This is a genomic window from uncultured Piscinibacter sp., from assembly GCF_937952055.1.
Taxonomy (GTDB): domain Bacteria; phylum Pseudomonadota; class Gammaproteobacteria; order Burkholderiales; family Burkholderiaceae_C; genus Piscinibacter.
Window position 1 is genome coordinate 1 of the sequence record NZ_CALFYO010000014.1, and the last position, 55385, is coordinate 55385.

Here is a 55385-nt window from a genome sequence, read left to right on the forward strand (position 1 = left end):
ACCGGGTGCTCCATGATCTTGTCGCCGTAGGCCTCGACCACCTCGCGCGCCACCGCGCCGAAGCTGCCGGCGTCGGTCATCACATCCTGGTGGAAGCGCGGCGCCGGTTCGGCCAGCCTGACCTGGAAGGTGTAGCGGTCCAGCGCGCGCAGGCCCTCCACCTCCTGGTCGTAGGGGAAAGGAGTCTTGTCCTTGACCACTTGGCGGCGCAGCTCCGACAGGCCGAGGATCTTGGCGTTCTCCAGCCTGTAGAGGTTGGGGCTGTTCCAGCGCGGGTCGAAGTGGCGCTTCAGGCTGTAGACATAGTCTGCCGCCACCAGCTCGCGCCGCCGGCCCTGGAAGGCCGGGTCGTCGGCAAAGTAGATGCCCGGCTTGAGCCGGAAGGTGAAGGTGCGGAAGTCGGCACTGATCTGCGGCATCTCGGCGGCGGTGTTCGGCTTGAGCTTGAACGGCCGGGCGAGGAAGTCGAAGGCCAGCGGCGTCTCCAGGATGCCGGCGACCACGGTGCGCGAGTACAGGTCGGAGATCTGCGCCGGATCGAAGCCGGTCTCGGCGATCGGGAAGGCGTAGCGCAGCACGCGCGGCGGAGCGTCGGCCGCGGGCGCCTGCTGGGCCACCGCGGCTGCGCAGCTCAGCGTGAGGATCAGGCCCCGGGTGAGGGCACGCAGGAACATCGCTTCAACTCCTGGGCAAAGGTCGCGTGAAGTCTATAAGCGGATGGCATGCGAGTTGCGTGCCCGGCCCCGAGGGCAAACACCGGGGCAGGGGCATTTGGCCCCGGCCCTAGACTCGCGCCTGCATTCCCTGGAGTTCCTTCGCGCATGGCGGCTTACCTGATCCGGCGCCTGTGGCAGATGGTCCCGACCTTGCTCGGCGTCGTGCTGCTGGTGTTCTTCCTCTTCAAGGCCTTCGGCGGCGACCCGGCGGAGATCCTCGGCGGCCTGTCGGCCTCGCCCGAGCAGATCGATGCCATCCGCCAGCAGCTCGGCCTGAACGAGCCGTGGTGGGTGCAGCTGGGCATCTTCCTCAAGCAGATCGCCACCTTCGACTGGGGGCGCAGCTGGGCCACCAACGAATCGGTGGCCAACCTGTTCGCCACCCGGCTGCCGGCCACGCTGACGGTGATGGTGCCCATTCTCATCCTCGACACGCTGCTGGCCATCCCCATCGCGCTGCTGGTGGCCTACCTGCGCGGATCGCTGACCGACCGCACGATCATGGTGGCGACCACCGTCGCGCTGTCGATCTCCTTCCTCGTCTACGTCATCGTCGGCCAGTACGTGTTCGCCTTCCAGCTCGGCTGGTTCCCGGTGCAGGGATGGACCGACAGCGTGGCGACCAACCTGCTCGTCTACACGCCGCTGCCCGTGTTGCTGGCGGTGATGGTGGGCATCGCGCCGCAGACGCGGTTGTACCGCACCTTCTTTCTCGACGAGATCGGCCAGGACTACGTGCGCACCGCGCGCGCCAAGGGCCTGACCGAGCCGCGCATCCTGCTCACCCACGTGATGCGCAACGCGATGATCCCCATCCTCACCAACGTGGCGGTGTCGCTCCCGGGCATCTTCGTCGGCTCCTTCCTGATCGAGGTGTTCTTCTCGATTCCCGGCCTGGGCCGCGAGGTGCTGCTGGCGGTCAACCGCAGCGACTACCCGGTCATCCAGGCCGTCACCGTCTACCTCGCAGTCATCACGATGGTGGTCAACCTCCTCACCGATGTCCTCTACAAGCTGGTCGACCCGCGGGTGGTGCTGAAATGAGCGCCGTACTGACGATGAGCGCGGCGGCGCGCCGCTCGGAAGGCGTCTGGGCCGCCGCCTGGCGCCGCTTCAAGAGCGATCGCGTCGGCATGGTGGCCATGGCGGTCGTCGCCGGCTTCGCGCTGCTGATGCTGGCCGCCGGCATGGGCCTGGTGGCCCGCGACTGGCAGAAGGAGGTGGGGGTACCCAACGCGCCGCCGACCTTCGTCGGCCCGGCAGCCAAGCAAACGAGCAGCGCCATCCCGGTGCCCTCCGGCCCGAACGCCGACATCTCGGCGGTGGACCCGCTGGCGCCGCGCTACGCCGAATGGGACGAGCTGGCCAAGAAGTACCGCACCACCGAGGCCGTCAAGCACGATACCCTGCCGTTCGGCGGCGATCGCCTCGGCCGCGACGTGCTCTCCAAGGCGATCAAGGGCGCGGAGATCTCGGTGTTCGTCGGCGTCGCCGCCGCCATCGTCGCCACCCTGATCGGCACGGTGCTCGGCGCGCTGGCGGGCTTCTTCGGCGGCCGGCTGGGCGACTTCCTCGAGTGGGTCTACAACGTCTTCACCTCGATCCCCGGCATCCTGCTGATCTTCGCCTTCGCGGCGGTGGCCGGGCGCGGCGTGCAGTCGGTGGTGCTGATCCTCGGCCTCACCGGCTGGACCGGCATCTACCGACTGGTGCGTGCCGAATTCCTCAAGCACTCGGTGCGCGAGTACGTGCGTGCCGCCGAGGCGATCGGCGCGAGCACGGGCTCGCGCATCTTCCGCCACATCCTGCCCAACGTCAGCCACGTGATCCTGGTGCAGCTGTCCATCCTCGTCGTCGGCTTCATCAAGGCCGAGGTGATCCTGTCCTACCTGGGCCTGGGCGTGAGCGTCGACCAGGTGTCGTGGGGCACCATGCTGGCCGAGGCGCAGAGCGAACTGATCCTCGGCCACTGGTGGCAGCTCGTCGCCGCGACGGCCTTCATGGCGGTGTTCGTCACCGCCTTCTCGCTGATGACCGATGCGCTGCGCGACGCGCTCGATCCGAAGCTGCGCGGCGCGGAGTAGATCGATGCTGTTGACCATCCAGGACCTGCGCGTGCGCTTCCGCATGGGCCGCGGTGCCCAGGCCACCTACGCGGAGGCCGTCGGCCGCGGCGAGCAGGGCGTGAGCTTCGACGTGCCCGAGAACACCACCGTGGCGCTGGTCGGCGAGTCCGGCTCGGGCAAGAGCGTGACGGCGATGTCCATCCTCAACCTGCTGCCGGAGAACGCCGAGCGCCACGGCCGCATCCACTTCCAGGACCGTGACCTGCTCGGCGCGTCGCTGCCCGAACTGCAGGCGCTGCGCGGCAAGGACATCGCCTGCGTGTTCCAGGACCCGATGACGTCGCTGAACCCGGTGTTCACCGTCGGCCACCAGCTGTGCGAGCCGATGCAGCGGCATCTGGGCATGAACCAGCGCCAGGCGCTGGAGAAAGCCGAGGCGCTGCTCGCCGAGGTCGGCCTGCCCGAGCCGAAGCGGCGGCTGAAGGCACATCCGCACGAACTCTCCGGCGGCCAGCAGCAGCGCGTGATGATCGCGATGGCACTGGCCTGCGAGCCCAAGCTGCTGATCGCCGACGAGCCGACCACCGCGCTGGACGTGACCATCCAGCGCCAGATCATCGAGCTGCTCGCGAAGCTGAAGGACAAGCACCGCATGAGCATGCTGTTCATCAGCCACGACCTCGCCCTGGTCGGCGAGATCGCCGACCGCGTGGTGGTGATGCGCCAGGGCACGGTACGCGAGCAGGGCGCGGTGGCCGACATCTTCGCCCGCCCGCAGGATCCCTACACCAGGGCCCTGCTGGCCTGCCGCCCGACGCTGGAGCAGCGCAGCGCACGGTTGATGGTGATCGACGACCACATCGGCGGCAACGGCGCTGTGTCGGCGCGCATCGCGAAGGCGAAGGACCCGGCCGCGCCGGTGGTCCTGGAAGCCACCGGCATCACCAAGAGCTTCTGGATCCGCCGCGGCGTGTTCGGCAGGCGCGAATTCCAGGCCGTCAAGGGCGCCAGCTTCACGCTCCGGCGCGGCCACACGCTGGGCATCGTGGGCGAGTCCGGCTCGGGCAAGACGACGCTGGGCCTGACGCTGCTGCGACTGCACGAGCCGGCCGGCGGGCCGGTCGGCGGCAAGGCCATGTTCGACGGCCGCGACCTGCTCTCGCTCAGCCGCGCCGAGTTGCTGCCGATACGCCGCCGCATCCAGGTGGTGTTCCAGAACCCCTATGCCTCGCTGAACCCGCGCTTCACGGTCGCGCAGACCCTGGTCGAGCCGATGGTCATCCACGGCGTTGGCGGCAGCACGGCCGACCGGCAGGGGCGCGCCAGCGCCCTGCTGGCCAAGGTCGGCCTGGATGACTCGGCGCTCAACAAGTACCCGCACGAGTTCTCCGGCGGCCAGCGCCAGCGCATCGCCATCGCACGCTGCCTGACGCTGGACCCGGAGGTGCTCGTGCTCGACGAGGCGGTCAGCGCGCTCGACGTCTCGGTGCAGGCCCAGGTGCTCAACCTGCTGAAGGACCTGCAGGACGAACTCGGCCTCGCCTACGTCTTCATCAGCCACGACCTGGCGGTGGTGCGCTTCATGGCCGACGAAGTGCTGGTGATGAAGGACGGCCAGGTGGTCGAGCAGGCCGGCGTGCGGCAGATCCTCGAGGCGCCGCGCGAGGAGTACACGCGGCGGCTGCTCGGCGCGATCCCACGCGGTTACAGAGCCGCGGCCTGAAGGCTCGCTCGCCGCCAAGCCGCGACCGGATTGGTCGGGCTTGTATCGAAGCACTTACATAACAGCCGCTTTTCGCAAGCGGCGCCGCGGCGTCGATTCCGGAAGAGGACGGCATTCGTGACTTTTCGCACGCTGGCGGTGTCGTGCCGAGATGGCACGGACGTTGCGCTCGTCACGCACACAGGCCCGAAGCGCGTACCGACCCCGCCACGACGGACCACCGACCCCAACAGGACGCCGTTGACACCATGCCGCTGACCCGCTCGCAGTTCGCCCCCGCCACCCGCCGCATGCGTCCGGCAGGCCCGCACTGCCGCGGCGGTGCCTCGTCGCTGCTGCGCCTGGCCAACCCGGCCGCACCGCGCCTGCCCAAGGCGCCGGCGCTGTCCGACTGGGTGGCGCGTGCCGCCAGCGTGCTGGGCGCCGGCGCCGAGCAGCGCCCGGCCTTCGCGGCCAGCGAGTTCCGTTGATCGCCATCGAGGAGAGTCGCCATGCCCCCGATTGCACTGACAGCCGCACCACGCGCCACGACCCCGCAGCCGGTGCGCCCCACGACGATTCGGCCGGTGGTCGCGCCGCGCCAGAGCCAGGTTCTGAAGACGGGCCGCGAGCCGGCCCAGCTATCGTTGTTCCCGCGCCCGAGCGGCGCGCGCTGAGCAGAAGGTTTTTCGCGGACTGACACCTGTCCACCAGGGGAAGCGGGCGAATCCGGGGAGGTTGAGAGCGAGCCCCGGACCACACGTCCCGCTTCCCCTTCTTTTTTTGTCGTCCGTCCCGGGAAACGCCTCTGCCGGGCACCCTGCCCGATGCGGGACACTTCAGGGTTCCACCCGACCCTGCAAGGACCCCGAAATGCGCTCTCCCGTCCGCCGCCGCCTGCTCTGCGCCACGGCCGCCGCCCTGCTGCCCTGGCCTGTCTTCGCCCAGACGGCCTGGCCGACCAAGCCGGTGCGCATCGTCGTGCCTTTCGCACCCGCCGGCACCACCGACATCCTCGCGCGTGCGCTGGCGCCCGAGCTGAGCCGCGCCTTCGGCCAGCCCTTCATCATCGAGAACAAGCCGGGCGCCGGCGGCAACCTCGGTGCGGACCTGGTCGCCAAGTCCAGCGACGGCCACACCCTGCTGATGGGCACCGTGGGCACGCACGCCATCAATCCGGCGCTGTACCCGAAGATGCCCTACGACCACGTCAAGGACTTCACGCCGGTCACGCTGGTGGCCGGCGTGCCCAACGTGCTGGTGATGAACCCGGCCAAGGCCGAGTCCTACGGCATCCACAGCGTGCCCGACCTGATCCGCTACGCAAAGGCCAATCCCGGCAAGCTGAACATGGCCAGCAGCGGCAACGGCACGTCGATCCACCTGTCGGGCGAGCTGTTCAAGACCATGACCGGCACTTTCATGGTCCACTTCCCCTACCGCGGCTCCGGCCCGGCCCTGCTCGACCTGATCGGCGGCAACATGGACCTGATGTTCGACAACCTGCCCTCGGCCATGCCGCAGATCAAGGCCGGCAAGCTCAAGGCGCTGGCGCTGACCAGTGCCGAGCGCAGCGCCGCGATGCCCGAGCTGCCCACCATTGCCGAGGCCGGCCCGGTGAAGGGCTTCGAGGCAAGTTCGTGGTTCGGCCTGCTCGCGCCTGCCGCGATGCCTGCCGATGTCGTCGGCCGGCTGCAGCAGGAAACCGCCAAGGCCCTGGGCTCGCCGGCGCTGAAGGAGCGGCTGGTCGCGCAGGGCGCCATTCCCAGCGGCATGAGCCCGTCGGACTTTGCGAGCTTCATCGCCGCGGAGACCAAGAAGTGGGCGGAGGTCGTCAAGGCGTCGGGGGCCAAGGTCGACTGAATGCGCGAGCGGCTCCAGGCCTATCGGCAGCGCGACCTGCGCGACGACCTCGTCGCCGCATTCATCGTCGCCATCCTGCTCATCCCGCAGAGCCTGGCCTACGCGCTGCTGGCCGGGCTGCCGCCGCAGGTGGGCGTGTACGCCAGCGTGCTGCCGATGGCGGCCTATGCGCTGCTTGGCTCCTCGAGCGTCAACTCGGTCGGACCGGTGGCGGTGGTGGCGCTGCTCACCGCCCATGGCATCGCACCGGTGGTGGCCGAGGGCACGCCTGCCACCGCGGCGGCGCTGGTGCTCGCCGCCGAGGCCGGACTGCTGCTCGCCGCGGCGGCGCTGTTCCGCCTCGACGCCCTGGCGGCGCTGCTGTCCACGCCGGTGCTGCACGGCTTCTCCACCGGCGCGGCGCTGGCCATCTCGCTGTCGCAGCTGCCCGCGCTGCTGGGCAGCCCGGCGCGCGGCTTCACCGCGCCGGAGGTGATCGGCTCGTGGTGGGCCAGCGGCACGGCAGGGCATGCACTGACGGCGGTGTTCGGCCTCGGCGCACTGGCCCTGCTGTGGCTGGCGCGGCAGCACGCGCGCGCGCTGCTGGCGCGCTGGCTCGCACCGGCCACGGCGTCCCTGCTCGCGCGCTGCTCGCCGCTGGCCGTCGTCGCTGCCGGCATGGCGCTGGCCTGGGCGCTGGCGGCCGATGTGCGTGGCGTGACGCTGGTCGGTTCGCTGCCGGCCTTCGCGCTGCAGTTCGCGCTGCCGCCGCTCGATGTCGCGCTGTGGTGGCGGCTGCTGCCCAGCGCGGCGCCGCTGGCGCTGGTCACCTTCGTCAGCAGCCTGGCGGTCTCGGAAGGTCTGGCACTGCGCCGCCGCGAGCACATCGACGCGCGGCGCGAGCTCACCGGCCTGGCCGCGGCCGACCTGGTGGCGGCGTGCTCCGCCGGCATGCCGATCGGCGGCAGCTTCTCGCGCGGCGCGCTCAATGCAGAAGCCGGCGCACGCACGCGCGCCGCCGGCGCCTGGGCGGCCTTGATGATGGCGCTGGCCATGCTGCTGCTCACCGCGCCGCTGGCCTGGCTGCCACGCGCCGTGCTGGCGGCGAGCATCGTCATCGCGGTGATGGGCGTGGTCGAGTGGCGCGCCTTCGCCGAGGCCTGGCGCTATTCGCGCGCGGAGTTCGCCGTGATGGCAGCGGTCGGCGCGCTGACGCTGTTCGTCGGCTCCGAGGCGGCGCTGGCCACCGGCGTCGCGCTGTCGATCGGCCTGCTGCTGCAGCGCAGCGCCAACCCGCACGTGGCGCGCATCGGGCGCGTCGGCGACACCGAACATTACCGCAACGTCGAGCGCCACGACGTGCAGGGCACGCCGGGCGTGCTGGCCCTGCGCATCGACGAGAGCCTGGTGTTCACCAACGCGCGGCGCCTGGCCAGCGTGGTGGCGGAGCAGCTCGCCGCAGCGCCCGGCACGACGCGCGTCGTGTTGCTGATGTCCCCCGTGAACGCGATCGACTACAGCGCGCTGGAGGCCTTGCGCGCACTGCACGAGATGCTGCTGGAGCGCGGCATCCGCCTCGACCTCACCGAGGTGAAGGGCCCGGTGCTCGACCGCCTGCGCGCCGGAGCCTGGGACAAGTGGTTCCGCGGCCGCGTGTTCCTCAGCCACCACCATGGCATGCAGGACATCGAGGGTCACGGCCCCTGAACTTCAGCCGGTCGCCCAGATCACCTTGCGCCGCGACGCCACCCAGCCATCGTACTTCGAGGCGTAGACCTCCTCGACGTGGTTGCGCTTGACCTTGAAGGTCGGCGTGATGAAGCCGTTGTCCACCGTCCAGGGCTCGGTCACCACCACGACGCACTCGAGGCGCTCGTGCGGGTCCAGCGGCGCGTTCACCGCGTTCAGGTGCTCCGCCAGCGCGGCCTCCATCGCCATGCGCTGCGCACCATCGCGCGCACGCTGCGCCGCCTCGGCATTGAGCATCACGATGCCCAGCGGTTGGCCCAGGTTGGCCCCGGTGACGACGCAGGCCTCCACGGTGGCGTGCATGACCAGCCGGTCCTCGATCGGCGCCGGGGCAACGTACTTGCCCTTGCTGGTCTTGAACAGGTCCTTCACGCGGCCGGTGATGCGCAGGTAGCCGCCGCTCTCGAGCTGGCCCTTGTCGCCGGTGTGCAGCCAGCCGTCGGGCGTGAAGGCCTCGCGGGTCTGCACCTCCTCCTTGTAGTAGCCGAGCATCAGGCCCGGGCTCTTCATCTGGATCTCGCCGTTGGCCGGGTCGAGCCGGCTCTGCACGCCCTCGTAGGGCAGGCCGACCGTGCCGGGGCGCTGCACGCCGGGAACGGTGGCGTGCGAGACGCCGCAGTTCTCCGTCATGCCGTAGACCTCGATGATCGGCAGGCCGAGCTTGGCGTACCAGGCGAGCAGTTCGGGCGGCATCGGCGCGGCGCCGCCGGCGGCGAAGGTGCACTGGTCAAGACCCAGGGCGGAAAGGATCTTCTTCCTGACGATGCCGCGCAGGATGGGGATCTTGAGCAGCCGGTTCAGCTTCTCGGCCGGCATCTTCGCCTGCACGCCCTGCTGGAACTTGACCCACAGCCGCGGCACCGAGAAGAACACGGTCGGCCGGGCGCGTTGCAGGTCGGCGGTGAAGGTGTCCAGGCTCTCGGCGAAGAACACGCGCATGCCGGTGGCCAGCAGCCCGTGCTCGACCAGCGTGCGCTCGGCCACGTGGGCCAGCGGCAGGTAGCTCAGCATGCGCGCCTGCGAGTCGATCGGCACGCGCTTCAGTCCCGCCTGGGTCGACCAGGCGAAGGTGGCGAAGCTGTGCATCACGCCCTTGGGCGTGCCCGTCGTGCCGGAGGTGTACATGATGGTCGACAGCTCGTCGCCGTCGCGCACCGGCGAGCCCTGCAGCGGCGGCGTGCGCTGGATGATGTCGTTCCAGGTCGGGTAGTCGTTCGGCGGCGACAGCGGATAGCTGATGCAGGGCAGGTCGGCAGGCACGCCCGGCTTCATGGCCTCCCAGCCGTCGAGCTTGCCGATGAACACCAGCTTCGATTCGCTGTGGGTGAGGATCTGGCGGATCGTGTCGGCAGCCAGCGTCGGGTACAGCGGCACCGAGACGTGGCCGGCCATCCAGATGGCCCAGTCGCTCATCAGCCAATGCGCGCAGTTCTTCGACAGGATGGCGATACGGCTGCCCGTGGGGAAGCCGAGCGAGAGAAGGTGAGCCGCCATGCGGCGCGTCTCGTCCATCACCTCGCGCCAGTTCATCTCGCGGATCACGCCGCCGCCCATGGGCTGGGTGAACAGGTTGCGCTCGGGGACGGTCTTCTCCCAGTGGTACAGACGCTGCAGGGCCAGGTGTTCGGGGGCGATGATGTCGCTCATGGGCGGTGCTCCTATGCCGTCGCCACGCTAGTCGATGGCCTTTCCGGCGCCAACCGGGTTGACCCGCGCTCAGGCGCGCTCGCGCGCCACCGCGTTCTCGATCTGCTCCTGCACCTTGCGCGCGCCGCGCAGCGCCAGCATCGGGTCGAGGTCGGCCTGCGGCGCCACTTTCTGCGCCACCACGTCGAGCGTGGCGGGGTCGGTCATCAACGCGTTGGCCAGCGCCGAGAGCGCGCAGATGGCGCGGCGCGGCACCTGCATCGGCAGTTGCAGCGTCGCATGCACCATCACGTGGTAGCGCACGCAGTGCACCGCGGCCGGCGCCAGGCCCCAGGTCTCGCACAGCGCAGCGCCGAGCGCATCGTGGCTGACGCCGAACTCGTCGTGCTCGAGCAGCAGCAGGTCCTCGTCGTTCGCGGCGGCACGCAGGAGCGGCTTGTAGCGCCCCGGCGCGTGGCGGAACAGCACCGCCTTGCCGCATTCCTCGAACAGGCCGGCCGAATGCGCGGCCCAGGGGTCGACGTTGAGCGCCTGGCCGATGCGCCCCATCAGCAGGCCGCGCACGCTGGCGCGTTCCCACACCGCTTCGAGTTCGGGCGCGCTGGGGAACACCGCCTTCAGGCCCATCTCGAAGGTCACCGCGGCCACCTCGCGCGTGCCCAGGTAGGTGATCGCCTGCTGCACGCTCTGCACGCGGCCGCTGAGCCCGTACAGCGACGAATTGACCGACTTCAGCACCGCCGCGGCCAGCGCCATGTCGGACGTGACCAGTGCGCTGACCGCCTGCAGGTTGACGTCCTCGTCGGCGAGCAGCAACGACAGCTTGACCAGCGATTCGGGCTGGGCAGGCACATCGATGTTCAGGGAACGCAGTTGCGGATCGACAGGCATGGGCGGCTCACAGGGCAGGCTCGGGCTCCTGCGGAGATGCTAGGGGCGCGCTGCGGCGGCAAAGCGTCGAATTGGCGGCGCTTCGTGGCGCAATTGCCAGTGCACAGGGCTGATCTGACCCCTGCCGTTCAGCGCAGGAACGCGTCCCAGCCGGTCTTGCCGATCAGCGCCGCGACGACGAGGATGAAGGCCGCGCGGACGAAGCCGGCGCCGTGGCGCAACGCGAGCCGCGTGCCGAGCAGGCTGCCAGCCACGTTGGCGAGCGCCAGCACCGCCGCCACGTGCCACCACACGTGGCCCTTGCTGGCCAGCAGCAGCAGCGCGGCAGCGTTGGTGGCGGTGTTCAGCAGCTTGGCGCTCGCCGAGGCGTTGAGGAAGTCGAAGCCGAGTAGACGCACGAAGAGGAACACGAAGAAGCTGCCGGCGCCCGGGCCGAAGAATCCGTCGTAGAAGCCCACCGCGACGCCGATGCCGCAGGCCATCAGCGTCTGCACGCCCCCCTGCAGGCGCGGCGCGTGGTGACGCCCGAGGTCCTTGCGCGCCAGCGTGTAGGCGAGCACGGCGAACAGCACGATCGGCAGCGCCTTGCGCAGGCCCTCGGGGCTGGCCAGCGTCAGCACCCAGGCGCCGGCGAAGCTGCCCGCCAGTGCCGCGGCGGCCGCGGGCAGGAGCGCCTTCCAGGGCAGCTGCACGCGGCGCGCGAACTGCACCGTCGCCCAGGCCGTGCCCCAGATGCCCGAGCCCTTGTTGGTGCCCAGCAGCGTGGCCGGGCTCGCGCCGGGGTACATGCCGAACAGCGCCGGCACGAGGATGAGCCCGCCGCCGCCGACGATGGCGTCGACGCAGCCGGCGAACAGCGACGCCAGTGCGACGAGGGCCAGTTCGGTCATGAAGTGAAAAGGGCGCCGGGTGGTTGGCCCGGCGCCCCTCGCATTGTGCATCGGCCGTCGCAGCGGCCTGCTGTCTGGCGCTGCCCGCGTGTTCCGCGGCGCGCTCTTGCGTCTCCTCAGTCCCCCGCCCGGACAAGCACCCTGGGATGCCTGCCGCGCAGTGCGCGAACTGTAGGCGGCGTGCCCGAGCCGATGCAGCAGGACTTACCCTGCCCCGTTTGCCGGCGCAGCGGGCGACTGCCGCGGCAGCCACAGGTGCACATGCATACCCCCGCCGGCACTGCTGTCCACCGTCACCGCGCCGCCGTGCAGCTCGGCGATGCGCTTGACGATCGCCAGGCCCAGGCCCTTGCCGCCCTCGCCGGTGGCCGGCGCCACGCTCTGCCGTACCTGGTAGAAGCGATCGAACAGATGCGGCAGGTCCTCGGCCGCGATGCCCGGGCCGCTGTCGCGGACGCTCACCTCGAGTTGCCCGCCGGTGGCGCGGGCCGCCAGCACGACGCGCGCTCCGGCAGGGCAGAACTTCAGCGCGTTGTCGACCAGGTTGGCGACGGCGCGCTCGATCAGCTCGATGTCGAGCGAGGCGAACGGCGGCTCGCTGTCGCCTGCGTGGTCGACCGCCAGCGCCACGCCCTGTCGCGCCGCGCGGTCGGCGAAGCGCAGCGCGATGTCGTCGAGCAGCTCGCCCGCGTCGACACTCTCGCGCCGCAGCGCGAAGCTCGGCTCGTCCAGCCGCGCCAGGTCGCCCAGCGACTGCACCAGCCGCGCGGCGTTGCGCGCGTTGCGCAGCGCCACCTCGACGAGGCCCGCCTCCTCGACGCGTGCAGGGTCGTCGCGCCAGCGCGTCTGCAGCGTCTCCAGGCAGGCAGCGGTGGCGGTGAGCGGCGAGCGCAGGTCGTGCGACAGGTTGCTCACGCCCTCGCGGCGGAAATGGTCGAGCCGGCGCAGCGCTGCCCACTGGCGCTGCAAGGTGGCGAGCATCATCGAGAACGCCTCGGTGAGGCGACCGAACTCGTCGCGGCCGGCCGGCGGCAGCAGCGAACGCGGCGTGGCGGTCAGACCTTCGTCGAGGCCGCGCGCCGACAGCGTGGAGACGGCGTCGGTGAGCCGCTGCAGTGGCCGCGTCACCGCGGCAATGATCAGCCCGGCGAACAGCGTGGTCAGCGCGACGATGCCGGCGATCAGCGCCAGCGCCGGCAGCGCCAGGCTGTTGCGCACCGCCTCCCAGCGCGAGGCGGGCAGCGCGGCCTTGTGGCAGACGAGGTAGAGGTATCCGGCGGTCGATCCCTCGTTGCGGATGGTCGCGCGCTGCACCGGCCGCGCGGCGATCACCGCGTCGTCATCCATGCGCTCGGGGTCATCGCCCATCACGTAGCGGTTGCCGCTGCGCCCTTGCGCCACCGCCGCGGCCTCCTGCACCGGTCCGATCGCGACCTTGAAGCCCGGCGGCAGTTCGGCGTCGCCGCTGGTGGCCAGCACCGTGCCCTGAGCGTCGAGCAGGTACAGCTGCGTGTCGGGTTCGTAGAGCACCAGCCCGCGCAGCCAGCGGCGGAACTCCTCCGGCTGGCGCTGCTGCAGGTCGAGCAGGTCGTCGTACTGCGCGGTGACGCGACCGAGGAAGGCGTTGGCGCGCGCGAACGTGGTCTCGTGCTCGAAGCGCTCGAAGGCGTAGAGCACGGCGGCGATCACGCCGAGCGCGGTGAGCAGGCCGGTGGCGATGACCGTCAGCGCCAGCTTCAGCCGTACCGTCATGGCGTCGCGCTCACGCGCCCGCCTCGCGCATCTTGTAGCCTGCGCCGCGCACGGTGAGGATCAGTTCGGGCCGCATCGGGTCGGCCTCGAGCTTGTTGCGCAGCCGGTTGATGTGCGTCGTCACCGTGTGCTCGTAGCCCTCGTGGCTGTAGCCCCAGACGGCGTCGAGCAGCTGGGCGCGCGAGAACACGTGGCCCGGGTGGCTGGCGAAATGCAGCAACAGGTCGAATTCCAGCGCCGTGAAGTCGATCGCCTGGCCGCGATAGCGCACTTGGCGTTTGGCCGGCTGGATCTCCAGCTCGCCGTGACGGATCACGCTGGACGCGCCGGCGCTCTGTGCCTGCGCGGCACGCAGCAGCTCGGCGCGGCGCAGCAGCGCCTTGACGCGCGCCAGCAGCTCGGCCAGCGAGAAGGGCTTGGTGAGGTAGTCGTCGGCGCCGAGCTCCAGTCCGAGCACGCGGTCGAGTTCCGTGGACTTGGCGGTCAGCATCAGGATCGGCGCCGCGTCGCTGCGGGCGCGCAGCGCCTTGCAGACCTCCAGCCCGTCCAGCCCCGGCATCATCAGGTCGAGCACCAGAAGGTCGCGCGGCTGCGCCGTCTGCTCGGCCAGCGCGGCGGCGCCGTTGGCCACCGCGCTCACCTGGTAACCGGCGTTGCGCAGGTTGAGCACCAGCAGGTCGCGGATGTCGGCCTGGTCCTCGGCGACGAGGATGGCGGCGGCGGCAGGCAGGACGGCAGACATGGCCGGATTGTCGGCCCGCGCGCGCACGACCTTACGCCAATGTGATCTTCCCGTGAGCTTCGGTGAGGGTGCTGCGATCTGGCGCGGCCAGAGTCGGGCCATCGACCAGCCACCGGGACCCGTCCATGAGCCTCGCCCTCTCCGCCCCCGCGTCCGCCGCCAGCCCCGTCGTCGACTGGGCCGAGATGGTCGCGCACCGCGACGCGCTGGTGCGCTTCGCGCAGCGCCGCCTGCTCGACCCCGCGCTCGCCGAGGACGTCGTGCACGACGTCTTCGAAGCCGTTCTCTCCGGCCGCGCCAGTTTCGCCGGCCGCGCCGCGCTGCGCTCCTGGCTGACCGCGATCCTCAAGCACAAGATCGTCGACCTGGTGCGCCAGCGCGCGCCCCTGCGCAGCCTGGAGCATGGCGCGGGCGACGACGAGGCCGGGGGCGCTTACGACGTCGAATGCCCGCAGCCGCGTCCTGACGAGGTGGCCGAGCAGCGCGAGCGCCTCGCGCAGACGCTCGTGCGCATCGGCACGCTGCCCTCCGGGCTGCGCGACGCGGTGCAGCTGCGCCTGATCCAGGACCAAGCCACCGGGGAAGTCTGCCAGGCGCTGGCCATCAGCGAGGACAACCTGTTCGTGCGCCTGCACCGCGCGCGGCGTCAGCTCATGGCCTGACGGCCTCGGGCTGGCCGGGCAGCGGCGCGGCGCGCTCGAGCCAGCGCGCTGCCTCGGCCGGCGCCAGCGGCCGGGCGTAGAGGTAGCCCTGCATCACGCTGCAGCCGGCGGCGCGCAGCGCCTCCGACTGCGCAGGCGTCTCCACGCCTTCGGCGATGACGTCCAGGTCCAGTGCCGCGGCGAGGTCGCAGATCGCCTTCACCACTGCGGTGGCGTCGGACACGGGCAACGGTTCGACCAACGTGCGGTCGATCTTCACCGTGCGCAGGGGCAGGCTGCGCAGCATGTTCAGCGACGAGAAGCCGGTGCCGAAGTCGTCGAGGGCGACCTCGATGCCATGCGCGCGCAGCTGCGCGATGCGTCCGCGCGCCTCCTCCATGTGCGTGACAGCGACGCTCTCGGTGATCTCCAGCGACAGCAGCGAGGGTGGCACGGCGTGGCGGCTCAGCAGCTGCAGCACGTCGTCGCTGAACCCGGGGTCGAACAGCTGCAGGGGCGAGACGTTCACCGCCACCGGCACGCTGTGGCCGACCTCGCTGCGCCAGCGCTCGATCTGCGCGCAGGCCAGCCCGAGGATCAGCTTGCCGAGCGCGCGGATCGTGCCGGTGCGCTCGGCCGCCGGGACGAACTGCAAGGGCGCGATGCGACCGATGTCCGGCCGGTCCCAGCGCACCAGCGCCTCGAAGCCGACCAGCCGCGGCGCGCGCAGCGCACTGCGCACCTCGACCTTGGGCTGGTAGACGAGGCTGAACTCCTCGTTGCGCAGGCCGGCGCGCAGGGCCTGCTCGGCAACCAGCGTCGCGCCGGAGCCACGCTCGAAGCGCTCCTCCGCGAACTGCAGCGAGGTGCCCGGCGTGTGCTTGGCCTCGTGCATGGCCGCATTGGCGGCACGCAGCAGCGCCTCGGCGCCGCGGCCGTGCGCCGGGTGCAGCGCCACGCCCATCGAGGCATCGAGGTAGAAGTCGTGCCCCGGCACGGCCACCGGCAGCGCGAGCAGCTCGCGCACGCGCTGCGCCACCGTGTGCGCGCGGCGCTCTGCGTCGTCCGCGGGGGCGAGCAGCGCGAATTCGTCCTCGCCGAGGCGCATGGCCTCGGCCTGGCCGCGCAGGGTCTCGCTCAGTCGCGCGGCCAGTGCGCGCAGCACGTCGTCGCCGACCGAATGGCCATGCGCCTCGTTGAAGAGCTTGAAGCGGTCGACGTCGAGCAGGAGCAGCGCGAAGCCGGTGCCGGAGGCGCACAGCTCGCGCAGCCTGGCCAGCAGCGCGCTGCGGTTCGGCAGCCCGGTCAGCTCGTCGTGCGTGGCCTGGAAGAGCAGCGCAGCGGTGGCATCGTGCTGTGCGGTCTCGTCGCTGACCACCACCTGCTCGGCAGGCTGGCCATCCCAGTCGACACGCCAGGCGGAGAAGCGCAGGCGGATCGGCGAGCCGTCGAAGCGGAAGCGCTGGCCGGACCAGCGGGCCTGATCGATCTCGCCGGCGATCAGCTGGCGGTGGCGCTCGCGGCCGGCCGCCCGCTCGACCTCGGGCATGGTGGCTTCGCGCCACAGCGTGCGCACCTCGTCCAGCGAACTCAGGCCGTAGATGCGCAGCATGGCCGGGTTGGCGTAGAGCATTTGCTCGCCGCGCAGCACGGCCACGCCCTGGTGGGAGTGTTCGGTCAGGCGCATGAAGCGCTCGCGCGCCAGTCGCGAGGCCTCCGCCGACAGGCGCACGGCCGCGTGCAGCAGCGTCAGGCCCACCGCCATGCGCAGCACGGCGGTGACGAACGAGGCACGCTCACCGCCGGCTTCGCCGAGCAGCACGAACTGGAACTGGTTCAGCGCCAGCAGCACGAGCAGCACACCGGCCAGCCGCTCCGCGCCGCCACGCCGCCACAGCCAGACCGCCGCGGCCGCGCCCACCCCCAGGTTGAGCAGCGCCACCGCGGCCAGCGCCGGCACGGGGCCGAGCAGCGGCAGGACCACAGCCGCGGCGAGCAGCAGCAGCCCCCCCCGCTTGCGCTGCCGCGCGTCGAACGGGCGGCGCGCCAGGTACCCCACGCCCACCGCCAGCAGGCCGGCGGACAGCAGCGCCAGCGCCACCAGCGCCATCAGGGCCGCGCCGCGCAGCCAGGGCTCGGGCCGGTACAGCGCCGCGAAGGCCGGGGGCAGGCCGGCGTGCAGGAGAAAGGCCAGCCCGACCAGACGCAGGAAGGCCTGCTCGCGGTCACGCCGCCACGCGGCGAGCAACGCCACGCCGAACGTCAGGCTGACGGTGACGCTGAAGAGGTAGACAGGGCTCACGCGCGGCGTCGCTCAGCGTGCGTCACCGGCGATCCACTGCGCCGCACGCTCGGCGATCATCAGGGTGGGCGAGTTGGTGTTGCCGCTGGTGATGGTGGGCATGATGCTGGCGTCGGCCACGCGCACCCCGGCCACGCCATGCACGCGCAGCCGCGCGTCGACCACCGCCAGGGGGTCGCTGGCCGGCCCCATCTTCGCCGTGCCTACCGGGTGGAAGATCGTCGTGCCGATGTCGCCGGCCAGGCGTGCGAGTTCCTCGTCGCTGCGGAACTGCACCCCTGGCTTGAACTCGCGCGGCTCGTACCTGGCCAGCGCCGGCTGCGCGACGATGCGCCGGGTCAGGCGCAGCGACTCGGCGGCGATGCGGCGGTCCTCGTCGGTGGACAGGTAGTTCGGCGCGATGCTCGGGGCGTCGGCGCAGTCCGGTGTGCGGATCCGCACCGAGCCGCGGCTGGCCGGGTTCAGGTTGCACACGCTGGCGGTGAAGGCGTTGAAGCGGTGCAGGGGCTGGCCGAAGGCGTCGAGCGACAGCGGCTGCACGTGGTACTCGAGGTTGGGGTGCGGCCGCGACGGATCGCTGCGCGTGAAGGCGCCGAGTTGCGAGGGCGCCATGCTCATCGGCCCGCTGCGCTTGAGCAGGTATTCCAGGCCGATGCGCGCCTTGCCCCACCACGAGCTGGCCAGCGTGTTCAGCGTGGTCACGCCGTCGACCCGGAAGACGGCGCGGATCTGCAGGTGGTCCTGCAGGTTCTCGCCGACGCCCGGCAGTTCGTGCTCGACGCGGATGCCGTGCCGCTGCAGCAGGTCCGCCGGCCCGATGCCCGAGAGCTGCAGGATCTGCGGCGTGCCGATCGCGCCGGCGGCGAGGATCACCTCGCCGCCCTCGCGCAGCCGTGCGTGGATCGGCTCGGGACCGCCCTGCGGCAGCACCTCCACGCCGACGACGCGGCGCGAACCGTCCCACGAGCCTTCGCTGTCGCGGTGCGCGAGCAGCAGCCGGGAGATGTGCGCACCGGTCCACACCTGCAGGTTCTCGCGCCGCTGCACCGGCCGCAGGAAGGCCTTGGTGGCATTCCAGCGCACACCGGCGCGCTGGTTGACCTCGAAATAGCCCACGCCCTCGTTGTCGCCGCGGTTGAAGTCGTCACGCGCCGGGATGCCGGCCTGCTGCGCCGCCTGCGCGAACGCGTCGAGGATCTCCCAGCGCAGGCGCTGCCGCTCCACGCGCCACTCGCCGCCGGCGCGCGCGCCGGTGGGATCGAAACCGGGAGCGGCATGGAAGGCGTCGGCGCCCTTGTGGAAGTCCTCGTGCTTGAGGAAGAAGGGCAGGCAGTCCTCCCAGCGCCAGCCCTCGTTGCCGAGCGATTCCCAGTGGTCGTAGTCGCGCGCCTGGCCGCGCATGTAGATCATGCCGTTGATGCTGCTGCTTCCGCCCAGCAATTTGCCGCGCGGGTAGCGCAGCGAGCGGCCGTTGAGGCCGGGATCGGGGTCGGTGGCGTAGAGCCAGTCGGTGCGCGGGTTGCCGATGCAGTAGAGGTAGCCGACCGGGATGTGCACCCACACGTAGTCGTCCTTGCCGCCGGCCTCGACGAGCAGCACGCGCTTGCTGCGGTCGGCACTGAGCCGGTTGGCGAGCAGGCAGCCGGCCGTGCCGGCGCCGCAGACGATGTAGTCGTATCGGGTCTCGCTCATCCCAGCCCTCGTGGTGTGGCAGCGATGATAGAAGAGCCGCTCAGCGCGGCAGCGGCGGCAGGCGGTCGGTCATGGCGAACCCCGGCAAGGGCGAACGACCAGCGGTCCGCGCAGCGTTTCGCCCGGCCAATGCGCCAGCGTGCCGGCCAGCGGCAAGGCGGCGGCCGGACGGTGCAGACCAGCGCGTCGACGAGGTCGTCGAGATAGCTGACTGCGGCCCGCCGGGCCCACGGCCGTCGCCGTCGCGGCACCGGCCGTGCGGGAGACCGGCGTCGCGCCGCCGCTCACCGCACCTCGCCGGCGAGCATCGGGAACAGCTTGACCAGACCGTCGCTCATCACCTCGACCGCCAGCGCGGCCAGGATCAGGCCCATCAGCCGCGTCATCACGTTGATGCCGGTCTGGCCGAGCACACGGGCGATGCGGCCGGACAAGCCGAACGCCAGCCACACCGCCAGGGCGATCACCACGCCGTAACCGACCAGCACGCCGAGCTCCCACCAGTGCCGGGTCTTCTCGGCGTAGATGACCATGGTGGAGATGGTCGCCGGCCCGGTCAGCAGCGGGATGGTCAGCGGCACGACGGCGATGCTGTCGCCGGCGTCGACCTTGCTGTCGCCCGCCGTGACGTCCTCCTTGCGACCCTCGGCCGGCTGGGCGTTGAGCATCTGCAGCGAGGAGATCAGCAGAAGCATGCCGCCACCCACCTGGAAAGAGGCCAGCGAGATGCCGAAGAACTCGATGATCTTGATGCCGGCCAGGGCGCTCACCGCGATGACGCAAAACGCACTGAAGGCGGACACGCGGATGGTGCGCGCGCGCTGTTCCCGGCTGAAACCCTGCGTGAAATGGATGAAAAAGGGGATTACGCCGATCGGATTGACGATGGCCAGCAATGCGATCAACGGCTTGAAAAGGTCCATGCCCCCATCCTAGTGCCGGCGCATGGGGACATCCGGCGCCAGGTCGCGCCGCACGTCAGCCCGAAAACAACACTTTCTCGCTCGTCTCGGTGCGCACTTTTGCGCAGTTCACTTATATTCGCCAGTCTGTGTATGGACGCGGCGCCTTCGCTTGAATGGTTCACGATGGGTAGAAGCTCCACATGGTCTGTAGGAAATGGAAAGGGGCTCACCCATGGGCAACAAACTCTACGTCGGTAATCTCGCCTATTCGATCCGCGACGAAGATCTTCAGCAGTCGTTCTCGCAGTTCGGTACGGTGACGTCCGCGAAGGTCATGATGGATCGCGACACCGGTCGCTCGAAGGGCTTCGGCTTCGTCGAGATGGGCTCGGATGCCGAGGCGCAATCTGCCATCAACGGGATGAACGGCCAACCGCTGCAGGGCCGTGCCCTGGTGGTCAACGAGGCCCGCCCGCGCGAGGAGCGCCCGGGCGGCTTCGGTGGCGGCGGCCGCGGCGGCTTCGGCGGTGGCGGCGGCTACGGCGGCGGTGGCCGCTCCGGTGGCGGCGGCTACGGCGGCGGTGGCGGTGGTGGCGGCTACGGCGGTGGTGGCGGTGGCCGCTCCGGTGGCGGCGGCTACGGCGGCGGTGGCGGTGGCCGCTCCGGCGGCGGCTACGGTGGTGGCGGTGGCGGCAGCCGCGGCGGCTACTGAGCCGAACTCCGTTTCACCGAGAAGGGGCGGGTGCGAAGGCACGCCGCCTTTTTTCATGCCCCGGACTCGAACGGGTCGAATGCGGACGGTTTGGCTTCGGTCGATCGCGCCAGACCAGCCGCCGGCGCGAGGGCGTCACCCGCCTTGCCGGTGCTTGCGAGGCCGGCCGGACAGTACGCGGTCGAACAGCGCGTTCGGCAGCAAGCGCAGCAGCTTCGCCACCACCCCCATCTGCCAGGGAATCACGCGGTAGCTCGTGCCCGCGGCGATGGTCCGATAGGCACGCTCGGCAAAGTCGTCGGCCGTCAGCAGGAAGGGCATGCTGTAGCGGTTCTGTCGTGTCAGCGGCGTATCGATGTACCCCGGCAGCAGCGTGACCACGCGCACCCCGTCGCCGCGCAGTTCGCCGCGCAGGCTCTCGCAGTAGCTGATCACCGCGGACTTACTCGAGCAGTAGGCACCATGGCCGGGCAGGCCGCGGATGCCGGCCACGCTGGCGATGCCCACCAGCGTGCCGCCGCGGCGCTGGCGCATCGCGCGCATGAAGGGGTGGAAGGTGGCGGCCACGCCGATCACGTTCGTCTCGTAGGTCGCCCGCATCACCTCGAGATCGTCGAAGATCTCGGTGTCGAAGCCCACGCTGATGCCGGCGTTGGCGATCACCACCTCGGGCACGCCCTGGGCCGCGATGCAGGCGCGGCCCGCGGCCTCGATCGCCGCGAGGTCGCGGACGTCGGCGACGTAGACGCCGGCCTCGGCCCCGCTGCAACCCTGCGCCTGCACCCAGGCGCGCACTTCCGCCTCGCGGCGCGCCACCAGCGCGAGCCGGTAGCCGGCGCGGCGGAAGCGCACGGCCAAGGCCTGGCCAATGCCGCTGGAGGCGCCGGTGATGAAGACGAGCGGGGCGGTGTTCATCGCGCCTCACGGTTCGCCGGGTCTTGCACGCACGCTGAAGGTGGCGCGCTGCCGCCCCTTCAGCTCGACGACGCGGGCAAGGTTGTCGTACTCCATGCCGTCGGCACGCAGCTCGGTGCTGCCCTGGCGCACCTGCACCGGCAAGTGCGAGCGAACCCGCTCGGTGTTCAGGAAGGCATGCAGGAACTCGCTGCGGAACTCGACCACGTCGCGTGGCGAGTCGGCCTCGCGCACCACCTGAGCCGATCCGAACAGCTGCACTTCGCTGCCGTCGCCATTGGACAGCGCGCGCAGCGCCGAGGCCACGGTGACATGTCCATCGGGGCCGATGGCACGAATGCGCGGGCTCTCGATCTCCAGCGTGTCGGTGTCGGGATAGTGGCGCAGTTCCGTGCCCTCGATCTGCACGCGCAGGCGGCCGTCGATGGCGAAGCGCTGCACGGCGAAGCGCTGCATGGTGTAGTCGGGCTCGTGGCGCGGCGGCGCCGTCACGGGCTCCGCCTCGGGTCGCGGCGCCACGGTCGCCAGCCACCACGTGCCCAGGGCAAGCGTCCCCATCAGCAACACCGGCAGGTAGGCAGTGCTGGCCTCCATCAGGCGCAGGTGCCATGGCAGGCGCAAGCGGCGCCGGTCGGTTGCCGGTGCCGGCGCGAGTGCCGCCAGGTCTTCGAGCGTGTCGGTCACCGACCACCATCCAGGGTCACGAGGTGCCCGCGCAGCAGCTCCGCGTAGCGGCCGGCCGCAGCGAGCAGCAGGTCGCAGCACTCGCGCGCCGCGCCATGGCCGCCCTCGGCGCGCGTCACATGGTGGGCGATCGCACGCACCTCGGCATGCGCGCCCGCCGGTGCACAGGCGAAGGCGGCGCGCGTCATCAGCGGCAGGTCGGGCCAGTCGTCGCCCATCGCCGCCACGGCGTCCCAGCCCACGCCCAGCGTCGCCAGCACCGGCATCGCGGCGGCAAGCTTGTCGCCGGCGCCGTACACCGCATGCACGATACCGAGGTCGGCGACACGCCGGCGTACCGCCGGCGAGTCGCGCCCGGTGATCACCACCGGCACGATGCCCCCCTGCGCGAGCAGCTTCAGGCCATGGCCGTCGAGCGTGCTGAAGGCCTTGAAGGCCTCGCCCTGCTCGCCGACGTAGATTCGCCCGTCGGTGAGCACGCCGTCGACATCGAAGATCGCCACGCGCACGCCCTGAGCACCGAGCAGCAGCTCGGGCGGGAACTCGATCGCCGGGTTGATTGCGGTCTGCGGCATGGCCGCCGCAGTCTAGCCCAGCGTCATGCGTCCAGTAGCATCGGCCCATCCCCCTTCCCGCGCGCATGGCCTCCACGCTCGAACTCGTCCTGCTCTACCTGGTGGCTGCGGTCACCGGCGTGGTCGCCTGCCGGCTGGCGCGGTTGCCGCCGATGCTCGGCTACCTGGTGGTGGGCGTGCTCATCGGCCCCAACGCCACTGCGCTGGCCAAGGACTCGGCCGGAGTCCAGTACCTTGCCGAGTTCGGCGTCGTCTTCCTCATGTTCGTCATCGGGCTGGAGTTCAACCTGCCCAAGCTGAAGAGCATGCGCAAGCTGGTGTTCGGGCTGGGCCTCGCGCAGGTCGTGCTGACCATCGTCGGCTCGGTGGCAGGGCACTACCTGCTGCTGTGGCTGTTCTCCTTCGGCCCGCGGCCCTGGGAGCTGTCCTGGCAGGGCGCTATCGTGCTGGGCAGCGCGATGGCGATGTCGAGCACGGCCATCGTCGTGAAGCTGATGGCCGACCGCCTCGAGCTGGAGAGCGAGCACGGCCGCCGCGTGATGGGTGTGCTGCTGTTCCAGGACCTGGCCGTGGTGCCCCTGCTGGTGCTCATCCCGGCACTGAACTCGGGCGGGGCGGACATGGCGGTCTCGCTGGGCTTCGCCGCGCTGAAGGCGATCGCCCTGCTCGCCGTGCTGCTCGTCGGCGGGCAGCGGGTGATGCGTTGGTGGCTGACGCTGGTGGCGCGGCGCAAGAGCGAGGAGCTGTTCGTCCTCAACCTGCTGCTGATCACGCTGGGCCTGGCCTGGCTGACTGAACACTTCGGACTCTCGCTCGCACTGGGCGCCTTCGTCGCCGGCATGCTGGTGGCCGAGACCGAATACAAGCACCAGGTGGAGACGGACATCCGGCCGTTCCACGACGTGTTGCTAGGGCTGTTCTTCATCACCATCGGCATGAAGCTCGACTGGCGGCCGGTGCTGGACCAATGGGCTCTGGTGCTGCTGCTGTCGCTCGGCCCGGTAACGGCGAAGTTCGTGCTCGTCGCCGCGCTGGCGCGGTTGTTCGGTGCCGCGCCCGGAACCGCGCTGCGCACAGGCCTTTACCTCGCCCAGGCCGGCGAGTTCGGCTTCGTGCTGCTGACGCTGGGCGCCGCGAACAGGCTCATCGATCCGCAGTGGCTGAGCCCGGTGCTGGCGAGCATGGTGCTGTCGATGATGGCCACACCGCTGCTGGTGATGTACAGCAACCGCATCGTCATGAAGCTGTCGGCGACCGACTGGCTGATGCAGTCGGTGGCGATGACCACGATCGCCAAGCGCTCGATCAACACAGCGGCGCACGTCATCATCGCCGGCTACGGGCGAAGCGGCCAGAACCTGGCGCGCATCCTCGAGGGCGAGCGCATCCCCTACATGGCGCTGGACCTCGACCCCGACCGCGTGCGCCAGGCCGCCGCCGCCGGCCAGAGCGTGGTGTTCGGCGACGCCGCGCGCCTGCAGAGCCTGATGGCCGCTGGCCTGGCGCGTGCCAGCGCGGTGGTGGTGAGCTACCAGGACACTGCCTCGGCGCTGAAGATCCTGCACCTCGTCCAGGAACACGCCCCCAAGGTGCCGGTGATCGTGCGCACGATCGACGACAGCGAGATGGAGAAGCTGCGTGCGGCCGGTGCCACCGAGGTGGTGCCCGAGGCGATCGAGGGCTCGCTGATGCTGGCCAGCCATGCGCTGGCACTGGTGGGCGTGCCGATGCGGCGAGTGATCCGCGTCGTCCAGGACCAGCGCGACGCGCGCTACGGCCTGCTGCGCGGCTACTTCCACGGTGCCGACGACGACACGGTGGACGACCTGCAGACGGCGCGGCTGCACAGCGTGACGCTGCCGGCGGCGGCAGCCAGCGTCGGGCAGACGCTTGCCAACCAGGCCCTGCATGCGGTGGGCGTGACGGTGGTCTCCGTGCGGCGCGCCAGCGGCGCCGTCAGCAAGCCCGACGAGGCGATGGTGCTCGGACCCGGCGATACGCTGGTGCTCTCGGGCCTGCCCGAGCCTCTGGCGCTGGCCGAAGGCAAGCTCCTCGGCCGCACCTAGTCGCGCTGCCGGCTTGGGCCCACAATGCGCGGCGCCGTCATCCGCCGGAGCCCGCCGTGCCCCCCACCGACTTGCCCGAGCAGACGCCCGCCGAGTACATCAAGCGTCATATCCGCACCGTGCCGGACTGGCCGGCCTCAGGCATACAGTTCCGCGACATCACGCCGCTGCTGTCCAGCCCGCGCGTGTTCCGCGTGCTCATCGACCAGTTCGTGCACCGCTACTTCGATCTGCGGCCGAGTGCGATCGCCGGCCTCGACGCACGCGGCTTCATCATCGGCTCGGTGCTCGCCTATGAACTGAACGTCGGCTTCGTGCCCATCCGCAAGAAGGGCAAGCTGCCCTTCGCCACCGTCGAGGAAACCTACGAACTGGAGTACGGCTCGGCCACGGTGGAGATGCACACCGACGCGGTCGCCCCGGGTGACCGCGTGCTGCTGATCGACGACCTCATCGCCACCGGCGGCACGATGATGGCCGGCATGCGGTTGCTCGAGCGGCTGGGCGCGACAGTGATCGAAGGCGCGGCCATCGTCGATCTGCCCGAGCTGCACGGCTCGGACAAGCTGCGCGCAGCCGGGCTCGCCGTGTACACGCTGGTCTCCTTCGAGGGCCATTGAGCGTCGGCGGCCTGTGCCGCGCCAAAGAGAAGGGCCCGCACGTGCGGGCCCATTTCGTCTGTCGTCCAGCGCGTCAGGTGAACGGCGTCTGCTTGGCGAGATTGGCGCGCATGCGCACGGCCATCACGTTGCCGGCGGCGCGCAGGATCTCCAGCGCCAGCGCGGGCAGACGCTGCGCCATCTCCTCCAGTCGCGGGCCGCGCAGCGCCCACACCTCGCAGGGGGTCATGGCTTCGACGTTGGCCATGCGCGGCCCGTCGTTGAACAGCCCCGGCTCACCGACCACCGAGCCTGCGCGCAGGATGGCAATGCGGTTGCTGCCCGGCGGCCCGCCGGTGACGAACACCTGCAACGAACCCTGCGCGAGCATGTACATGGAACGGTCGGCATCGCCTTGCTTGATGAGCAGGTCGCCGGCACGGATCTCGTGCCGGGTCAGGAACGGCGCGATGACGCGCCATTGGTCCAGCGTGAGGCGCGGGCGGAACGCGTCCTCGGCGTTGAGCGTTTGCATGGCCTGGACCAGCGGGGCGATGTCCATCGTCTTCCTTGTGTGCAGCGGGCCGGGATCGGCTTCTTGCTGCGAATTATCGGCGGGGCGCGCACCAGCCTCAACCCGTAGGCGTGCGGCGCGGCGCCCGCCCGTCGCCATTGGGCCACCGCCGGTCGCCGGCGGCGAGGCCTTTACTTCCCGATACAGAAGCGGCTGAAGATCTCGCCGAGCAGGTCGTCCGAGGTGAAGGCGCCTGTGATCTCACCGAGCGCGTCGTGCGCAAGGCGCAGTTCCTCCGCAAGCAGGTCGAGCGCGGCGTCGCGCTGCGCGGCCAGCATCTGCGCCTGTTCGAGATGTTCGCGCGTGCGGCGCAGGGCCTGCACGTGCCGAGAGCGCGCGATGAACACCCCCTCGGGCTGCGCATGCCAGCCGGCCAGCTCGAGCAGCCGCTCGCGCAGCGCCTCCAGCCCCTGGCCGCTGCGCGCCGAGATGACCAGCGCTGCGTCCTCGGGCAGCGCCCTCGCGGCGTCGGCCTTGTTGAAGACCTCGAGCAGGCGACCCGACCCGGCGAGTCCTTGCGGCCAGTCGTGCGCGATGCGGCGGTCGCCTTCGTCGTAGTCGGGGTCGCCGAGGCGCGTCAGGTCGCGCAGGAACAGCACCGCGTCGGCGCCGGCGATCTCGGCCCAGCTGCGCGCGATGCCGATGCGCTCCACTTCGTCGGCGGACTCGTTCGGGTCGCGCAGGCCCGCGGTGTCGATCACGTGCACCGGCACGCCATGGATCTGGATCGTCTCGCTGACCTTGTCGCGCGTGGTGCCCGGGATCGGCGTGACGATCGCCAGCTCGGCGCCGGCCAGGGCATTGAGCAGCGAACTCTTGCCCACGTTGGGCTGGCCGGCGAGCACGACCTTGATGCCCTCGCGCAGCAGCGCACCGCTGCGTGCGCGCTCCAGCACCTCGTCGAGCGCCATGCAGGCGCGGTCGAGGCGACCGCGTGCGTCGGCCTTCTCAAGGAAATCGATCTCTTCCTCGGGAAAGTCGAGCGTGGCCTCGACCAGCATGCGCAACTCGACCAGCTGGTCGCGCAGCGCGTTCACCTGCTTCGAGAACGCGCCGCTGAGCGACCGGCCGGCGGAGCGCGCCGCCGATTCGGTGCTCGCCTCGATCAAGTCGCTGACAGCCTCCGCCTGCGCGAGATCAAGCTTGCCGTTGAGGAACGCGCGTTCGGTGAACTCACCCGGACCGGCCAGGCGCAGGCCGGGCAGTCGCGGCCGGCGGTCTCGCCGGGCCTCGGACGCTGCCTCCAGACAGCGTGCCAGCAGCAGCTGCAGCAGCACCGGCCCGCCATGGGCCTGCAGTTCGAGCACCGACTCGCCGGTGTAGGACTGCGGCGCGGGGAAATGGATCGCCAGGCCCTGGTCGAGCGTCGATCCGTCGGCCGCCAGGAAGGTCAGGTAGGTCGCGACCCGCGGCGCGAGCGAGCGCCCGCAAACCGCCTCGATCAGCGGCTCCAGGGCCTTGCCGGAGACCCGCACGATGCCCACCGCTCCGCGGCCGGGCGCAGTGGCCACGGCCACGATGGGATCGGCATGACGGGGGAGCATGGTTCGATTCTGGCGCAGCGAGGCCGCGCAAGGACGAAGGGCGGTGCGCCGTCATGCAGACGACGCACCGCCCTCGATTGGCGCGGGGGGTAGCGGCGTCCGGCCTGAGGGCACCGGTCCGTTGCACTGCCCGAGCCGGCCGGTGCACGCCTTCGTGCTGTACCGGGTCTGCCCCGCATGGAACCTATGGAATCGCTTCCTTGGTGCCCATGGTCGGCCTGCATGCCGGCCGCAGCAAGCCCCCAGGCGAGGGGGCCGGCCCCCTAGCGCGAATGCGTCACGAAATTCCTCGCGTCACTTGCCGAGCACACCGAGGCGCTTGTTGATGACGTACTGCTGCGCGATCGAGAGGATGTTGTTCGTCAGCCAGTACAGCACCAGGCCGGCCGGGAAGAAGAAGAACATCACCGAGAAGATGAGCGGCATGATCCACATCATCTTGGCCTGCACCGGGTCCGGCGGCGTCGGATTCAGCCAGGTCTGCAGCAAGCTGGTGCCGGTCATCAGCAGCGGCAGGATGAAGAACGGGTCGATCGCCGACAGGTCCTTGATCCAGCCGATCCACGGCGCGTTGCGCATCTCGACGCTGGACAGCAGCACCCAGTACAGCGCGATGAAGAAGGGCATCTGCGCCACGATCGGCAGGCAGCCGCCCAGCGGGTTGACCTTCTCCTCGCGGTAGATGCGCATCATCTCCTGCTGCATCTGCTGCGGTTTGTCCTTCAGGCGCTCGCGCATCTCCATCACGCGCGGGTTGATCGCCTTCATCTTCGCCATCGAGCGGTAGGCGCTGGCATTGAGCCAGTAGAAAGCGACCTTCAGCAGCACCACCAACGCGACGATCGCCCAGCCCCAGTTGCCCAGCAGTCCGTGCAGCTGCGTGAGCAGCCAGAACAGCGGCTTGGCGAGGATGGTGAACCAGCCGTAGTCCTTCACCAGCTCCAGGCCCGGCGCCAGCGCGGCCAGCCTGTTCTCCTCCTGCGGACCGGCAAACAGCTGTGCGTCGAAGGCCTTGGTCGTGCCGGCACCGACTTCGCCGACCGGCAAGAACATGCCCACCGAGTAGGTGTTGGCCTCGACCTTGCCGGTGTAGAACTCGCGCGGCAGCTTGGCGCCGCTGCCGTTGTCGGGCAGCCAGGCCGAGGCGAAGTAGTGCTGCACCATCGCCACCCAGCCGTTGTCGCCGGTGGTGGCGTGATCGGGCTTGTCGCCGGCCTGACGCTTCTCGATGCTCTTGAAGTCGACCTTCTGGAACTTGCTCGCATCGGTGTACACCGCCGGGCCGGTGAAGGTGAAGTAGAAGCTCGATTCGCCCTCCGGCGGATTGCCGTCGCGCACCAGCTGCAGGTACAGGCGCGGGCTCACGTTGGCGCCCGAGTTGTTCACCACCTCGTGGCGCACGCCGATCACGTAGTCACCCCGGCGGAAGGTATAGATCTTCGCCAGCTTCACGCCGCCGAGTTCGGGCGACTCGAAGCGCACCTGCAGCTCGTTGCTGCCCTCGCGCAGTTCCAGATCTCCCGGCACCAGCTCCATCACCGTGTGGTGGTTGGGCAGTCCGGCGCCGCCCGCGGGCGGGATCAGTCCGCTCTGGGCGACGTACAGGCGCTTGGCCGACTGGTCGAACAGCACGACGTTCTTGGTGCGGTCGTTCTGATCGACCTGCTTGAGCAGTTCGAGGCGGACCAGCGCGCCACCCTTGCTGTCGAGCGTCGCCTTCACCAGGTCGGTGCTCACGGTGACCTGCTTGGCCACGGGGGCGGAGGCCGCTGCGGCGGGCGCCGTCGCGGGTGCAGCCGCGGCGGCGACCGGTGTCGTCGTCGGGGTCGGCACCGCCCCCGGCGCTGCCGAAGCCCCGGCCGCGACCGGCTTCGCCGCAGGAGCAGGTCCGAAAAGCGAAGGCTGGCCGTTGTGGCGCTGCCAAGCGTCCCAGATCAGGACGAGTGACATCGAGAACACCACCCACAGCAGGGTGCGACGGAAGTCGGTCATGGGGAGGTCTTGTCGGACAAGGGGGAAGACGGCGCCGGCTCGTCGGTCACGAAGCGGCGAAACAAGGAGGGCGGCTGGTGCGGCACCGGGTCGAAGCCGCCGTCGCACCAGGGATGGCAGCGCAGCACGCGCGCCGCGGTGAGGTAGGTGCCAGCGGCAGCGCCATGACGCTGCAGCGCCTCCAGCGAATAGGCCGAGCAGGTGGGCTCGAAGCGGCAGTTGCTGCCCAGCCAGGGGCTCAGGACCAGCCGGTAGGCTCGCACCAGCCCGATCAGCAGGCGCTGCGGCAGACGACTCCAGCGAATCGAGGTCGGCGGCATGGCGAGCGCCCTCAGGCCGCGGCCTGCTGCATCAGCGCCGCCAACTCCATGCCGGCGGCGCTGGCCAACGCCGCGGAGCCGGCCGACGGAAAGGACTGGCGATCGAAGGGTGAGCGCAGGCGCACGACCCACAAGCCCTCGGCGAGCAGGCCTTCGGCACCACCGACCGCTGCACGGATCTGCCGCTTCAGCAGCGTGCGGGTGACCGAGCGCCGCGCATGGCGCTTGGGAATGACCATACCGAGCCAACGCGTCGGGCTGACTGCCAAGCCACCTGAAATGGAGTCATCCACAGGGGATTCGGAAAGGGGGACTTCGCCTGTTGACAACTTTCCGCTTTCGCGCTTGGCCTGCGGACGCAAAGGCAAGGTGGGCACTCCGCGCAGATGGTGCACGGCGAAGTGGGCCGTGCGCGCTTTCGGCGGGCAACGCAGCACGCGCTCAAAGTCGGCAGAGCGCACGATGCGGCCGATCACGACGCGGCGGATGCGCGCGCTGCCCGGGTTGCGGTGGCCGGCGTCCTCAGACGGCCAGACGCTTGCGGCCCTTGGCGCGACGTGCATTGATGACCGCGCGGCCACCGCGGGTCTTCATGCGAACGAGGAAGCCGTGCGTGCGGGCGCGGCGGACTTTCGAGGCTTGGTAAGTGCGTTTCATGATCGGTCCAGCGATGCAGTTCGGGGGAGATGCCCGCTGCGGCTGCGCTCCGCGGGGCCAGGACCCGAGGCGGTTCGAGGCGCGCTCCGGGGAACCGCCGATTACAGCAAAAAAACCATTGCCGGTCAACGAGTTGGCCTCTTCCCCGGCTTGGGCATGCCTGATTCGGCGCTTCGGCGAATCTGTGGATAACCTCTGGCGCAGATGGCTGCAAGGGGTAGAATGCGGCGGCTCCGAGAAGAACTTTTCCACAACATGGCGGCAGACCTGTGGCAGCGTGGCTGCGAGAAACTCGCGGCCGAACTGCCAGAGCAGCAATTCAACACCTGGATCCGACCCTTGCCGGCCGCCGACGTCAGCGATGACGCCAGTGGCGGGGCGGTCGTGACGCTGCGCGTGCCGAATCGCTTCAAGCTCGACTGGATCCGCAACCAGTACGCCGGCCGGATCGAATCGGTGCTCAGCGAACTGGCGGGCAAGCCGGTTCGGCTGGACATCACCTTGGCGCCGCGCGACGTGCCGGCAGGCATGCCCGCGCGTGCACCCTCCGGACCGCAGCCCCTGGCGCAGGCCTTCAACGGCGGCAGGCCGCACGGCGAGGCGGGGTTGCCGACCAAGGCAGCGGCGACGAGCCCGTCTTCCGGTTCGCGCAGCCGCCTGAATCCGCAACTCACCTTCGACACCCTGGTGCCTGGCCGCGCCAACCAGATGGCACGCACCGCTGCGCTGCATGTCGCCGGCGCTCCGGGGCAGATGTACAACCCGCTGTTCATCTACGGTGGCGTGGGCTTGGGCAAAACCCATCTGATCCATGCCGTGGGCAACGCATTGCTGGCAGACCGTCCGGACGCACGCATCCTCTACCTGCACGCCGAGCAGTTCATCACCGACGTGGTGCGGAACTACCAGCGCAAGACCTTCGACGAGCTGAAGGCCAAGTACCACCAGCTCGACCTGCTGCTGATCGACGACGTGCAGTTCTTCGCAGGCAAGGAGCGCACCCAGGAAGAGTTCTTCAACGCATTCGAGGCGCTGTTGGCCAAGAAGGCGCACATCATCATGACCAGCGACACCTACCCCAAGGGGCTGGTGGACATCGACGAGCGGCTGACCTCCCGCTTCGACGCCGGCTTGACGGTGGCCATCGAGCCGCCCGAGCTGGAGATGCGCGTGGCCATCCTGATGCGCAAGGCCGAGCAGGAAGGCTCGCCGATGCCGGAGGACGTGGCCTTCTTCGTCGCCAAGAACGTGCGTGCCAACGTGCGCGAGCTCGAAGGCGCGCTTCGCAAGATCCTGGCCTATTCGCGCTTCAGCCAGAAGGAGATAAACATCGGCCTGGCACGCGAAGCGCTGAAGGACCTGCTGTCGATCCAGAACCGCCAGATCGGCGTGGAGAACATCCAAAAGACGGTCGCCGACTTCTACAAGATCAAGGTGGCCGACATGTACAGCAAGAAGCGCCCGGCCAGCATCGCGCGTCCGCGCCAGATCGCCATGTACCTGGCCAAGGAGATGACGCAGAAGAGCCTGCCCGAGATTGGCGAGCTGTTCGGCGGGCGCGATCACACCACCGTGCTGCACGCGGTGCGCAAGATCGCCGGAGAGCGGCAGAAGAACAGCGAACTGAACCAGCAGCTGCACGTGCTGGAGCAGACGCTCAAGGGCTGACAGTGCAGATGGACAAACCTGGGGACAGTTCTGGAACAACCGGGAAGCTGTCCACAGCCGGGCCTCTCGCGGCAAAGTTGTTCGCCTCCGCGCGTGCATTCGCGGTCATCCGGCACACAGAGTTTGCGGAGCGCTAAGCGGTTGAAGGAAAAGGGGAAAATGCGGTTCTCCACAAAGACCGCTGTCCTCTACTAAGACGACTACATCAAGAGGTTGACATGATTGTCTTGAAGGCAACGCAGGAAAAGGTGCTGGTAGCACTGCAGGCGGTGGCAGGCATCGTCGAGCGGCGTCACACGCTGCCCATCCTGGCCAACGTGCTGATCCGCAAGAACGGCAGTCAAGTCGAACTCACCACCAGCGACCTGGAGATCCAGGTGCGTACCATGGCCGAGCTCGATGGCGACAGCGGAAGCTTCGCCACCACCGTCGGTGCACGCAAGCTGATCGACATCCTGCGTTCCATGCCGGCCGACCAGACCGTCAGCCTCAGCGCCAACCAGAACAAGCTGACGCTGCAGGGCGGCAAGAGTCGCTTCACGCTGCAGACCCTTCCCAGCGACGACTTTCCGCTGGTGCAGGAAGCGGCCGACTTCGGACCCATGTTCAGCGTGCCGCAGAAGACGCTGAAGTTGCTCATCAACCAGGTGCACTTCGCGATGGCGGTGCACGACATCCGCTACTACCTCAACGGCATCCTGTTCGTCGCCGAAGGCAAGAGCCTCACGCTGGTGGCCACCGATGGCCACCGCCTGGCGCTGGCGCAGGCCACCCTCGACGTCGAGATTCCCAAGCAGGAGGTCATCCTGCCGCGCAAGACGGTGCTCGAACTGCAACGCCTGCTCAAGGACGAGGACACCGCGATCGAGATGCGCTTCGCGGGCAACCAGGCCAAGTTCGTGTTCAGCGGCATGGAGTTCGTCAGCAAGCTGGTCGAGGGAAAGTTCCCCGACTACAACCGCGTGATCCCGAAGAACCACAAGAATGCCGTGACGCTGGGACGTGCGCCGCTGCTGGCCAGCCTGCAGCGCGCCGCCATCCTGACCAGCGAGAAGTTCAAGGGCGTGCGCGTCAACATCGAGCCAGGCACGCTGCGCATCGCGTCGAGCAACGCCGAGCAGGAAGAGGCCAAGGAAGAGCTGGAGATCGACTACAACGGCGATGCCATCGAGATCGGCTTCAACGTCACCTACCTGATCGACGCACTCACCAACATGAGCCAGGAGATGGTGAAGATCGAGTTGCAGGATACCAACTCGAGCGCGCTGATCACCGTGCCCGAGCAGGCCGGCTTCAAGTACGTGGTGATGCCCATGCGCATCTGAGCGGGCGCGACGACAGCGGCCGGATCGAGCGGGCTTCGGCCCGCTTCAGCGTTTCATAGGGGGCCCTGCGAGTCCGCGCCGGCCACCCCTGACAGAGAGAAGAGTTCCCCATGAGCGACACCCCGAGTACCCCCGACAGCGCGCAGAAGCCGAACGAGGCCTATGGCGAGGGCAGCATCCAGATCCTCGAAGGCCTGGAGGCCGTGCGAAAGCGTCCTGGCATGTACATCGGCGACACTTCCGACGGTACCGGGCTGCACCACCTGGTCTTCGAGGTCGTCGACAACTCGATCGACGAGGCGCTGGCAGGCTACTGCGACGACATCGTCGTGACCATCCACACCGACAACTCGATCTCCGTCATCGACAATGGCCGCGGCATCCCCACCGGCGTGAAGATGGACGACAAGCACGAGCCCAAGCGCAGTGCCGCCGAGATCGCGCTGACCGAGCTGCACGCCGGGGGCAAGTTCAACCAGAACAGCTACAAGGTCTCCGGCGGCCTGCACGGCGTGGGCGTGAGCTGCGTGAACGCGCTGTCGAAGTGGCTGCGCCTGACGGTTCGCCGCGACGGCAAGATGCACTTCATCGAATTCCGCAAGGGCATTCCGCAGGACCGCGTCGTCGAGCATCGCGACGGCTTCGAAATCAGCCCGATGAAGATCACCGGCGACACCGAGAAGCGTGGCACCGAGGTGCACTTCCTGCCCGACGACGAGATCTTCGAGAACATCGACTTCCACTACGAGATCCTCAGCAAGCGGCTGCGCGAGCTCAGTTTCCTGAACAACGGCGTGAAGATCCGCCTCGTCGACGAGCGCAACAACAAGGAGGACAACTTCGCCTTCGTCGGCGGCGTGAAGGGCTTCGTCGACTTCATCAACACCGGCAAGAAGGTGCTGCACCAGACCGTGTTCCATGCCGTCGGCGAGAAGAAGACCGAGCACGGCAGCATGATCACCAGCGAAGTGGCGATGCAGTGGAACGATGGCTACAGCGAGACGGTGCTGTGCTTCACCAACAACATCCCGCAGCGCGACGGCGGCACGCACCTGACCGGCCTGCGCGCGGCGATGACGCGTGTCATCAACAAGTACATCGAGGACAACGAGCTGGCCAAGAAGGCCAAGGTCGAGGTCAGCGGCGATGACATGCGCGAAGGTCTGTGCTGCGTGCTCTCGGTGAAGGTGCCCGAGCCGAAGTTCAGCAGCCAGACGAAGGACAAACTCGTCTCCAGCGAGGTGCGCGGCCCGGTGGAGGAGGTGGTGAGCAAGGCGCTGACCGATTACCTGCTCGAGAACCCGATCGACGCGAAGATCATCTGTGGCAAGATCGTCGAGGCTGCGCGGGCCCGCGAGGCGGCCCGCAAGGCGCGCGAGATGACGCGCCGCAAGGGCGTGCTCGACGGCATGGGCCTGCCCGGCAAGCTGGCCGACTGCCAGGAGAAGGACCCGGCGCTGTGCGAGATCTACATCGTCGAGGGCGACTCCGCCGGCGGCTCCGCCAAGCAGGGCCGCGATCGCAAGTTCCAGGCGATCCTGCCGCTGCGCGGCAAGATCCTCAACGTCGAGAAGGCGCGCTACGAGAAGCTGTTGTCCAGCGACGCCATCCTCACCCTGATCACGGCGCTGGGCACGGGCATCGGCACCGAGGACTTCAATGTCGACAAGCTGCGCTACCACCGCATCATCATCATGACCGACGCCGACGTGGACGGCGCCCACATCCGCACCTTGCTGCTGACCTTCTTCTACCGGCAGATGCCGGAGCTGGTGGAGCGCGGCCACATCTACATCGCGCAGCCGCCGCTGTACAAGGTCAAGCTGGGCAAGGAGGAGCAGTACCTGAAGGACGGCCACGAGCTCGACGCCTACTTGCTGCGCGTGGCGCTGAAGGACGCGAAGCTCGACACTGGCGTGCCGGGGGCGGCCGTGCTGCAGGGCGATGCGCTGGAGACGCTGGCACGCCAGTACGTGCTGGCGAACAACGTGGTGGAGCGCCTGTCGAACTGGATGGACGTGGAGGGCCTGCGCGCCATGGCCAACGGCCTGGAGCTGAATCTCGACACGCTGGAGGCTGCCGAGGCCTCGGCAGCCGGGCTGCAGCAGGCGCTGCACAACGCCGAGGTGGTGGCCGAGTTCGACGCGCGCACCGACAAGCACCACCTGCGCATCAGCCGCATGCTGCACGGCAACGTGAAGAGCAGCGTGATCACGGCCGACTTCATCCACGGCGCCGACTACGAGGCGCTGTCCACCGCGGGCAAGACCTTCAAGGGCCTGGTCAGCGGCGAAGCGGTGGTGAGCCGCGGCGAAGGCGACAAGCTGAAGGAGGCCAAGGTCGGCGACTTCCGCCAGGCCATGGCCTGGTTGATCGGCCAGGCCGAGAACGCCGTCGGCCGCCAACGCTACAAGGGCCTGGGCGAGATGAACCCCGAGCAGTTGTGGGAGACGACCATGGACCCGAACGTGCGCCGCCTGTTGAAGGTGCAGATCGACGACGCGATCGAGGCGGACCGGGTGTTCACCATGCTGATGGGCGACGAGGTGGAGCCGCGCAGGGACTTCATCGAGACGAATGCGCTGAGGGCGGCGAACATCGACGTGTGAGGTTTCTGGGTCTCGTAGGCCGCCGTATTGGTTGTGACCGCCGCCACGAGATTGCGACTGGCTGTCGGTGCTACGGCGCCGTTGCTTCGTGAGGCGTTCCCCGGGCTCGTCGAGCTGACCGCCCTCATGGCCGACGAGACGTGGCGCGTGAACACCATTCCAGCATGCTGGTTCGGTCACGATCGACACGCGCCACACTGCCCCGCAGGAGTAGGCTATGCGCATGGTCGAGCCGCGGGTGAACGACTCGCACGGATACCGGCCGTTGCCGTGACCGAGCGGTGCGCAGCCATGTGACGCGCCTGCAGCCCCGGCGACCTGCCGTCGGCCTTCGACTCGAGACTCGCTGAAAGGAGGCATGCAATGGAAATGGCCTTCCACCGCTTTCCCGAACTCTTCGCCCAGTTGGGTCTGAGCTCCGACCTCGATTCGATACGCGCGTTCATCGCGAAGCACTCGCCGTTGCCGGGTGGTGTCCGCCTGGAGGACGCGCCGTTCTGGACATCTGCCCAGGCCCGTCTGCTGAGGGAGTCCCTGGTCATGGACGCCGATTGGGCCGAGGTGGTCGATCGCTTGAACCTGGCTTTGCACAACGCTTGAACCTGCGGCGGTCAGGCCCCTCGGCTCAGCCAGAACGTGCATGCGATTCGTCCGTGGGGTCCATGATGCCGACACGTACCGAGACCGACAGCTTCGGGCCGATCGAGGTGCCGGGCGATGCCCTCTGGGGGGCGCAGACCGAGCGCAGCCGGCGGTTCTTCGCGATTGGCCGGCAACGCATGCCGCCCGAGATCGTGCAGGCGCTGGCTGAGATCAAGCGCGCCGCCGCAGAGGTCAACCGCGATCTCGGCCTGCTGGACCCCGCCAAGGCCGACGCCATCGCCGCCGCCGCGGCTCGCATCGCCGCAGGTGAGTTCGCCGCACAGTTCCCGCTGTCGGTCTGGCAGACCGGCTCGGGCACGCAGAGCAACATGAACGTCAACGAGGTCATCGCCAGGCTGGCGTCGGATGCGCTCGGCGGTGAATCGGTCGGGACTCGCCGAGTGCATCCGAACGACGACGTCAACCTGGGCCAGTCGTCGAACGACGTGTTCCCGACTGCCATGCACGTGGCCGCGGTGCGTGCGGCTGGGCCGTTGCTGAATGCGCTGGCACGGCTGCGCGCGGCAATTCGAATCAAGGCGACCGCCTTTGCGGAGATCGTCAAGATCGGGCGGACCCACCTGCAAGACGCGACGCCGATCACGCTCGGTCAGGAATTCGGCGGCTACGACGCCCAGCTGGGCTTCGGTGAGTCGGCACTGCGACGAGCACTGACCGACGTGCACGCGCTGGCCATTGGCGGCACGGCCGTCGGCACGGGCCTGAACACGCACCGCGAGTTCGGCGCTCGCGTGGCGGCGGTGCTGGCCGCTCGCCTCGATGCGCCGTTCGTGGTGGCCGACAACCTGTTCGCGGCCATGGCCGGCCACGAGCCGCTGGTGACCTTGCATGGCGCGCTCAGGACCCTGGCGGTAGCGCTCAACAAAATCGCGAACGACATCCGGCTGATGGGCAGCGGTCCACGCGCCGGCATCGGTGAACTGCGCCTGCCCGCCAACGAGCCGGGCAGCTCGATCATGCCCGGCAAGGTCAATCCGACCCAGGTCGAGGCCTTGACGATGGTCTGTGCGCAGGTGATGGGCCACGACTTGGCGATCGGCATCGCCGCCAGCCAGGGCCAGTTCGAGTTGAACGTGTGCAAGCCGCTGATCGCCCACGACCTGCTCGACAGCATGGGCCTTCTGAGCGACGCGATGGCCAGCTTCGCCACCCATTGTGTCGAGGGCCTCGAAGTCGATGCCGAGCGGGTTCGGCTACTGCTGGACCGCTCGCTGATGCTGGTCACGGCGCTGGCGCCGCACCTCGGCTACGACCGCGCTGCGCGGATCGCCAGACATGCCCAGGCCAACGGTCTCAGCCTGCGTGAGGCAGCACTGACGGTCGGCGGCGTCAGTGCCGCCGAGTTCGACGCCTGGGTTGTCCCGTCGCGCATGCTCGGCCCGGGTTGAGCCGGACTTGGAGGGGGCGTGGAACGCTCGGCGCTGCAGTCAGCTCGCTGCCGCAGTTCACCACCCGTCTCAGGCGCTGGCTGCGGCCTTGCGGCGCTGGCCGTCGATCTCGGCCTGCAGTGCACCGGGCTTGGCTTCGGGAACGACCTGTGCGGTCTGCCAGACCTGCACCCGCTGGAACAGTCCGCTGCTGAAGAAGGGGTCGGTCGCGAGGTGCGCATCGAGTGCGGCGCGGTCGGGCAGGTCGAGGATCATCAGGCTGCCCAGCGGCCTGCCGTCGTCGCCGAGCAGCGGGCCGCCGAAGCGGAAGGCCGGGGTGCGGCTGGCGACGAATTCGAGGTGCGGCACGCGCGCCCGGGTGCGAAGGGCCTGGCTGCCCGGGCGATCCTGGGCGTGGACGATGAAGAGCATGTCGTTCTCCGGCGGGTGGGGTTCGGGGTCAGGCTGCGGCGGGCTGCGGTGGCGCCACGGCGCCGGCCTGCGTCGCGAGGCGGCCGAAGCTCGTCTGCACGAGCGCGATCTGGTCGGGGGTCATGGGCATCTCCTGGCGGTGGGTGGCGCACACAGGGGCGTGTCGCGCAGGTGGCCATTGCAGGGTCTTGCGCCGCCTCGGTCATGAGGCATCCGTCCCGATCTGCAGGTCGGCAGGCGGGACGCCTGTCCCGGTCGGTGGCGCCGCTCGGCGCCTTGCGGTGCGCCTGGGCGGCCCGGGGCGTCAGGCCGGGTCGCGGCCCAGCCCGGCGTCGCGGGCCCAGACGATGAGGCGGCCGCGGCTGGAGAAGTCGAGCTTGGCGAAGATCGCCGTCACGTGGTTGCGCACCGTCTTCTCGCTCATGTACAAGGCGGCGGCGATCTCCTCGTTGTCGAGGCCCCGCGCGACATGCTCGATCACGTCGCGCTCGCGTGCCGTGAGTACGGCGAGGTCGCGACCGTCGCGCCGCACCGCGGCCCCCGCATGCTCGGCGAGGAACGAACGCATGGCCTCGGCGAGCACGGGCCACGCCGGCTCGTCGGCCATCAGGTCGTGGTTGGCGCTGTCCAGCGCGACGAGGCGCGCGCCGGCAATGCGCTGGGCCAGCAGCTGGCCCTGAGCGAAGGGCACGAGGTCGTCACGCCGTGCATGCAGCACCAGCACCGGGCAGCTCAGCTGCGGCAGCAGGTCGGAGACGTCGATGTGCCAGAAGAGTCGCGTCAGACGCTGCGCCTGCTGGGGCGTGGCCGAGGCACGCTGGATGTGGCAATACGCCGACAGGGCATCGCCGCTGGCCTGCGGGATGGCGCGGGTGGCGAACACCTGGCGATAGGCCGGACTGTCCTGCCCCCAGCCGAGCGCGATCAGCTGCAACAGCAACTCGCGCTCGGCCGCGTCCTGCGGCGACGGGTTGCGCACGGCGCGCCCCTGCGCGTAGGTGCCGCACAGCAGCAGCGCGCTGACGCGCTCGGGATGCCTCGCGGCATAGGCGATGGCGAGCGGGCCGCCGTGACAGAAACCGAGGATCGGGAAGCGCTCGAGCCGTGCGGCATCGACCACCGATTCCATGTCGGCCACCATGCCGTCGAAGCTGAGCTCCGCCGGTTCGCGCTCCGACAGTCCGAAGCCGCGTCCGTCGAAGCGCGTGAGTTGCCGGCCGTCGGTGAGCAGGTCGAGCCAGTGCCGCCACAGCGGGCTGTCTCGGTCCTCGTCGAGGTGCGACATCCAGTTGGCCGACTTGACGATCGGCGGGCCGCTGCCCAACTGCTCGAAGGCGATGCGCACCCCGTCGGCCGTGCTGCAATAGCGCACGATCGCCGGTGACGCAGTGGAGCGGGACATCAAGGCGGGGCGGGAAGGGGCCTGACGGCTGCATTATCGGCACTCGATCGCGAGCGGCCGATCATGATCGGGTGCCGATGCCGTCGACGGGCGGCCTGCCGGCCATCGCGGGGCACCAGGCAGAAGGTCGAGATCAAGGCGACGACGCCGACACCCTGCCGCTGCGGCCCCACACCAGCAGCAGGTTGTTGGCCGGCATCGCCACGCGCTCACGCAGCACCAGGCCGGCCTGCGCCGCTTCGTGCGCGACGTCTTCGCGGCGGCGAAGCCCCCATGCGGGGTTGGAGGCGCGCAGGTCCGCATCGAAGGCCAGGTTGCCGGACGATGTCGGCACGTCGTCTTCCAGATAGGGTCCGTAGGTGATGAGCAGCCCCGCCCTCGTCAGATGGCGCGCCGCGCCGCGCATCAACCCCGCACAACAGGCCCAGGGCGCGATGTGGATCATGTTGGCGCAGAAGATGGCATCGACCTGCGCCGGCACGCCGGGCCACTGGGGCTGCAGCACGTCCAGCCGCAGCGGCGCGCGCACTCGCTCCAATCCGTCGCACCAGGCGCCAATCGAAGCCAGCGCCGCGGCGTCGAAGTCGCTGGGCAGCCATTGCCAGCCCGGCAGGCCGGCGCTGCAGTAGGCGGCATGCTGCCCGGTGCCGCTGGCGATCTCCAGCAGCACGCCGCGCTCCGGCAGCCATCGCTGCAGCTCGGCCAGGATGGGCGCGCGGTTGCGTTCCGCAGCGGCGCTGCGGCGTCGGGGGTCGTCGGTCATCGCTCGGGGTTGGTGCTCATGCGCCGGCGGCGGCATTCAAAGCGCGATTGTCGGCCGATGGCACGCGGGCCGTGGCGAGGGCGCCGCACGGGCGCCCGTCCGGTGCCATCAGGGCGCGGTCGTGAACTGCGAGATGAACGGCGCCGGCATCGGGTTGCCGGCCGGGTCCGAGGCAAGGACCTGCACCTTGTACGCCGTGCCGGGAACCAGCGGCGACACCGGCCGGAACGTGACGGTCACGGGCACCGGGCTCAACGCCGAGACGGACCCGGCGATGGCGTCGCCCGTCGCCGCGTCGGACACCCTGAACACGAAGTCGAGGCCTTCGAAATCGATCGGTTCGCTGAACTGCACCTCGATCGCGGCCGTGACGGGCACGCCGAGGGCGCCCTGCGCGGGGTCGATGGCCACGACGCTCGGTGGCGTGGCATCGGTGACCACGCTGGCCGTCGTGAAGTGCGACGTGAAGGAGGTCGCCATCACATTGCCGGCCAGGTCCGCCACGTTCTGCACGCGCACCTCGTAGGCGGTGCTTGCGTTCAGCGGTGACAGCGGAGTCATCGACGCCCACTGGCCATCCACCGACGTGGACACCATCACCGGGACCAGCGTGGAGGTCGCGGTGTCGCGCAGGCTGAGGTGGCCCGCGTCGAGCGAGGCGGCGTCGACCGGCTCGCTGAAGCCGATGACCACCACCGCCGTCGTCGCGACCGACGCTGCGTCCGCTGCCGGGGCGATCGAGCTCACCGTGGGCGGTGTCGTGTCGGGCACACGCGTCACCGTGAGGGTGTCGCTTCCGCTGCGGTCGTCGACGGCAGAGGTGACGGTCACGGTGATGGCGTTGGATCCCATCGCCAAGGGCACGTAGAACGTATGCCATGACACGCCGACGAACGGAAGTCACGCGATGCTGGCCCGCCCGCCTCCCGTGGCGCCATTGGCCGCGTTGCGCCAGCTGACGAGGTAGCCTTCCGGGAGCGAGCCGCCGATCAGCGAACAGGAGAAGGTCGCGGGGACGAACGAGATGCCGCCCAGCATCAACGCCGTTGCCTCGGTCGCATAGGCGTCCGACTCGGTGGGCGCCGTGATGGTGACGCCCGACCAGGGCGGCGGTGCCTCGTCATCGCCGTCACCCCCTCCGCCACAGCCGGCCAGAAGCGCGGCCAGGGCGAGCGCCAGCAGCGCGAGGGCGGCGGGTGAGGCTCGATCCAACCCCTGCCGGTTCGGCGCCCGTGCCTCCGCGCGTCCTTCCGCACTCTGCATGTCGGCCTCCAGTCGATGTCGCGACCCGGGCGGCCGCCGAACCTGCGGCCCTACCATCCGGTCTGACTTTCCCTGCTCGGGCGGCGCCACGGATTGACGGGCCGCAAGAGAGCCTGACGGTCGGCGCGCCGGAACCTTTGTGCCGATCCCGTTTCTGAAGCGTTCGGGCTCGAGGAGGCTCGCGATGAAATCCTTCGTCTGGATCGTGTTCGGCGTGTTCGCCGCTTTGTGGACCGGCGGCGCCTTTGCCGCCGCGCAACTCACGACATGGGCTGCGGGACAGCTCGCTTCGGGTGCTGCCGTCGACCTGGGCCGGGCCGTGGCGGACTGGCCGCTGCCCGCCTGGCTGGCACCCTGGGTCGACGCAGCCGCCTTCCAGACGGCGCAGCAGGCGCTCGTCGTCGCGCTCGAATGGCTGCGCGACAGCTGGCCGGAGATCGGCAGCCTGGTCGGCTGGCTGGTGCCGGTGATCTGGGTGCTGTGGGGACTGGGCCTCGCGCTCCTGCTGCTGCTGGCCGGCGGCGCCCACTGGCTGGCGGGCCGCGCCCAGCCGCAACCTCGACCGAGCATGACATGACCGACACCGAGACCCGCGCCATCGTCACCGTCAGCCTGCTGGCCGCGTTTGCCGACGGCAGCAAGCACGAGCGAGAACGCGCCGAGATCAAGCGCATCGCCGAGGGCTTGTCGCAAGCCGACGGCGTGCACCTGCCGACGCTCTACCAGGACGTGCTGATGAAGCGCGTCACGCTGGGCTCGGTGCTGCCCGCGCTGGCCAACGATGAATCACGCCAGCTCGCCTACGAGATGGCGGTGTGCGTCTGCGATGCAGACGGCACGCAGTCCGACGCGGAGCGTGACTTCCTCGGCGAGCTGTCGCGGGCGCTGCAGCTCGACACGGCGGCGGCGCGCCGCTTCCAGCAGCAGGCCGAGGCGCTGGCATCCGCGCCGCTGGGCGCCGACGTGCTGCCGCCGGTCGCTGCGACCGGTCCGCAGCGCGTGGTCGACGAGGCGGCGCTGGACCAGGCCATCCTCGACGCCGCCATTCTCAACGGCGCGCTCGAGCTGCTGCCCGAGACGCTGTCGACGATGGCGATCATTCCGCTGCAGATGCGCCTCGTCTACCGCATCGGTCAGGCCTACGGCTACCCGCTCGACAGCGGCCATGTGAAGGACTTTCTCGCCACGGCCGGCGTGGGCCTGACCTCGCAGTACCTCGAGCAGGCCGGGCGCAAGCTGATCGGCGGGCTGCTCGGCCGTGTCGGCGGCGGGCTGCTCGGCGGCCTCGGCAGGCAGGCGGTCAGCTCGGGCATGAGCTTCGCGGCCACCTACGCGCTGGGCCATGTCGCCAGGCGCTACTACGCCGGCGGCCGGGTGCTTTCGGCGCAGATGCTCCGGGAGGCCTACGCCGGCATGACGCGCGAGGCGCAGGCCCTGCAGAAGCAGTACCTGCCGCGGATGCGCGAGAAGGCCCGCACGCTCGACGCCGCCCAGGTGATCGCCATGGTGCGCGGCGACAAGGCCGCCTGAGAGCGTCAGCCCGGTGCGTACATCACGTTGATGCGCGCCACGTACTTGGGCACCGGCCCATGCACCGGGCAGCCGACGTGCAGCACCGAGTGCGGCCCGAAGCCGTGGCGGAAGAACAGCGCGCTGCCCTTGGCCGGGGTGACGTCGTGGGCGCTGCCGTCGGGGCGGTACAGCCGCGTCTGGCCGCCCTGCACGCCGTCGGCCGGTCCGTTCAGATAGAGCAGCATGGTCAGGCAGGAGCGCAGCCCGGCCCACTGCACCATCTCGCGGCGGTCGTCGCTGAGGCCGAAGCCGGGCCAGTCGCCGTCGGTGTGGCGGTTGAAGACGTCGCCGTCGTCGTAGCGGTACATGTTCAGCCGCTCGGACAGGCGCGGGTACAGGCGCAGCCCGGCGATGGACGGCGGCAGCAGGTGCGCCATGCGCTCGAACATCGGGCCGAGCAGCGTGCGGTCGGCCACCCAGTGCACCGACTTGTTCATGCGCATGCCAGGCGGCGTCTGGATGCCCGGCGCCTCCTCGCGGTAGCCGAAGCGCTCGCTGGCCTCGACGATCGCGTCGGCCTCGGCAGCCGCCAGCAGATCGCGGACCTCGAAGGCGAGCAGCCCGCCGAGCTCGATGTCGTGTCGCGTCGGCACCAGGCCGGCCTCGGGCGCCAGCACCAGCCGCGGCGCCGGCGTCTCGAAGGCGTGGATGGGCGTGTCCTCGACCACGCCGCCCATCGGTAGCGAACCGGGCAGCCGCGCCACCGTGCGGTGCGGCGGCCAATCGGCGCCGGCGTTCACCACGTTCCGCTGTTGGGCATCGAGGCCCAGGGCTCGGCCGGCGGCAGCGCGGGGCCGGCCTGCAGCAGCTCGATGGAGATGTTGTCGGGCGAGCGCACGAACGCCATGCGGCCGTCGCGTGGCGGGCGGTTGATGGTCACGCCGTGCTCCTGAAGCCGGCGGCAGGCGGCGTAGATGTCGTCGACCGCGTAGGCCAGATGGCCGAAATTGCGCCCGCCGGTGTAGACCTCCGGGTCCCAGTTGTGCGTCAGCTCGACCTGGGCCTCGCTTTGCCCCGGCGCGGCGAGGAAGACGAGGGTGAAGCGGCCGCCCGGAACGTCCTGCTTGCGCAGCACTTCGAGGCCCAGCGCGTCGCAGTAGAAGCGCAGCGACGCGTCGAGGTCGGTCACGCGGACCATGGTGTGCAGGTATTTCATGGTGCGATTGTCGGTGCGCCGTCGCGCCCGCGCAGCCGTGCGGTCTTGGCGCGTCGTCGGCCCGATCGCCAGGCCGCGCCCTGGCGCCCGGCCGGCTAGACCTTGCGCGGCTTGACGCGCAGCCCGTCGCGCGTGGCCGCCGGCGGGTAGACGATCACCTGCGCGCCGGGCGCCAGGCCCGACTCGATCCAGGCCTCCTGGCCGTTGCGCGCCCCCACCTTCACCGGGGTGAGCCGGGCGCGACCGCCGTCGAGCACGAACACCGCCATGCTGCCCTCGCCCTCGGGCACCGGGAACACCGCGCTGACCGGCACCTTGACCACCCTTTCCATCGAGCGGGTGACGATCTGCACGCCGACGCGGAAACCGTCGCCGAGGGCGCGCCACTGTTCGGGCGGGCTGGTCAGGTCGATGAGCACGCGCACGCGCTGCTCCTCCACGCCGAGCGCGGAGATCTTGGTGAAGGCTGCAGGCTCGACGCGCCGCACGCGCCCGAGCAGTACGCCTTCGCCGCCCCAGCGCTCGATGCGCACCGTGCTGCCCGGCGGGGCGCGCAGCGCGTCGGCGGTGAGCAGTTCGGCCACCACCTCGAGGCGCGTGATGTCGCCCAGCTCGAGCAGCGGTGCCCCCAGCGCCACCACGCCTTCGCTGGCCTGCACCACCTTCAGCACGCTGCCGGCCACCGGCGCGCGCACCGGGAAGACGCGCGGGTTGCTCGCCTGCGTCGAGGCCAGCAGCGCAGCGCGCGACTGCTCGACCTCGTAGGCGGCGATGCGGCCCTCCTCGTTCGCGGCGTCGAGGTCCTTCTGCGCGGCCTGCAGCGCGAGGCGGTCGGTGTCCAGCTTGGTCGGCGAGACGAAGCCCTGTGCCGCCAGCTGCTCGCTGCGCTGCTGCTCGTTGCGCGCCTGCTGCAGCGCCACCTTGGCGCCCTCGATGCGTGCCGCGACACGCTGCGTCTGGGCTTTCGCGATGTCGACGCGCAGCAGCAGCTCGCGTCTCGTGCGTTCGTCGAGCATGGCCGGAAGCACCGGCGCGATGGATGCGAGCAGGTCGCCGGCGCTCACCGCGTCGCCCTCGCGCAGCGCGATGCGGCCGATCGTGCCGGCCAGGGGCGCGGAGACGACGTAGCGGTCGCGCAGCCGCGTCTTGCCGTCCTCCTCGATGGTGGTCTCGAACGGGCCTTCGGCGACAGGGGCCACCTCGACCTCCAGCGGCCGCGGCGCGAAGGCCCAGGCGAGCAGCGCGGCGATCGCGAGCGTGGCCACGCCCGTGGCGATCCATGTCTTCTTCTTCATGTCATTCCCTTGTCTTCAGCACGGCCACCATGTCGAGCTGGTCGATGCGGCGGCGCACGATCAGCGCGCTGACCACGCCGGCGGCGAGCACGGCGATCGCCGCCCACGCATAGGTGCGAGGCAAGATGATCACCGGAAAGTAGAACTGGTCCGACGCCAGCAGCCCGGAGATCAGGTGCACCAGGCCGAAGCCCAGCGCCATGCCCAGCGGCAGCGCGATGGCGATGACCAGGCCCAGTTCGCCGAGCAGCAGCGTCGACACCTCGGCGCGCGTGAAGCCGAGCACGCGCAGGGAGGCCAGCTCCCAGCCGCGCTCGGCCAGCGCGATGCGCGCGTTGTTGTAGACCACGCCCACGGCGATGACGGCAGCGAAGGCGGTCAGGATGGTGCTCATGATGCGCACGTTGCGCGCGCTGATCTCCTGCATATTGCGCAGCATGGTCGCCTTGCTGAAGGCGCCGGCCACGCGCGGCAACGTCTTGATCGCCTCCAGCAGGCCCTCCTCGCGGCCGCGCTCGGTGGCGAGCACGAAGCCGCTGGAGAGGTCGCCGTCGCCGAGCGCGCGGTTCAGCGCCTCGCGGTCCATGTAGGCGTTCAGGCCCATCATCTCGCGCACCGTCGCGCCGACGGTCAGCTCGATGGTGCGCGGTCGGCCCTCCAGCACCTCGACCTGCAGCGACTCGCCGACGCGCACGCCGAGCTTGTCGGCGAGGCGGTCGGTGAGCACCAGCCCCATGCCGTCGAGCGTGGTCGCATGGTTCTCCGCATCGACCACGCGGTAGAGCACGGCGCGGCCGTCGTAGCCGCGGATCATGCTGCGCTCGCTGCGGTGGCCGCGGTGGAAGGTGACCGGCACGAAGCGGGTGGACTCCACCTGCGTCACCGACGGCAGCCGCGCGAGGTCAAGGCGCGCCGCGTCGTCGCCGGGCTCGACCAGCCAGACCGCCACGTCGCTACGCATCGCCACATTGAATTGCGCATCGACGATGTACTCGATGGCGTCGCGGAAGAAGTTGCCCAGCACGACGATGGCCACCGAGGCGGCCACACCGGCGATCGACAAGCCGGTGCGCAGCGGCCGCCGCTCCATGTTGCGGATGATCATGCGCAGCGCCGGCCCCAGCGCCTGGATGCCCAGTCGCTCGAGCAGCGTGCGGCGGTAGCGCCCGGGTGCCGGTGGGCGCATCGCCTCGGCCGGCGCGAGGTGCACCGTGGCGAGGATGGCGTTGAGCGTGCCCAGCACCGCGGTGGCCACGGTGATGCCCATGCTGACGAGCAGCAGCCAGGGCGCGATGCGGTGGTCGAAGTGCGGGAAGTGGAAGAACTCGGCATAAAGGCCGGTGAACAGGGTGCCGAGCCGGTCGCCGAGTGCCACGCCGAGCGCCAGGCCGACCAGCACGATCAGCATGACCAGCTTGAGGTAGTGCGCGCCGATGTCGCGGTTCGGGTAGCCGAGCGCCTTCAGCGCGGCGATCTGCTCGCGCTGCGTGGCGACCAGCCGCGACACCACCACGTTGAGCAGAAAGGCGGCGACGCCGAGGAAGATCGCCGGCAGCACGGTACCGAGCACGCGCTGCTCCTTGATCTCGTTGTCGAGCATGGCGTGCGAGGTCTGGTCGGCGCGGCCGTGGATCTCGCGCCCGCCATAGGGTTCGAGCAGCCGCGACAGCGCGTCGATCACCGCCGGTTCGGAGGCGCCCGGCGCCAGCCGGATGGCGATGCGGTTGAAGGCACCATTCATGTCGTAGGCGGAGGCGAGCGACTCGCGGTCCATCCAGAAGATGCCGAAGCCGCGCAGGTCCGGCATGCCCCACAGGCCGGCGAAGACGAACTCGGGCGAGAGCGCCGTGCCGACGACGACCAGCGTGCGCTGCCGGCCGTTGACCAGCGCCTTCAGCGTCGAGCCGGGTTTCAGGCCGCGCGCCTGCGCGAAGCCCTGCGAGACCAGCACTTCCAGGCTGCCGTCGCCGCGGCGCACGCCGGCGCCGTCGAGGGCACGGCCGCTGGCCAGCGCCACCCGGTTCAGCGACGACGGCCGCTGCGCATCCATGCCGATGAGCTGCCCGATGATCGGATCGGGCAATCCGGGCAGCTCGACGCGCACCATCTGCTCCACCGTCGTCTGCACCTCGGCCACGCCCGGCTGGGCGGCCAGCCGCTCGGCGAGCGCGTCGGGCGCCCGCTTGACGCCTGCGAACAGGTCGGCGAAGCGCCCGTCGGCGTAGAACTCGTCGCGCGCGCGGGCCAGCGAGTCCACCGCCGACAGGCTGGTGATGAAGCCGCCGATGCCACTGGCCACCACCAGCGCGATGGTCAGCGCCTGGCTCCACATCAGGCGCAGGTCGCGCAGCAGCTTGCGGTCGAGGGCCTTCATCGCCGTCTCACCAGGACAGCTCGGATGGCGAGATCTTGTGCGCGTTGTGATCGACGCGCTGGACCGTGCCGTCGCCGAGGTGGATCACCGTGTCGGCCATGCCGGCGATGGCGGCGTTGTGCGTGATCACCACGGCCGTGGTGTGCAGCTCCTGATTGATGCGAGCGATCACTTCCAGCACCAGCTTGCCGGTCTGGTAGTCGAGCGCGCCGGTGGGCTCGTCGCACAACAGCACCTGGGGGCGCTTGGCGATGGCGCGCGCGATCGCCACGCGCTGCTGCTCGCCGCCCGAAAGCTGCGCCGGAAAGTGGTCGCGCCGCGGCGTCAGCCCGACCAGGTCGATCGCCTCGTCGACCGGCATCGGGTGCTCGGCGATGTCGGTGACCAGGGCGACGTTCTCGCGCACCGTCAGGCTGGGAATCAGGTTATAGAACTGGAACACGAAGCCGACATGTTCGCGGCGGAAGGTGGTCAGTTCGCCCTCGCTGGCGCCGGACAGGCGGTGGTCGGCGAACCACACCTCACCGGCGCTCGGCACGTCCAGCCCGCCGAGGATGTTCAGCAGCGTGGACTTGCCGCTGCCCGAGGGACCCAGCAGCACGACGAACTCGCCGGCGGCGATCTCCAGGTCGACGCCGTGCAACGCGCGCACCTCGACCTCACCGGTGCGGTAGGTCTTGGCCAGGCCCGTGGCGCGGAACACGGTCTCGCGGGCGGCGGCGGCGGCGGCGGGGGAGGCATCCATGGGCGGTGTGGGGATCGGGGATTCTCCGGGGTCGCGGGCGTGGCGGACTGACCGCCATCAAGCCACATTTCGCACGAGCGCGGGCACTCGCTTCGTGCACTCCGGTTGAACTGCGACAATCATCAGCGGTTATCTGCATACCTGTCTGCCCATGTCGTCGCCCCCCGTCCCCACCAAGACCGTTCGCGGTCAGGAGGCCATGCGGCGTCGCACCGGCGAGCTGGGACAGCGGCACCGCACGATCCTCTTCCTGGTCGACGGACGGCGCCCGCTGTCCGAGGTGCTGAGCCTGGCACACCAGGCCGGAGCAGCCACCAGCCACTTCGAGGACTTGGTGCGCATGGGCTTCGTCGAACTGCCAGCCGAGGAGCCGCCGGCGCCGCCGCCGGTGGAGGCGCCGCTGGAGGCGCCCCCGCAGGCTCAGATCACGGAGTTGGCGGTGGAGGTGGTGTCAGAGCCGGAGCCGGAGCCGGAGCCGGAAGCCGAGCCTGCGCCCGAGCCGCCGCCGGCTCCTGAACCGGCGATGGCGGCGCGCCCGCTGCCCCCGCCCCCACCCCCGCCCCCACCGCCGCCGCCGCCCCCTGCTGCGAAACGCGTGCCGCTGGCACGCCTGCTCGAGCCGCCGCCGAGGCAGGCGCGCCACGAACCGGTCATCGAGCTGCCGCGAGAGCCCTTCCTGCCACCCTCGCGCGTCGTGCTGCCGCCGCCACCGCCACCGCCGCCGGTGCTGGTGCTGGCGGAGGACCAGCCGGTGCTGGAACAGGCGCGTGCGCAGCTGCTCGAGTCGCTGCGTTGCGATCCGCAGCCGGCCAGCGGACGGCTGGTCGATCGCGTGCGTGCCGCGAAGGGCAGTTCCGAGCTGATCGACGTGGTGTGGACGATGGAGCGCGGACTGCACCACCACCAGCGCACGCACCGCGGACTGATCGCGCTGCAGCGCGCGCGAGAGCTGCTCGGCCTGGGCAACACGCTGGTCGACGAGGACAGCACGCCCGGCCAGCTTGACAACGACGACTGGTGATCAGGCGGCGTCCGCCTGCGCCTGGCGCAGCCGCTGCGCGAGCGGCTGGAAGCGGCGCCGGTACTGCGCCGGCGTGAGGGCCACCTTGCGGCGGAACAGCCGGCCGAAGAAGCTTGCATCCTGGTAGCCGACCTCGAGCGCGATTGCCTCCACCGGGAGGTCGCCCGACTCGAGCATCTGCTTGGCCTCCTCGAGCCGCAGCGTGTGCACGTACTCGAGCGGGCTCATGCCGGTGGCCTGGGTGAAGCGGCGCTTGAAGGTGCGTTCGGGCAGGCCCGACAGCGCCACCATCTGAGCCACCGGAGACTCCGCCTGGTAATGCTGGGCGGCCCATTGCTGACAGCGCGCCACCAGCGGGTCGGCGGCCTGGGCGCCGTGCGTCAGCGAGGCATAGGCGATCGGGCTGGTGTGGTTCAAGTCGAGCAGGTTGATGCGCGCGACCTGCATCGCCTCCTGCGGGCCGGCGAAGCGCGCGATGAGGAACAGCACCAGCTGGTGCCAGGCCACGCCGCTGCCGGCCATCACGATGCGCCGGTCTCCGCCGGCGACGATCAGGCCGCGCTCGGGGTGCCAGCGCGTCGTCGGATGGTCCCGGCGCAGCGCCTCGCAGTAGGCCCAGTGCGTGGTGGCGTCGATGCCGTCGAGCAGTCCGGTGCGTGCCAGCAGCATCGCGCCCGAGCAGGCCGAGCCGATCAGCGTGCCCTGGTCGTGGCGCTGGCGCAGCCAGGCCACCTCGGCGTCGTAGCGGTCACCGATCGACTCGCTGGGTGCCACCGCGAGGTCCGTGACGCAGATCGCATCGACCGGTGGGCAGTCGGCGAGGCTGCATTCGGCCCGGATCGGCACGCCGTTGGCGGCGGTCACCGTGCCGCCATCGCGGCTGACGACGATGGGGCGAAACAGCGAGCGCGGCTCGGCGTGGCCGTGCAGCATCTGCCAATCGCGGCCGGCGCTGTACAGCGAGTCATGAAAGCCGAAGAGCGTGGCCGCCGTGACGTCCGGCGCGGCAAGCAGGGCCACGGTGACGGGAGATGCGGGGTTCGTCATGGCGGATGGTGGCACGAATGGCCGCTTCCTTGCACGGATGACTTTAGTGCCGGACGGGCAACCCATCCACAGTGGTGGCACGTTCAACGGAGGCCCCTCATGCCCACACCCCTCGACCTGATCCTCGATCCACTGAGCTGGATCGTCTTCGCCATGTTCGGCGGACTCGCGCTCTGGGAGGCGCTGGCCCCCGGCCGCACGCTTCCGAAGGTGCGCCATTGGACGGCACGTGCGTTCGGCGCGTTCGTCGTCTACTTCCTGCTCTCGTCCTACCTGCCGCTGCTGTGGGGCGAGCCGCTCGCTGCGCTGCAGCTGTTCGACCTCTCCGGGTGGCCGACCTGGGCCGCGGCGGCCGCGGGCCTGGCGGTCTACGAGCTCGGTGCCTACACCTGGCACCGCGCCATGCACCGCTTCACGCCGCTGTGGCGCGGCATCCACCAGATGCACCACAGTGCGGAGCGCCTCGACGTGCTGGGCGCGTTCTGGTTCAGCCCGATGGACATGGTGACCTGGACGCTGCTGCCCAGCCTGGCGCTCACCCTGCTCGGCGTGCCCGCGCAGGCGGCGACGATCGTGCTGCTGACCATCACCTTCCTGGCCATCTTCCAGCATGCCAACGTGCGCACGCCGCGCTGGCTGGGCTGGTTCGTGCAGCGCCCGGAAATGCACACCGTGCACCACGCGCGCGGCATCCACCACTACAACTACGCCGACCTGCCGGTGTTCGACATGCTGTTCGGCACCTACCGCAACCCGGCCGGCTACGAGCACGACACCGGGTTCTGGCACGGCGCCTCGTCGCGCGTGCTGGACATGCTGCGCCTGCGCGACGTGTCGCGGCCGGCCGTGAAGGAGATCTGACATGAAGACGAACGCACCCACCCTGCCGCAGACCGAAGGCGGCTGGTTCCTCACCGACGGCGGCATCGAGACCACGCTGATCTACCACGAGGGCATCGAACTGCCCGAATTCGCCGCCTTCGTGCTGCTGGACAGCCCCGCGGGCCGCGAGACGCTGGCGCGCTACTACCGCCGCTACCTCGACATCGCCGCCGCCTCGCCGGGTGCCGGCTTCATTCTCGAGAGCCCGACCTGGCGCGCCGGCTTCGACTGGGGGCGCAAGCTCGGACGGGACGATGCCGCGATGCGCCGGCTGAACGCCGAGGGCGTGGCGCTGATGCATTCGCTGCGCGACGCCTACGCCGGGGCGATCGGCGGGCCCATCGTGGTCAGCGGCTGCATCGGACCGCGCGGCGACGGCTACCTGCCGGGCCAGCCGATGAGCGGCGACGATGCGATGCGCGCCCACCTGCCTCAGGCGCGGGCGCTGGCCGAGGCCGGCGTGGACATGATCGGCGCGATCACCATGACCACAAGCGGCGAGGCGATCGGCGTGGCGCGCGCCGCCGCAGCGCTCGGCAAGCCCTGCGCGATCTCCTTCACCGTCGAGACCGACGGTCGGTTGCCCAGCGGCGAGTCGCTCGCCGAGGCGATCGACGCGACCGATCGCGACGGCGTGGCGCCGCCGGCCTACTACATGGTCAACTGCGCGCACCCGACGCACTTCGACCCCGTGCTCGCCCAGGGGGGCGCATGGCGGCAGCGCATCCGCGGCCTGCGTGCCAACGCTTCCCGGTGCAGCCATGCCGAACTGGATGCGATGACCACGCTGGACGACGGCGACCCCGAGGACCTGGCCGGCCACTACCGGCGCCTGCGCGAGCCGCTGCCGGCACTGAACGTGCTGGGCGGCTGCTGCGGCACCGACCACCGCCACGTCGCCGCGATCAGCGCCACCTGGCAATCCGCCACTACTCGCCCGCAGTGACGCGGTTGCGGCCCTCGCGCTTGGAGCGGTAGAGGGCCTGGTCGGCGCGCTCGATCAAGGCTTCCATCGTCTCGCCGGATGCGCGCGGCGGCGATGGTGGTGCGGATCTGCTCGGCGAGCGCCCGCGCGCCGGGCAGCGCGGTGGCGGGCAGCAGCACGACGAACTCCTCGCCGCCGTAGCGCGCCACCAGGTCACGCCCCTTCACGCAGGAGCGGATCGCCAGCGCGACGCTCTTCAGCACGGTGTCGCCGAACACATGGCCGAACTGGTCGTTGATCCGCTTGAAGTGGTCGAGGTCGATCAGCAGCACGCTCGGCCCGGGATCCTCCGCGGCGTGGTCGAGCAGCATCGCCGCCAGCGATTCGTCGAAGCCACGCCGGTTGGTGACGCCGGTGAGCGAGTCCATCGTCGCCTGTTGCTTGGCGAGGTCGAGTTCGGCGCGCAACTGCTCCAGTTCGGCGGTCGCCGACTGCAGCCGCTTCGACAGCGCGGCCAGGCTCGCGCCGGTGTCGCGCGTGCCGCTGAGCAAGGTGTCGATCTCCGGCCCCAGGCTGTCGGGCATGCCCAGGCTGGCGATGCGGCCGCCGGTCTCTTGCAGCGACGCGCTGAACTCGCTGACGCGGTCGCCGGTCTGCGCAGCGCTGTGGCCGACCTCGTCCATCACCGCGCGCAGGCCGTCGGAGACCCGGTATGTGGCATCGGCTGCGGCCTCCAGCATGTGGCGCCGGTACAGCGCGCGCACCATGTCGTCGCCGAGCGGCACCTGCCGCAGCCTTGCGGCATCGATTTCAGCGCGCAGGTCCGGGTTGCGGCCCGCCAGGTAGTCGTACCAGACGGCGTAGGTGATCGGGTGCAGCGGCGCCGGCTGTTCCTTCGAATCCGGGTAAAGCATGTCGAGGCCGAGGCGCCAGGGGACGGGCGGAGCCGCCATTTTCGGCCATTTGCGATCGGCTATCTCATCAGTGCGCCACTTGCGTCAGAAGTGAGCTTCTGCCTCACCGATATCGTCGAAGGAAAGCAACACGCGGTCGCCGACGGCCGCCGCCGGTGCGCCGGCCCAGGTGCCGGTGGTCACTACCGTGCCGGCCGGCAGCGTGCCGTGGCGCGCGGTGGCATGGCGCAACCAGTCGGCCAGCACCCAGGCCGGGTCGCCGCAGGAGTGCGTGCCGCGACGCTGGACCGGCTCCTGCGCGCCGATGACGAGGCGGCAGCGCTGTTCCGACCAGTCCCGCGGCGCATAGGGAACCCAGTGGCCGAGCACCAGCGCGGCATGCGAAGCGAGGTCGGCCAGGCGCAGCAAGGCCGGCGCGGCCAGCCCCTGCTGCCAGCGCGAGTCGACGATCTCGATGGCCACCGCCATCGCGTCGACCAGCGCCGAGGCGCTGGCCAGGTCGAGCCTGGCGGCGAGGGCCGCGTCCACCTCGCGGCCCAGGCGCAGCGCGACCTCCGACTCCACCAGCCGCGTGTGCATCGGCCAGCGCGACGCGTCGGCCGGGTGGCGCCACACGCCCGCCGGCGGCAACGGCGCATGGGTCAGCGGTTGCGTGCGGCCCGGCCCGCCGGACTTCCAGTGGCGCGGCGCGCCGGCGGCGAACCAGCCCAGTGTCTCGGCGACCCGTTGCTGCGCGGCGTAGGCTTCGTCGGCGTCGGCCAGCGCATCGGCCAGCGGCGTCGCATCGGCGGGCATGCCGCTGCGGCGGGCCGCGAGCAGGGCCTCGGCGACGGCCTCGACGCCGGCCCGGCTCATGCGTGTGCTCCGGACGGGCGCCGGCGGAACATGCCCCAGCCCTCCATGCGCAGCACCACCTCGCGGTCCTGGTTCAGCACCTCCCGGCACGAGCGCACCAGGCCCACGTCGGGCCGGCTGCCCAAGGGCCGCGACTCCAGCACCTCCAGACGCACGCTCAGCGTGTCGCCGGGGTGGACCGGCTTGAGCCAGCGCAGGCTGTCGATGCCCGGCGAGCCGAGGCTGGCCGCCTCGAGCAGGTGGCCGTCGCAGATCATGCGCATGGTCATCGCGCCGGTGTGCCACCCGCTGGCTGACAGGCGGCCGAACAGCGAGGCCTCGGCGGCCGCGTCGTCGATGTGGACGGGCTGCGCGTCGAACTCCTGTGCGAAGGCGGGCACGGCTTCGCGCGAGACGGTCTTGCCCCCGGACTCGCGCACCGAGCCGGGCGTGAAGTCTTCGAAGTGGTGCCGGAAGGTGCGGTCGGTGGCGTTCACGCGGCGAGCATAGCGTCGGCCACCAGCTCGGCCGCGGCGAGGTCTTCGAGCGCGTTGCCCACCGCCTTGAAGAGCGTGATCTCGCGCGCGCCGGCGCGGCCGCCGCGCTCGCCGCGGCACAGCTGCGCGAGCGTGCCCTGCAGCCGCGCGGCATCGAAGCTGCCCTCGGCCACCGCACCGAGCAGGTCGCCCGACTTGGCCAGCGCTTCCTCGGTGTCCACGAACACGCGGCTGCGTGCGAAGCACTCGGCGTCGCTCTCGCGCATCTGCGGCGTGAAGCTGCCGATCAGGTCGAGGTGCACCCCTTCGCGCAGCCAGGGACCGCGCACCAGGGGCGCCGCGGCCAGGGTGGCGCAGCTGACGATGTCGGCCCAGGCCACGGCGGCGGGCAGGTCGGCGGTGGCCTGCGCATCGAAACCCTCTGCGCGCCACTGCGTGGCCAGCGACTCGGCGCCT

52 protein-coding genes and 1 pseudogene (1 of these 53 running past the window's edge) are annotated in these 55385 nt (G+C 70.2%); 20 read left to right on the forward strand and 33 right to left on the reverse strand.

Going from position 1 to position 55385, the window contains the following annotated elements:
• On the reverse strand, positions 1–674 hold a 674-nt coding region (locus Q0599_RS05290; protein ID WP_298826690.1), incomplete at its 3' end, for an ABC transporter substrate-binding protein.
• A gap of 147 nt (positions 675–821) precedes the next feature.
• Between Q0599_RS05290 and Q0599_RS05295 the strand changes: the two genes are divergently transcribed.
• The 6 genes from Q0599_RS05295 to Q0599_RS05320 all read left to right on the forward strand — a co-directional run bounded on the left by Q0599_RS05295 (position 822) and on the right by Q0599_RS05320 (position 8033).
• On the forward strand, positions 822–1760 hold the full coding sequence (locus tag Q0599_RS05295; RefSeq protein ID WP_298826693.1) for an ABC transporter permease: 939 nt from the start codon (positions 822–824) through the stop codon (positions 1758–1760).
• Positions 1757–2800: an ABC transporter permease gene (locus tag Q0599_RS05300; protein WP_298826696.1), complete on the forward strand. Its 1044-nt coding sequence runs from the start codon at positions 1757–1759 to the stop codon at positions 2798–2800. The genes Q0599_RS05295 and Q0599_RS05300 overlap by 4 nt, the downstream gene beginning before the upstream one ends.
• 4 nt (positions 2801–2804) lie before the next feature.
• Complete coding sequence (locus Q0599_RS05305; protein ID WP_298826699.1) at positions 2805–4505, forward strand: ABC transporter ATP-binding protein; 1701 nt, start codon at positions 2805–2807, stop codon at positions 4503–4505.
• 248 nt (positions 4506–4753) lie between these two features.
• On the forward strand, positions 4754–4975 hold the full coding sequence (locus Q0599_RS05310; protein WP_298826702.1) for a hypothetical protein: 222 nt from the start codon (positions 4754–4756) through the stop codon (positions 4973–4975).
• A 382-nt stretch (positions 4976–5357) separates the two neighbouring features.
• Positions 5358–6347 (forward strand): tripartite tricarboxylate transporter substrate binding protein, encoded by a 990-nt coding sequence (locus Q0599_RS05315; protein ID WP_298826705.1) that lies wholly within the window; start codon positions 5358–5360, stop codon positions 6345–6347.
• Positions 6348–8033: a SulP family inorganic anion transporter gene (locus tag Q0599_RS05320; protein ID WP_298826707.1), complete on the forward strand. Its 1686-nt coding sequence runs from the start codon at positions 6348–6350 to the stop codon at positions 8031–8033.
• A 3-nt stretch (positions 8034–8036) separates the two neighbouring features.
• Here Q0599_RS05320 and Q0599_RS05325 read toward each other — a convergent pair whose 3' ends face one another.
• The 5 genes from Q0599_RS05325 to Q0599_RS05345 all read right to left on the reverse strand — a co-directional run bounded on the left by Q0599_RS05325 (position 8037) and on the right by Q0599_RS05345 (position 13997).
• The gene (locus Q0599_RS05325; RefSeq protein WP_298826709.1) at positions 8037–9722 is read right to left on the reverse strand and encodes an AMP-binding protein; all 1686 of its coding nucleotides are present in this window, start codon (positions 9720–9722) and stop codon (positions 8037–8039) included.
• 69 nt (positions 9723–9791) lie between these two features.
• Entirely contained in the window at positions 9792–10613 is an 822-nt protein-coding gene (locus Q0599_RS05330; RefSeq protein ID WP_298826712.1) for an HDOD domain-containing protein, read from the reverse strand.
• 128 nt (positions 10614–10741) lie between these two features.
• The gene (locus Q0599_RS05335) at positions 10742–11503 is read right to left on the reverse strand and encodes a TSUP family transporter (RefSeq protein ID WP_298826714.1); all 762 of its coding nucleotides are present in this window, start codon (positions 11501–11503) and stop codon (positions 10742–10744) included.
• 204 nt (positions 11504–11707) lie between these two features.
• Positions 11708–13255, reverse strand: coding sequence for a HAMP domain-containing sensor histidine kinase (locus tag Q0599_RS05340; RefSeq protein WP_298826715.1), 1548 nt, complete (start codon positions 13253–13255; stop codon positions 11708–11710).
• Positions 13256–13265: 10 nt separating this feature from the next.
• Positions 13266–13997 carry a response regulator transcription factor gene (locus Q0599_RS05345; RefSeq protein WP_298826717.1) on the reverse strand — a complete coding sequence of 244 codons (732 nt, stop codon included), beginning with the start codon at positions 13995–13997 and terminating at the stop codon, positions 13266–13268.
• Between the two features lie 125 nt (positions 13998–14122).
• Here Q0599_RS05345 and Q0599_RS05350 point away from each other — a divergent pair, with 125 nt between their 5' ends.
• Entirely contained in the window at positions 14123–14659 is a 537-nt protein-coding gene (locus Q0599_RS05350; RefSeq protein WP_298826720.1) for a sigma-70 family RNA polymerase sigma factor, read from the forward strand.
• Here Q0599_RS05350 and Q0599_RS05355 read toward each other — a convergent pair.
• The 3 genes from Q0599_RS05355 to Q0599_RS05365 all read right to left on the reverse strand — a co-directional run bounded on the left by Q0599_RS05355 (position 14649) and on the right by Q0599_RS05365 (position 19555).
• A complete protein-coding gene (locus tag Q0599_RS05355; protein ID WP_298826723.1) occupies positions 14649–16940 on the reverse strand; it encodes a bifunctional diguanylate cyclase/phosphodiesterase in 2292 nt (763 codons plus the stop codon). The two genes, Q0599_RS05350 and Q0599_RS05355, sit on opposite strands and share 11 nt — an antisense overlap.
• A 12-nt stretch (positions 16941–16952) precedes the next feature.
• Positions 16953–18632, reverse strand: coding sequence for a GMC family oxidoreductase (locus tag Q0599_RS05360; RefSeq protein ID WP_298826726.1), 1680 nt, complete (start codon positions 18630–18632; stop codon positions 16953–16955).
• 284 nt (positions 18633–18916) lie between these two features.
• Positions 18917–19555 (reverse strand): MarC family protein, encoded by a 639-nt coding sequence (locus tag Q0599_RS05365; protein WP_298826728.1) that lies wholly within the window; start codon positions 19553–19555, stop codon positions 18917–18919.
• A gap of 214 nt (positions 19556–19769) precedes the next feature.
• Between Q0599_RS05365 and Q0599_RS05370 the strand changes: the two genes are divergently transcribed.
• A complete protein-coding gene (locus Q0599_RS05370) occupies positions 19770–20249 on the forward strand; it encodes an RNA-binding protein (protein ID WP_298826730.1) in 480 nt (159 codons plus the stop codon).
• A 135-nt stretch (positions 20250–20384) separates the two neighbouring features.
• Here Q0599_RS05370 and Q0599_RS05375 read toward each other — a convergent pair whose 3' ends face one another.
• Genes Q0599_RS05375 through Q0599_RS05385 form a run of 3 tightly spaced genes read right to left on the reverse strand, consistent with a single transcriptional unit; the run spans position 20385 to position 22423 of the window.
• On the reverse strand, positions 20385–21164 hold the full coding sequence (locus Q0599_RS05375; RefSeq protein ID WP_298826733.1) for an SDR family oxidoreductase: 780 nt from the start codon (positions 21162–21164) through the stop codon (positions 20385–20387).
• 6 nt (positions 21165–21170) lie between these two features.
• Positions 21171–21848 carry an LPS export ABC transporter periplasmic protein LptC gene (gene lptC / locus Q0599_RS05380; protein ID WP_367180903.1) on the reverse strand — a complete coding sequence of 226 codons (678 nt, stop codon included), beginning with the start codon at positions 21846–21848 and terminating at the stop codon, positions 21171–21173.
• Complete coding sequence (locus Q0599_RS05385; protein ID WP_298826735.1) at positions 21845–22423, reverse strand: HAD family hydrolase; 579 nt, start codon at positions 22421–22423, stop codon at positions 21845–21847. The genes lptC and Q0599_RS05385 overlap by 4 nt, the downstream gene beginning before the upstream one ends.
• 65 nt (positions 22424–22488) lie before the next feature.
• On the opposite strand from Q0599_RS05385, the gene Q0599_RS05390 reads away from it, so the two are divergent.
• Positions 22489–24489 carry a monovalent cation:proton antiporter family protein gene (locus Q0599_RS05390; protein WP_298826737.1) on the forward strand — a complete coding sequence of 667 codons (2001 nt, stop codon included), beginning with the start codon at positions 22489–22491 and terminating at the stop codon, positions 24487–24489.
• Positions 24490–24560: 71 nt separating this feature from the next.
• Complete coding sequence (locus Q0599_RS05395) at positions 24561–25109, forward strand: adenine phosphoribosyltransferase (protein ID WP_298826826.1); 549 nt, start codon at positions 24561–24563, stop codon at positions 25107–25109.
• A gap of 73 nt (positions 25110–25182) precedes the next feature.
• Here Q0599_RS05395 and Q0599_RS05400 read toward each other — a convergent pair whose 3' ends face one another.
• The 6 genes from Q0599_RS05400 to rpmH all read right to left on the reverse strand — a co-directional run bounded on the left by Q0599_RS05400 (position 25183) and on the right by rpmH (position 30175).
• Positions 25183–25650 carry a cyclic nucleotide-binding domain-containing protein gene (locus tag Q0599_RS05400; protein ID WP_298826739.1) on the reverse strand — a complete coding sequence of 156 codons (468 nt, stop codon included), beginning with the start codon at positions 25648–25650 and terminating at the stop codon, positions 25183–25185.
• Positions 25651–25793: 143 nt separating this feature from the next.
• On the reverse strand, positions 25794–27206 hold the full coding sequence (gene mnmE, locus Q0599_RS05405) for a tRNA uridine-5-carboxymethylaminomethyl(34) synthesis GTPase MnmE (RefSeq protein WP_298826742.1): 1413 nt from the start codon (positions 27204–27206) through the stop codon (positions 25794–25796).
• Positions 27207–27500: 294 nt separating this feature from the next.
• Positions 27501–29198, reverse strand: a complete 1698-nt coding sequence (yidC, locus tag Q0599_RS05410; RefSeq protein WP_298826745.1) for a membrane protein insertase YidC — start codon at positions 29196–29198, stop codon at positions 27501–27503.
• Positions 29195–29488, reverse strand: a complete 294-nt coding sequence (gene yidD / locus Q0599_RS05415) for a membrane protein insertion efficiency factor YidD (RefSeq protein WP_298826829.1) — start codon at positions 29486–29488, stop codon at positions 29195–29197. The genes yidC and yidD overlap by 4 nt, the downstream gene beginning before the upstream one ends.
• 41 nt (positions 29489–29529) lie before the next feature.
• Complete coding sequence (locus Q0599_RS05420) at positions 29530–29994, reverse strand: ribonuclease P protein component (protein WP_298826750.1); 465 nt, start codon at positions 29992–29994, stop codon at positions 29530–29532.
• 46 nt (positions 29995–30040) lie between these two features.
• Positions 30041–30175, reverse strand: a complete 135-nt coding sequence (gene rpmH, locus Q0599_RS05425) for a 50S ribosomal protein L34 (protein ID WP_007834827.1) — start codon at positions 30173–30175, stop codon at positions 30041–30043.
• A gap of 255 nt (positions 30176–30430) precedes the next feature.
• On the opposite strand from rpmH, the gene dnaA reads away from it, so the two are divergent.
• The 5 genes from dnaA to fumC all read left to right on the forward strand — a co-directional run bounded on the left by dnaA (position 30431) and on the right by fumC (position 37828).
• Positions 30431–31843 carry a chromosomal replication initiator protein DnaA gene (dnaA, locus tag Q0599_RS05430; protein WP_298826754.1) on the forward strand — a complete coding sequence of 471 codons (1413 nt, stop codon included), beginning with the start codon at positions 30431–30433 and terminating at the stop codon, positions 31841–31843.
• A 218-nt stretch (positions 31844–32061) separates the two neighbouring features.
• A complete protein-coding gene (gene dnaN / locus Q0599_RS05435; protein WP_298826757.1) occupies positions 32062–33168 on the forward strand; it encodes a DNA polymerase III subunit beta in 1107 nt (368 codons plus the stop codon).
• 110 nt (positions 33169–33278) lie between these two features.
• Complete coding sequence (gene gyrB, locus Q0599_RS05440) at positions 33279–35777, forward strand: DNA topoisomerase (ATP-hydrolyzing) subunit B (RefSeq protein ID WP_298826760.1); 2499 nt, start codon at positions 33279–33281, stop codon at positions 35775–35777.
• Positions 35778–36140: 363 nt separating this feature from the next.
• Complete coding sequence (locus Q0599_RS05445) at positions 36141–36377, forward strand: DUF2789 domain-containing protein (protein WP_298826763.1); 237 nt, start codon at positions 36141–36143, stop codon at positions 36375–36377.
• 65 nt (positions 36378–36442) lie between these two features.
• Positions 36443–37828, forward strand: coding sequence for a class II fumarate hydratase (fumC, locus tag Q0599_RS05450; RefSeq protein ID WP_298826832.1), 1386 nt, complete (start codon positions 36443–36445; stop codon positions 37826–37828).
• Positions 37829–37897: 69 nt separating this feature from the next.
• Here fumC and Q0599_RS05455 read toward each other — a convergent pair whose 3' ends face one another.
• The 5 genes from Q0599_RS05455 to Q0599_RS05475 all read right to left on the reverse strand — a co-directional run bounded on the left by Q0599_RS05455 (position 37898) and on the right by Q0599_RS05475 (position 41667).
• Complete coding sequence (locus Q0599_RS05455) at positions 37898–38239, reverse strand: YciI family protein (RefSeq protein ID WP_298826766.1); 342 nt, start codon at positions 38237–38239, stop codon at positions 37898–37900.
• A 304-nt stretch (positions 38240–38543) separates the two neighbouring features.
• Positions 38544–39641, reverse strand: coding sequence for an alpha/beta fold hydrolase (locus Q0599_RS05460; RefSeq protein WP_298826767.1), 1098 nt, complete (start codon positions 39639–39641; stop codon positions 38544–38546).
• Between the two features lie 133 nt (positions 39642–39774).
• Complete coding sequence (locus tag Q0599_RS05465; protein ID WP_298826770.1) at positions 39775–40404, reverse strand: DUF938 domain-containing protein; 630 nt, start codon at positions 40402–40404, stop codon at positions 39775–39777.
• Positions 40405–40512: 108 nt separating this feature from the next.
• The gene (locus Q0599_RS05470) at positions 40513–41289 is read right to left on the reverse strand and encodes an Ig-like domain-containing protein (protein ID WP_298826773.1); all 777 of its coding nucleotides are present in this window, start codon (positions 41287–41289) and stop codon (positions 40513–40515) included.
• 15 nt (positions 41290–41304) lie between these two features.
• Positions 41305–41667, reverse strand: a complete 363-nt coding sequence (locus Q0599_RS05475) for a hypothetical protein (RefSeq protein WP_298826777.1) — start codon at positions 41665–41667, stop codon at positions 41305–41307.
• A gap of 184 nt (positions 41668–41851) precedes the next feature.
• Here Q0599_RS05475 and Q0599_RS05480 point away from each other — a divergent pair, with 184 nt between their 5' ends.
• A complete protein-coding gene (locus Q0599_RS05480; protein ID WP_298826779.1) occupies positions 41852–42244 on the forward strand; it encodes a hypothetical protein in 393 nt (130 codons plus the stop codon).
• Complete coding sequence (locus Q0599_RS05485; protein WP_367180904.1) at positions 42241–43197, forward strand: YcjF family protein; 957 nt, start codon at positions 42241–42243, stop codon at positions 43195–43197. The genes Q0599_RS05480 and Q0599_RS05485 overlap by 4 nt, the downstream gene beginning before the upstream one ends.
• Positions 43198–43202: 5 nt before the next feature.
• Here the strand turns inward: Q0599_RS05485 and Q0599_RS05490 are convergent, their stop codons facing one another.
• From Q0599_RS05490 to Q0599_RS05510, 5 genes are all read right to left on the reverse strand, one after another.
• Positions 43203–43979: a 2OG-Fe(II) oxygenase gene (locus Q0599_RS05490; RefSeq protein WP_298826784.1), complete on the reverse strand. Its 777-nt coding sequence runs from the start codon at positions 43977–43979 to the stop codon at positions 43203–43205.
• Positions 43976–44395: a VOC family protein gene (locus tag Q0599_RS05495; protein ID WP_298826787.1), complete on the reverse strand. Its 420-nt coding sequence runs from the start codon at positions 44393–44395 to the stop codon at positions 43976–43978. The genes Q0599_RS05490 and Q0599_RS05495 overlap by 4 nt, the downstream gene beginning before the upstream one ends.
• Before the next feature lie 95 nt (positions 44396–44490).
• Entirely contained in the window at positions 44491–45690 is a 1200-nt protein-coding gene (locus tag Q0599_RS05500) for an HlyD family efflux transporter periplasmic adaptor subunit (RefSeq protein WP_298826790.1), read from the reverse strand.
• Position 45691: 1 nt separating this feature from the next.
• The gene (locus Q0599_RS05505) at positions 45692–48064 is read right to left on the reverse strand and encodes an ABC transporter permease (RefSeq protein WP_298826792.1); all 2373 of its coding nucleotides are present in this window, start codon (positions 48062–48064) and stop codon (positions 45692–45694) included.
• Positions 48065–48071: 7 nt separating this feature from the next.
• Positions 48072–48809, reverse strand: coding sequence for an ABC transporter ATP-binding protein (locus Q0599_RS05510; RefSeq protein WP_298826794.1), 738 nt, complete (start codon positions 48807–48809; stop codon positions 48072–48074).
• A 199-nt stretch (positions 48810–49008) separates the two neighbouring features.
• On the opposite strand from Q0599_RS05510, the gene Q0599_RS05515 reads away from it, so the two are divergent.
• Positions 49009–49830: a hypothetical protein gene (locus Q0599_RS05515; RefSeq protein ID WP_298826797.1), complete on the forward strand. Its 822-nt coding sequence runs from the start codon at positions 49009–49011 to the stop codon at positions 49828–49830.
• On the opposite strand, the gene Q0599_RS05520 is transcribed toward Q0599_RS05515, so the two are convergent.
• Positions 49831–50877: a GlxA family transcriptional regulator gene (locus Q0599_RS05520; protein WP_298826798.1), complete on the reverse strand. Its 1047-nt coding sequence runs from the start codon at positions 50875–50877 to the stop codon at positions 49831–49833.
• A gap of 99 nt (positions 50878–50976) precedes the next feature.
• Here Q0599_RS05520 and Q0599_RS05525 point away from each other — a divergent pair, with 99 nt between their 5' ends.
• Together Q0599_RS05525 and Q0599_RS05530 are read left to right on the forward strand one after the other, a co-directional pair.
• Positions 50977–51738, forward strand: coding sequence for a sterol desaturase family protein (locus Q0599_RS05525; protein WP_298826800.1), 762 nt, complete (start codon positions 50977–50979; stop codon positions 51736–51738).
• Between the two features lies 1 nt (position 51739).
• Positions 51740–52705 (forward strand): homocysteine S-methyltransferase family protein, encoded by a 966-nt coding sequence (locus Q0599_RS05530; RefSeq protein WP_298826802.1) that lies wholly within the window; start codon positions 51740–51742, stop codon positions 52703–52705.
• Between the two features lie 83 nt (positions 52706–52788).
• On the opposite strand, the pseudogene Q0599_RS26110 reads toward Q0599_RS05530, so the two are convergent.
• The 4 genes and pseudogenes from Q0599_RS26110 to Q0599_RS05550 form a co-directional block, all read right to left on the reverse strand.
• Positions 52789–53637 (reverse strand): annotated as a pseudogene (locus Q0599_RS26110) (GGDEF domain-containing protein); the annotation flags it as partial.
• A 45-nt stretch (positions 53638–53682) separates the two neighbouring features.
• Positions 53683–54453, reverse strand: a complete 771-nt coding sequence (locus Q0599_RS05540; RefSeq protein WP_298826804.1) for a fumarylacetoacetate hydrolase family protein — start codon at positions 54451–54453, stop codon at positions 53683–53685.
• Positions 54450–54929: a MaoC family dehydratase gene (locus Q0599_RS05545; protein ID WP_298826807.1), complete on the reverse strand. Its 480-nt coding sequence runs from the start codon at positions 54927–54929 to the stop codon at positions 54450–54452. The genes Q0599_RS05540 and Q0599_RS05545 overlap by 4 nt, the downstream gene beginning before the upstream one ends.
• Positions 54926–55385 carry the end of an ornithine cyclodeaminase family protein gene (locus Q0599_RS05550; protein ID WP_298826809.1) on the reverse strand. Its footprint extends 482 nt past the window's final position, so only the last 460 of its 942 coding nucleotides appear in the window; its start codon lies off the right edge, out of view; it ends in the stop codon at positions 54926–54928. The genes Q0599_RS05545 and Q0599_RS05550 overlap by 4 nt, the downstream gene beginning before the upstream one ends.

Bases quoted from the DNA above. Each gene is read 5' to 3' on its own strand.
- yidC (WP_298826745.1), bottom strand. From the start codon at position 29,198: ATGACCGACTTCCGTCGCACCCTGCTGTGGGTGGTGTTCTCGATGTCA.
- Q0599_RS05330 (WP_298826712.1), bottom strand. From the start codon at position 10,613: ATGCCTGTCGATCCGCAACTGCGTTCCCTGAACATCGATGTGCCTGCC.
- Q0599_RS05485 (WP_367180904.1), top strand. From the start codon at position 42,241: ATGACCGACACCGAGACCCGCGCCATCGTCACCGTCAGCCTGCTGGCC.
- Q0599_RS05390 (WP_298826737.1), top strand. From the start codon at position 22,489: ATGGCCTCCACGCTCGAACTCGTCCTGCTCTACCTGGTGGCTGCGGTC.
- mnmE (WP_298826742.1), bottom strand. From the start codon at position 27,206: ATGCTCCCCCGTCATGCCGATCCCATCGTGGCCGTGGCCACTGCGCCC.
- Q0599_RS05480 (WP_298826779.1), top strand. From the start codon at position 41,852: ATGAAATCCTTCGTCTGGATCGTGTTCGGCGTGTTCGCCGCTTTGTGG.
- Q0599_RS05320 (WP_298826707.1), top strand. From the start codon at position 6,348: ATGCGCGAGCGGCTCCAGGCCTATCGGCAGCGCGACCTGCGCGACGAC.
- Q0599_RS05310 (WP_298826702.1), top strand. From the start codon at position 4,754: ATGCCGCTGACCCGCTCGCAGTTCGCCCCCGCCACCCGCCGCATGCGT.
- Q0599_RS05335 (WP_298826714.1), bottom strand. From the start codon at position 11,503: ATGACCGAACTGGCCCTCGTCGCACTGGCGTCGCTGTTCGCCGGCTGC.
- Q0599_RS05510 (WP_298826794.1), bottom strand. From the start codon at position 48,809: ATGGATGCCTCCCCCGCCGCCGCCGCCGCCGCCCGCGAGACCGTGTTC.
- Q0599_RS05400 (WP_298826739.1), bottom strand. From the start codon at position 25,650: ATGGACATCGCCCCGCTGGTCCAGGCCATGCAAACGCTCAACGCCGAG.
- Q0599_RS05500 (WP_298826790.1), bottom strand. From the start codon at position 45,690: ATGAAGAAGAAGACATGGATCGCCACGGGCGTGGCCACGCTCGCGATC.
- Q0599_RS05295 (WP_298826693.1), top strand. From the start codon at position 822: ATGGCGGCTTACCTGATCCGGCGCCTGTGGCAGATGGTCCCGACCTTG.
- Q0599_RS05455 (WP_298826766.1), bottom strand. From the start codon at position 38,239: ATGCTCTTCATCGTCCACGCCCAGGATCGCCCGGGCAGCCAGGCCCTT.
- Q0599_RS05465 (WP_298826770.1), bottom strand. From the start codon at position 40,404: ATGACCGACGACCCCCGACGCCGCAGCGCCGCTGCGGAACGCAACCGC.
- Q0599_RS05325 (WP_298826709.1), bottom strand. From the start codon at position 9,722: ATGAGCGACATCATCGCCCCCGAACACCTGGCCCTGCAGCGTCTGTAC.
- fumC (WP_298826832.1), top strand. From the start codon at position 36,443: ATGCCGACACGTACCGAGACCGACAGCTTCGGGCCGATCGAGGTGCCG.
- Q0599_RS05385 (WP_298826735.1), bottom strand. From the start codon at position 22,423: ATGCCGCAGACCGCAATCAACCCGGCGATCGAGTTCCCGCCCGAGCTG.
- Q0599_RS05350 (WP_298826720.1), top strand. From the start codon at position 14,123: ATGAGCCTCGCCCTCTCCGCCCCCGCGTCCGCCGCCAGCCCCGTCGTC.
- dnaA (WP_298826754.1), top strand. From the start codon at position 30,431: ATGGCGGCAGACCTGTGGCAGCGTGGCTGCGAGAAACTCGCGGCCGAA.
- Q0599_RS05495 (WP_298826787.1), bottom strand. From the start codon at position 44,395: ATGAAATACCTGCACACCATGGTCCGCGTGACCGACCTCGACGCGTCG.
- Q0599_RS05515 (WP_298826797.1), top strand. From the start codon at position 49,009: ATGCGGCGTCGCACCGGCGAGCTGGGACAGCGGCACCGCACGATCCTC.
- Q0599_RS05540 (WP_298826804.1), bottom strand. From the start codon at position 54,453: ATGAGCCGGGCCGGCGTCGAGGCCGTCGCCGAGGCCCTGCTCGCGGCC.
- Q0599_RS05315 (WP_298826705.1), top strand. From the start codon at position 5,358: ATGCGCTCTCCCGTCCGCCGCCGCCTGCTCTGCGCCACGGCCGCCGCC.
- Q0599_RS05530 (WP_298826802.1), top strand. From the start codon at position 51,740: ATGAAGACGAACGCACCCACCCTGCCGCAGACCGAAGGCGGCTGGTTC.
- Q0599_RS05375 (WP_298826733.1), bottom strand. From the start codon at position 21,164: ATGAACACCGCCCCGCTCGTCTTCATCACCGGCGCCTCCAGCGGCATT.
- gyrB (WP_298826760.1), top strand. From the start codon at position 33,279: ATGAGCGACACCCCGAGTACCCCCGACAGCGCGCAGAAGCCGAACGAG.
- Q0599_RS05520 (WP_298826798.1), bottom strand. From the start codon at position 50,877: ATGACGAACCCCGCATCTCCCGTCACCGTGGCCCTGCTTGCCGCGCCG.
- Q0599_RS05360 (WP_298826726.1), bottom strand. From the start codon at position 18,632: ATGAGCGAGACCCGATACGACTACATCGTCTGCGGCGCCGGCACGGCC.
- Q0599_RS05305 (WP_298826699.1), top strand. From the start codon at position 2,805: ATGCTGTTGACCATCCAGGACCTGCGCGTGCGCTTCCGCATGGGCCGC.
- Q0599_RS05345 (WP_298826717.1), bottom strand. From the start codon at position 13,997: ATGTCTGCCGTCCTGCCTGCCGCCGCCGCCATCCTCGTCGCCGAGGAC.
- Q0599_RS05370 (WP_298826730.1), top strand. From the start codon at position 19,770: ATGGGCAACAAACTCTACGTCGGTAATCTCGCCTATTCGATCCGCGAC.
- Q0599_RS05445 (WP_298826763.1), top strand. From the start codon at position 36,141: ATGGAAATGGCCTTCCACCGCTTTCCCGAACTCTTCGCCCAGTTGGGT.
- Q0599_RS05460 (WP_298826767.1), bottom strand. From the start codon at position 39,641: ATGTCCCGCTCCACTGCGTCACCGGCGATCGTGCGCTATTGCAGCACG.
- Q0599_RS05365 (WP_298826728.1), bottom strand. From the start codon at position 19,555: ATGGACCTTTTCAAGCCGTTGATCGCATTGCTGGCCATCGTCAATCCG.
- Q0599_RS05340 (WP_298826715.1), bottom strand. From the start codon at position 13,255: ATGACGGTACGGCTGAAGCTGGCGCTGACGGTCATCGCCACCGGCCTG.
- Q0599_RS05525 (WP_298826800.1), top strand. From the start codon at position 50,977: ATGCCCACACCCCTCGACCTGATCCTCGATCCACTGAGCTGGATCGTC.
- Q0599_RS05505 (WP_298826792.1), bottom strand. From the start codon at position 48,064: ATGAAGGCCCTCGACCGCAAGCTGCTGCGCGACCTGCGCCTGATGTGG.
- Q0599_RS05300 (WP_298826696.1), top strand. From the start codon at position 1,757: ATGAGCGCCGTACTGACGATGAGCGCGGCGGCGCGCCGCTCGGAAGGC.
- Q0599_RS05475 (WP_298826777.1), bottom strand. From the start codon at position 41,667: ATGCAGAGTGCGGAAGGACGCGCGGAGGCACGGGCGCCGAACCGGCAG.
- dnaN (WP_298826757.1), top strand. From the start codon at position 32,062: ATGATTGTCTTGAAGGCAACGCAGGAAAAGGTGCTGGTAGCACTGCAG.
- rpmH (WP_007834827.1), bottom strand. From the start codon at position 30,175: ATGAAACGCACTTACCAAGCCTCGAAAGTCCGCCGCGCCCGCACGCAC.